The organism is Streptomyces sp. NPDC012474, from assembly GCF_042955185.1.
In the GTDB taxonomy this organism is placed as follows: Bacteria; Actinomycetota; Actinomycetes; order Streptomycetales; family Streptomycetaceae; genus Streptomyces; species Streptomyces cahuitamycinicus.
Genome location: NZ_JBIBEP010000030.1, coordinates 1 through 56,645, shown reverse-complemented (window position 1 = coordinate 56,645; position 56,645 = coordinate 1). Strand labels below are relative to the sequence as shown.

The window sequence follows — 56,645 nt, the reverse complement described above, 5'->3', positions numbered from 1 at the left end:
ATCGACCAGGATCCGGCCTCGTCCTCCATCGAGACGGCGAGTCGGCGCGGTGGTTCGCAGGCTTCGATCCGGAGTGGGCACCAGGGCGCCGACTCCTCGAAGACCAATTGCACCTCGACGGTGCTGCCGGGCGCCGCCTGGCCGCGCCACGGGCCGAACCAGCGAGCAGTGCGCTCGGGCTCGGTGACACTCGCCCAGACGTCGTCGGCGGGGGCGCGGTAGGTGCGGGTGAGGACGAGGTCGTACCCCGTGGGCGTGGGGATGACTCGTCCGGTGGGCTCAAGGGTCATGCCGTGTCCTCCTCGGCGTGGCGTGCGGTGTGCCGATCGTCGGTGTGCTCAGCCCGACTGCGGTCCCGTCGGGTGCGGTAGACCTCGGTCTCCAACGCCGCAAGACGCTGCGACCAGCCGGCACGCTGGGCGTCGAACTGAGCGAGCCAGGCGGCGAGGTCGTTCAGTGGGGAGCGGACGAGCGAGTAGCGCCGATGGCGTCCGATCTGCTGGTCCTCGACCAGGCCGCTCTCCCGCAGCACGCGCAGATGGCGGCTGACCGCGGGCCGGCTGATGGTGAACCGGGCAGCGATGTCGCCTGCCGTCAGCGGGGTGGCGCGCAACATCATCAGGATCTCCCGGCGCACGGGATCGGCGATGGCGTCGGCTACCTCGCTCAGTGCGTCCACTCCGGAAGCGTAACCTATAGGTTACGCGTTCTGGTGGCGGACCTCGCGGTTCCCTCCACGAGGTCCGTCAACACGCCGATATCCGAGCGCGATCGCCCTCCGGAGACCGGTGCCGACTCTCCTGACGCGACGGCGGCCCGGTGCACTCCGGTACCTCGGTGGATCCGTCCTCCGCCGCACGGCGGAGAACAGACCGTCGCTGCGCACGACGCGCGGCTGCCGTGGTCCTGGACAGCATGTGGTCATGACCGCAGCCACCGCTTCTGTCCCCGCCGCGCCCGTCTGGGCCCGTCGCGCCGCCCATGCCATGGCGCTGTGCGCCGTCCCGTCGGGCCTGTGGCGCATCGCCATGGCGTCCGGGGTCTATGTCGGCTACAGCGACCAGGTCCTGAGGGACGCGTTCGACATTCCGGGGTGGGGGATCGCGTACGTCGTCAGCCTCTCTGTCCTCACCGAGCTGGCCGCCCTGTTCCCGCTGCTCCTCGTCAGCGACCGGTGGCGGCCGCTGCGGCCCAGAACCCTCGCCGCGCTGGCCTGGACCGCGTCGGCCGTCCTGATCCTGGTGGCACTGTGGCAGCTCGTGGTCGCCTTCACCGTCGAGAGCCGGACGTACATGTCGAGCGGCACGGCACAGACCGTCTGGGGCCTCGCATTCGCTCCGCTGGTCGCCGTCCCGGTCCTGATGACCGCGGTGACATGGTCGTACGCAAGCCGGCATCGGGCCCCTGGCCGGAGCGGCTAGGCCGTGTCACAGGTAGCGGGTGAGTCCTGGGCGAAGAGTTCTTCGACCAGTTCCATACAGCGCAGGCGGGCTGGGGAGAAGTCGTAGGGCATCTTGCCGGTGGCTTCGAACACGCTCATGGAGTCAGCCGCCCGCCTGCCAGAGCTGAGGTCGGCCGCGTCGTCGCCGTCATCGCCGGTAGCGGGGTGCAACGTGTCCCAGGCGTCGAAGAGGTCATCGTCGTCCTCATCCAGGCCGGACTCCTCGATGACGGCCTGGAGGGCGCTTTCGAAGGCGTGCCGCTCGACGGCCACTTGAGCCACCCGTGGATCATCGACGGCCACACTGTCATCGAGTGCCTCCTCGGCGTCATCGATGCGGTCGGAATCCTCCCGCAGAGTGGGATGCGTGGCCAGGGCGACGAAGCGGGTGGCCTGGACGGCCGCGCCGAGCGGGCCGAAGATCCGCTCAGTGACCAGCAGACTGTCCAGGTCCGTCTGACGCAGGGAGCCCTCGGGCAGGCTCTTGAGGCGTTCGGTGACGAAGTCGGAGAGCAGGCCCATCCGGCTGCCTTCGGTGCGCATCCGCTGCACGGCGGTCCGTTGCCGCCGCAATTCCGCCTCCTGCTCGGCGAGGGTTTCCTCCAACCGCTCCAGGATGCCCGCGATACCTTCTCCGCTGTCCGCGCCGGCGGTAGCCGTGCCGGTGGTAAAGGCGTCACGGATGTCGTCCAGGGCGATCCCGGCGTCGGCCATCTTGCGTATCCACAGCAGGCGGATCATGTCCTCGTACCCGTAGCGGCGGCGGTCATCGCCGCCCCGCTCAGGCTCGGGGAGCAGCCCGATCTCGTGGTAATGGCGAATCGCCCGTGGCGTGCTGCCGGCGAAGGCCGCCGCGTCACCGATCTTGACCTGGCGGGGTGGCATGAAGGGCGAGTGCATGAGCAGGGACCTTTCCTCAAGGCATCGGGACGTAAGTCCACCGGACCACATGCCGCTACGGAAGGTGCAACCCCGTACACACCGCTCCGCCCTGTGCCGAGAAATGCGCCCTTCCTCCGTAATGACCGCAGGGCCGTCCTTTCCTGCTGTGGCATCCGCACGACGGCAGGCTGAGGGTTCACAGCCACTGATGACTCGCCGCGACCTGAACCGTCGCCTCGAACCGAACCGCAAGCACGCCAAGGCCGGTGAAACCAAGGTGCCTTGACGGGCATCAGTCGGGTACCGTGCGGGCCATGTCGAGTCCTGAGTCAGACAGGGTGGGGGCTTTCGGTCACGCCGTCAGCCCCCTGAACCACTGAGCTCGTAGCCCTGTCGTCGCGCCGCATTCTGCGGCCGGGCGCGAGGATGTCCGTAGGGCTGGCCGCGGTGACGAGATGACCTTCTCGTGCTTCTCCTCACCCCGGAGCCACTCGATGCCTCTGCCGCTGTATCTGCTTGCCATGGCGGTCTTCGCCATGGGCACCTCGGAGTTCATGCTCGCCGGCCTGCTGCCGGCCATCGCCTCGGATCTTGACGTCACAGTCGGGACAGCAGGCACGCTCACCTCGGCCTTCGCGATCGGCATGGTCGTCGGTGCTCCCCTTGTAGCCGCGCTTGCCCGCAGCTGGCCCACGAGCTCCAGCCTCCTCGCGTTCATCCTCACTTTCGCGGCAGCTCACGCCGTGGGCGCCATCACCACCAGCTTCCCGGTCCTGTTCGCCACCCGGGTCGTCGCCGCGCTCGCGAACGCAGGGTTCCTCGCCGTCGCTCTGACGGCTGCCGCCACACTGGTCTCACCCGACAAGAAGGGACGTGCGCTGGCCGTGCTGCTGTCGGGCACGACGGTGGCCACGATCGCCGGTGTCCCCGGCGGGTCGGTACTCGGCACGGTGTTCGGCTGGCGGGCCACATTCTGGGCTGTCGCCGCTCTCTGCCTGCCCGCCGCTCTCGGCATCGTGAAGGCAATCCCGGCGGGCCGTGTGAAGGAAGAGGCGACTGGCGGGCCGGCATTGCAAGCGGAGCTCGCCCAGCTCAAAAAGTGGCCATTGATCCTGATGATGCTGCTCGGCGCGCTGGTGAACGCAGCCACGTTCGGCAGCTTTACCTTCCTCGCCCCCGTCGTGACCGACACCGCCGGACTGGGCGAGTTGTGGATCTCTGTCGTTCTGGTGCTCTTCGGCGCCGGTTCCTTCGCCGGGGTCACCGTCGCCGGCCGGCTGTCCGACCAGCGTCCCGGTCTGGTCATCGCAGTCGGCGGCCCGCTGCTGCTCATCGGCTGGCCGGCCCTGGCGGTGCTGGCCAACGAGCCGGTCGCCCTGTTCGCCCTCGTGTTCGTGCAGGGCGCCCTGTCGTTCGCGCTGGGCAGCACCCTGATCACACGGGTCCTCTACGAGGCCGCGGAAGCCCCCACCATGGCCGGGTCGTATGCGACCGCGGCACTCAACGTCGGCGCCGCCATCGGCCCCCTCATCGCCGCAACCACCCTCAGTAGCGCGGTCGGGAGCCTCGGGCCGCTGTGGGTAAGCGGGCTCCTGGTTGCCATCACACTGCTCATCGCATTCCCCTTTCGCACGGTGGTCGCGGCCGGCCGTAGCGCCGAGATGCTCCAGTGACACATGCGAACGCCCTCCTGAACATGAGGGACGCCGAAGGCCCATCGAACGCTGCCGCAGCCGTCCGATCGCCCACATGGCAGCTGACCGATCGCCCACACGGCCGCCGAGGCCGACGTCTCCCGCGCCTGCCTGTCCCAGTGGAAGAACCGCTACGACCAGTACCGGCGAGGCGGGGCTGCGGGACCACCCAGCGTCCCGCACTCCTCACCAGCCCGGACCCCACCCGACATTTCGTCTTCGCGATCGCGCTGGTTGTGCACCTGTCGGCCGCCGCCATCGAGAAGTGCCGGGACCTGTTCCCGATGACGGCATGCCGGACGGCACTGCCTACCGCGTGCTGCCCACCCGACGGCCCGGCCTCACTTCAGGTGTCGGTCCAGGAAACGGCATCCGTCCTCCAGCTCGAACCACGGGGTGCCGGTGTGCCCTCCCGTATTGGCGTGCAGCGTCTTCTCCTTGCTGCCGAAGGCGTCGAACAGGTCCAGGGCCCGTTGCCGGGGGTTTCCCTCGTCGTCCCACTGCAGCAGGAACAGCAGCGGAACGGTGACCTGCCGGGCTTCCTCGCGCTGGGCACGGGGCACGTACCCCCCGGCGAAGAAGCCTGCGGCCGCGATGCGCGGTTCGACCACCGCCAGCCGAATGCCGAGGGCGGTCCATCCCCCGGAGTACCCGACCGGGCCGCCGATCCCGGGCAGTTCGAGGAGGGCGTCCAGAGTGGTCAGCCATTCCGGGACCGCGTTCTCGACCAGCGGGCCGATGAATGACTCGAAGATCTCGTCGGCCGGCTCGCCGGACTGCAACGCCCGGCGGAGCTCGGCACGGGCCTGCTCGTCCGCGGCGGAACGGGGACGGTCACCGCACCCGGCGGCGTCGATGGTGGCCACCGCGTAGCCGCGCGCCGCGGTGTACCGGGCCCGGGCCACCAACCTGGGCTGCGCCTTGGGGAGGCCGTTGTTGTGGGCCATCAGGACCAGTGGGGCCGGTGCGGATCCGGGCGTCCACAGGGTGCCGGGGATCTCGCCGAGGGTGAATTCGCGCTCGAGGACACCGTCGTCGAGGCGCTGTTCGGAAGTGAATTGCACGGTCGTGCCTTTCGGGAGGGCGCGTGAACGGCGCTCCCGGACGACCTATCGCCCGACCGTGACCCCGGAGGGGAGCACCCATGTCGACACTGCGTTCACGGATACCACCTCCTCGATCTCTCGCACGGTCTCCGGGAGATTAGCAACGATCGCCATGGCCAGCCACCGGTTTTCGCGCAGACTCCATGACCGGATCCAAGCCCCCGGGTACCTCGGCGAGGAGTGCCGCCGCGTCGTCCAGGTGGAGCCATGCCTGCCGACGCCGGTCGAACTGCGCCGATCACCCTGAACGATCCCCGACCTGACCCGGAGCAGCCCCTGACCGGAGCTCCACAGGGGCGACAGCGCATCTACTGTGACGGTGGTGTCCCGGCCGGCTCCGCACACCTGACACGAGCACTCTCTTCACGAGGAGCATCCATGCCGTCAAGGGGCAGATCCGTACTGCGGCGCGTCGCCGCCCGGGGCACGGCCATGGCTGTGGGAGCCGGCATGGCCGTCACCGCCGTCACCGCCGGCCTCGCCGCCGCTCCCGCGGTCCACGCGTCACCCTCGTTCACAGGGCCCCTGCGGTGGGCACCGTGTGACGACCCGGCCAGGCCGGGAGCCGAGTGCGCCACCCTTTCGGTACCGGTCGACTGGGCCTACCCGGGCGGGCCGAGACTCCAACTGGCCGTGGCGCGCCGCAAGGCCTCCGAACCCGGCGCACGCGTCGGCTCGATGGTGTTCGGCCCGGGCGGACCGGGCGACTCGGGTGTGAGGATGGTGGTAGACCGTATCAGCCGGTTCAGCCCGGAGGTCCGCCGCAGTTTCGACATCGTCAGCTTCGACCCACGCGGCGTGGGCGGCAGCAACCCGGTGACCTGCTCCAGCGGCCTGCTCGCCGAGCGGCCGTCACCGGAGCTCAGGAGCCAGGCGGACTTCGACGCCACCATGGCGTACAACAGGCGGCTCCGTGCCGACTGCCGGGCCCGTACCGGCCCGGTGTTCGACCACCTCGACACCGCCCGGACGGTCCGGGACGTGGACGCCCTCCGCGCCGCTCTAGGCGAGCGGAAACTGACCTTCCACGGCAGCTCGTACGGCACAGTGCTCGGGGCGCAGTACGCCGAGGCCTACCCGCGTCGCGTGCGGGCGATGGTGCTGGAGAGCGTCATGGACCACAGCGTCGCGGCCACCCGTGACTTCCTGCGGGCCGAGGCGGCTTCGGCCGAGGACTCGTTCCAGGAGTTCGTGAAGTGGTGCGACGGGACCGCGGACTGCGCGCTGTACGGCCGCGACGTCCGTGCCATCTGGCGGAGCCTGTTGGCCCGGGCCGGACGCGGCGAATTGGAGGACCCGGCGAAGGCGGGCAGCCCGCTGTCGTCGTCGGACCTGGTCAACAAGATCGCGTTCCGGAAGTTCTACGAGGCGGACTACGCGGGCCTGGCCGCGGCGATCGTGACCATGCACGTGAGCACGCCGCTGCCGGCATCGCCCACCTCGGCAGCGCCGCTGCCTCCGGCCACCCCGGTCTTCTGCTCGGACTGGCACCTGCCGGTGCGCGACCACCGGACGTACGCCTCGCTGGTCGCCATGATGGACAGGACCGCGCCCGACCTGCCCTACCTGCTGCCGATCCACATGGTGGCGGCGTGCCTGGGAGCGCCGACCGCCAACCCACAACACCGCCTGGACGCACGCGGTGCCCCGCCGATCCTGGTGTCCAACGCGTTGCACGACCCCGCCACCGGCTACCCGTGGGCGGTCTCGGTGGCCCGGCAGCTCGGCCGCAGCGGCAGGCTCCTCACCTACGAGGGCCACGGCCACGGCAGCGTCACCAGCGGACCGTGCATGGAGGACGCCGTGGACAGCTACCTCACCGACCTGGCCGTCCCGCCCCGGGGCACCAGCTGCCCCGCCCCGGACTCGGTCAACGCGGCGGGATCGCCGCCTCGGCCGCTGCCTTGATCCGGGCAGCGAAGTCGGGCGCGTCCTTGCGGGCGGCGGTGAGCGCGAGGCCGACGAGCAGCTTGCCGAGTCCGTGGCCCTCCAGAACGTTGTGGAGACGGACCCGCGTCCTGCCGTCGGCCAGCGGCTCAAGATCGTAGCCGCCCTCGGTCACCGCCACGCTGTTCACGGGCGGGTTTACCGAAGACGTACGCCGTGTAGCGCGTGACGCGCCCGATGGCCTGGTGAGCCCGGACGACGGCGATGACCTCGTCCCACTCGCGGGCGTCGAGCTCTCTCAGGCCGGGCCACCGCACGCACAGGGCCTGTCGGCCGGCCCGGGTGGACGCGGTGCGGGCGAACAGGGCGGAGAGTTCGGCCGCCCTGTGGAGTACGGGAGTCGTCCAGTCGAGGATCCGGTACGTGCCGAAGCCGGCGGCGGATGCCATCAGTGGGTACCGCTCGCACGGTTCGATGTCGTCGAAGCGCCAGGTACGGCGTACGAGTCCGTTCGGGTCGAGGGTCTCCATCGGCTGATCCATGTGGGACGTGACGTCCACGAGGACGAGCCGCCCGCCGGGGCGCAGCAGTCGGAAGCTCTCGCCCAGGAACGACGCACGGCCTTCATGGCCGAAGTGAAAGGCGGCTTCCAGGCAGTGCACGCGATCGAAGGAGTCGTCCTGGAGCGGGATGTCCGCCGCCTGCCGTGGCAGAGCCTTCGCGTCGGCGACGGCGAAGCGCGCGCCTGAGCGGCTGCCGAAGCGGCGACGGGCCCGGTCGATCTGCGGGGGCTGGATGTCCACCCCCAGCGCCCGGCATCCGGCGGCACCGAGCCGCGCCGTGGTGTCACCGCGACCGCACCCGGCATCCAGGACGAGCTGCCCGGGCCGGGCGTTCAGCAGCCCCAGCGACCGGCGGGCCAGACGGCGCTGGAAGAACACCGGCCCCGCCAGGGCCGCGACCGGAAGGGTGGGCAGCGTGAAGTACCCGATGTTGGCCAGGTCGTCCCAGCCGAGGTGCTTCAGGACCCGGAAGAGCACGCTGTCGTCGCTGTAGGCACTGGTGAGGCTGCCGCTGTCGCCCATCCCGCACCCCCTGCTTCCCATGGACACATCTGTGGCCCGCTGCCTGTGTCACCGCCCCGACCTGTATCTACACTGAGCTCATTGGGGATGTCCGTGACATACCGGAACCATCATGCGTCATCAGCGGATGCTCGTACCGGTCCTCGCCCTGGTCCTCGTGATGGTGCCCGCGACCTCCGCGCAGGCACAGGGCGAGGAAGTCCCGCGCGGGCCCACGTTCGCCGCGCGCGCCCTGCAGGCGCTGATCGACGGTATCCAGTTCGGAGTGATCATCGCGATCACATCGGTGGGACTCTCCCTGATCTTCGGCACCATCCACCTGATCAACTTCGCGCACGGTGAGTTCGTCACCATCGGCGCCACCTTCGCCTTCTTCCTCAACGTCTCCCCGGCCGGTCCCGGGTGGCATCTGATCCCCGCGGCCCTCGCCGCGGTGGTCTTCGGCGCCCTGCTGGGTGGCGCGGTCGATCGCGGCATCTGGCGCCCGCTGCGGGCCCGGGGCACCGGGCTGATCAACATGTTCATCGTCACCATCGGACTCTCGCTGCTGCTGCGCCACGTCGTCCTCGTGCTGTACGGAACCCGTCCCGCCTCCTACGCGCAGTACGACATCCAGAGCACGATCGACCTGGGCCCGGCCGGTATCACCCCGCGGGACCTCACCGTCACCCTGCTCGCCGTGCTGGTGCTCCTCGGCGTCGCCGCGCTCCTGCAGAAGACGCGGATCGGCACGGCCGTCCGGGCCGTCTCCGCCAACCGCGACCTCGCCGAGGCGTCGGGCATCGACGTCCAGCGGGTGGTGCTGTTCGTGTGGATGCTCGGCGGCGGACTGGCCGCGCTCGGCGGGGTCTTCTTCGGCCTGGTGGAGATCGTCACCTGGGACATGGGCTTCAAGCTCCTGCTGCTCATGTTCGCGGGGGTCATCCTGGGCGGCCTCGGCTCCGCCTACGGTGCGATGGTCGGCAGCCTCGTCATCGGCATCGTCGCCCAGATGTCCACCCTGTGGTTCCCGGTCGACCTGCAGTACGCGTGGGCGCTGCTCGTCCTCATCCTCGTCCTCCTCGTCCGGCCGCAGGGCATCCTCGGCCGGGCCGAACGCGTCGGGTGAGGGGTGTGCCATGGACTTCTCGGCCATCGTCTCCGACGCCCTGCGCTCGGGAATCGGCCCCATCGCCGCCGTCTACGCGCTCGCCGCGATGGGACTGAACCTGCACTTCGGTTACACCGGCCTGCTGAACTTCGGCCAGGTCGGCTTCATGCTGGTCGGCGGCTACGGACTGGCCATCACGGTGTCGACGTACGACGGCCCGATGTGGCTCGGCGTCCTGGGCGGAATGGCCTGCGCGGTCGTGCTGGCCCTGTTGCTCGGCCTGCCCACCTTGCGGCTGCGCGCCGACTACCTGGCGATCACCACGATCGCGGCGGGCGAGACGCTACGGCTCTTCTACCGGTCCAGCTGGGCCGAGCCGGTCACCGGCGGGGTGTTCGGACTGCAGCGCTTCGCCAACGACTTCTACGCACTCAGCCCCATCGAGCCCGGCACCTACGGCGTGTGGCTCGTGAGGTTCAGCTCCCGCGACCTCTGGGTGATGATCGTCGGATGGGCGCTGGTGCTCGTGGTCGGGGGCCTGCTCGCCCTGCTGATCCACAGTCCCTGGGGCCGGGTGATCCGGTCGATCCGGGAGGACGAGATCGCCGCGCGCAGCCTCGGCAAGAACGTCTACGCCTACAAGATGCAAAGCCTCGCGCTGGGCGGCGTCATCGGGGCGGTCGCGGGCATGATGCAGGCCATCCAGGTGCAGTCCGTGAACCCGGACAACTACGACCCGGGCGTCACGTTCTTCCTGTACACGCTGCTCGTACTCGGGGGCGCCGGGCGGATCCTCGGGCCGGTCGTCGGCTCGATCCTGTTCTGGTTCGTCCTCAGCTTCCTCGACAGCGCGCTGCGCCAGGCCATCGGCGCGGAGTACATCTCGCCGGACCTCATCAGCACCTCGGAGGTCGGCGCGGTGCGCTTCGCCCTGGTCGGGGTCGCCCTCGTCCTGCTGGTCGCGTTCCGGCCACAGGGCATCCTCGGCAGCCGGAAGGAGATGCTGCTCAGTGGCCGCTGACCCGGTCGTGCCCCACCCGGGCCGGCTCTCCGCGATCGATCCCGAGCCGGGGGTGCGCAAGCCCGATCCCCTGCTCATCCTCGACCAGGTGACCCGCACCTTCGGCGGCCTGGTCGCCGTGCGGGTCGAGCACCTTGAGGTGCAGCGTGGCGTCATCACAGCGCTCATCGGCCCCAACGGCGCCGGAAAGACCACGTTGTTCAACGTGGTGAGCGGGTTCGACCGGGCCGACGGCGGCCGATGGTCGTTCGAAGGGCAGCCGCTCACCGGCTCCCCGGCACACCGGGTGGCGCGCCGGGGACTGGTCCGTACGTTCCAGCTCTCCAGAGCGCTCGCCCGGCTCACTGTGCTGGAGAACCTGCTGCTCGCCGCACCCGGGCAACGCGGCGAAGGGGCCCTGCCCGCCCTGCTGCGACCGCTGTGGCGCGGGCAGGAGCGGGAGTCCGAGCGCCGGGCCGGCGAACTGCTGGACCGGTTCCGGCTCGGGCCCCTGCGCGACGACTTCGCCGGCACGCTCTCCGGCGGGCAGCGCAAACTGCTGGAACTGGCCCGCGCGCTCATGACCCGGCCGGTGATGCTCCTGCTCGACGAACCGATGGCCGGGGTGAACCCCGCGCTGGTCCAGTCGCTGCTCGGACACATCACGCGGCTGCGGGACGAGGGGCTGACGGTGTGCTTCGTCGAGCACGACATGGACGTGGTGATGGGCATCAGCGACTGGGTGGCCGTCATGGCCGACGGCCGCCTGGTGGCCGAGGGCCCACCGCACACGATCGGCCGGAACGCCGCCGTCGTGGACGCCTACCTGGGCAAGCGGCACGACGAGTCGGAGGTGACCGACGAACAAGGACAACCGGAGGCGACCGACGACCGAGGCGAGGAGGAGTAGCCATGTCCGCAGAGGAGCAGGCGCCGGTGCTGGCGGCCGACGAGATCGTCGCCGGCTACGTGCCGGGCGTCGATGTACTGCGCGGATGCAGCGTCGAGGTGCGGCCGGGCGAGGTGGTCGGCGTGATCGGCCCCAACGGCGCCGGCAAGTCGACCCTGGTCAAGGCCGTCTTCGGGCTGCTTCGGGTACGCGGCGGGACGGTGCGGCTACGCGGCGAGGACGTGACAGGACAGCCCGCGCACGAGCTGGTCCGGCGGGGCGTGGGCTATGTGCCGCAGCTGCAGAACGTGTTCCCCACACTGACCGTCGAGGAGAACCTGCGGATGGGCGTGTATCTACGGCCCAAGGACCACACGCGGCGGGTCGCGGCGGTCGAGGAACTCTTCCCCCTGCTGGCCGACCGCCGCAAGCAGAAGGCCGGCGCCATGTCGGGCGGCGAGCGCCAGATGCTCGCGATGGCCCGCGCCCTGATGATGGAGCCGCAGCTGCTGCTGCTCGACGAGCCGTCGGCCGGCCTGTCACCACTGCACCAGGACCACGTCTTCGACCGGTGCAGAATGATCAACAGCGCGGGTGTCGCCGTGCTCATGGTCGAGCAGAACGCCCGCAGGTGCCTGCAGCTCTGCGACCGCGGCTACGTCCTCGACCAGGGCCGCAACGCGTACTCCGGCACGGGCACGGCCCTGCTGCACGACGAGAAGGTGATCGAGCTCTACCTCGGCACACTCGCCCGCGTGCGCTGATTCCCGCTGTCGGTCCTCCTCGTCACTCCTCGGCCCTGCTGGTCTCGGTACGCAGGGTCTGCAGCTTTCCTTCGTCGTCGTAGCCGTACACCTCGATCGACGCCTGGCCGGGTTCGCCCTTGTCGGTGAAGTCGAGCGGACCGCTCACACCGTCGTAGTCGATGTCCCTGCCGTCGGCGAGCAGTTCCTTGCAGGCGGCGAAGGAGTTGCACTTCTCGCCGTCCTTGGTGATCCCGTTCATCTCCTTGACGTAGTCGCCGGGATCGTCGGACTCCGCCTTCTCGGCGGCGAGCGCGATCGTCGTCGCGCAGTCGAACACCTGCGGCGCGAACTGCAGCTCCTTCAGATCCGGCGCGAATTCCTGGAGGTCCTTCACGTACTGCTCGTTCGACGCCGAGGCCGGCGCGGTCCCCTTCATCCCGGAGAGCCTCTCGGGCTGGCCCGGGGCGACCAGCGAGGGCAGTTCCTCGCTGCGCAGTCCGTCGGCGCCGTAGACGCCGATCTGGTCGGGCCCGAGTCCGGACTCGATCATGCCCTGCAGAATCTGGGTGCCCTCCTCGAAGGCGATCACCACGGCGGCATCCGGCCTGGAGTTCTCCACCTGCTGGACGACCTGGTCGAAGTTGGTCGCCTTCGGGTCGTAGGTCTCGGCCAGCGTCACCGTCGCACCGCGCTCCTCCAGCGTCTCGCGGGTGGCCTCCATCAGGCCGCGGCCGTAGTCGTCCGCCCGGGCGACCAGAGCCACCCGGTCGTGACCGTCGTCGCGGACGACATCGGCCAGGATGGGCCCCTGCAACGCGTCGCTCGGGACGGTACGGAAGTAGAAGCCGTCGTCCTCGTAGTCGGTGAAGGTCGGCGCGGTGTTCGACCCCGAGCACTGCACGACGCCCGCACCGGTCACCCGGTCGATGAACGCCAGCGACATGCCGGACGCCGCAGCGCCGATGACGGCGTCCACGCCTGCGGCCAGGACCCTGTCCGCCGACTGTGCCGCAACGGCCTCCTGGCCCGCCTCGTCACTGGAGACCACGGTCGGCACCGACTTGCCCAGGACTCCGCCGGCATCGTTGATCTTCTCTATCGCGAACTTCAGCGACTCGATCTGCGGCGGGCCGAGGTAGGCCAGCTGTCCCGTCTCCGGCAGGACGTAGCCGAACTGGAGCTCACCATCGCCCGGCTCGGCCTGGGCGGTGCCCGTCGTACCGCACACGGCTATCGCAAGAGCGGCCGCGCTCGCGAAGATCGCGGACCGTCGTATCGACGCTTTCATCTCCGCCTCCGCTCGTACAGGCGGCGGTGGTCGACTGGCCGGCCATCGCCCGCCATCTGTACTTGAGGTTAGATCTCAAATGAAGTCCGGAAAAGGACGAAACGCACAGTTTTTCGATTGGGTGCGATCGCTCGACACGGAAGGTGCGGAAGAGGCCGGCGTCACCAGGGTTACGACGCCCGCGCCAGTCGCACGATCGCCGCGATCGACCGGTCGACGTCGGCCTCGTCGCCGCGCTCGTGCCCGGCGTGCCGCAAACGAGTTGAGGCGAGACGGCCCGTCTTGTTACGGTCGGGGCATGGCTTTCCTCTTCTTCGTCTGAGTCCGGGCACGGCCGATGCCGCCGTCTCTGCTGCCCGTAGACCCTTCGCATGCCCCCAGGACAAGTCATATGCGCGACCGCGCCCCTTTCACCCTGCCCACCGTCGCCTCCGCTGCCGTGACCCAGCTCTCGGTCAAGGACGTCACCAAGACCTATGGCACCCGAACCGTCCTCGATCAGGTCTCCTTCACCGTCCGCCCAGGCGAGAAGGCCGCCGTCATCGGCGAGAACGGCGCCGGCAAGTCCACCCTGCTGCGGCTGCTCGCCGCTGCCGAGCGGCCGGACACCGGGGAGATCACCGTCAGCTTTCCCGGCGGCACCGGCCACCTCGCACAGGCCCTCGACCTCGATCCCTCCCGCACCGTGCAGGACGCCGTCGACCTGGCCCTCACCGACCTTCGCGCCATGGAGCGAAGGCTCCGTGCAGCAGAGGAGTCGCTCGCCGACGCGTCGGACGAGGATCTCGACGCGTACGGTGAGCTGCTGATCGCGTACGAGGAACGCGGCGGATACCAGGCGGACGCCGGCGTCGACGCCGCCATGCACGGACTCGGGCTGGCCGTGATCGCCCGCGACCGCCTGCTCGGCTCGCTCTCCGGTGGTGAGCTGTCGCGGCTCGCACTCGCCTGCGTCCTGGTCGCATCCCCCGAACTGCTGCTCCTCGACGAACCGACGAACCACCTCGATGCGGCGGCCGTGCACTGGCTGGAGGAGCACCTGCGCGCACACCGCGGCACCGTCGTGGCGGTCACCCACGACCGCGGCTTCCTGGAACGCATCGCCACCACGATCCTGGAGGTCGACCGCGATGAGCGCACCGTGCGCCGGTACGGCGACGGCTGGGCCGGCTATCGCGCCGCGAAGGCCGCCACCCGGCGCGCTGCGGAGCAGCGGTACGCGGACTGGGCCGAGGAGGTGGCCCGCATGGAGGAGCTGCTCGAGGCCGCGGGGAGGCGCCTCGCCACCACCGGCCGCGATCCGAAGCAGGGCTTCGGCAAGCACCGCCGGTCCAGCGAGGCGAAGCTCGGCGGGCAGGTGCGCTCCGTCCGGGAGCGCCTGGCCCAACTGCGGCGCCACCCCGTGGCAACGCCGCCGGCACCGCTCCGCTTCACGACGACGCTGTCGGCGGCGGACATCCCGGCACAGGGAGCCCTCGCCGAGTTCGATGGCGTACGAGTAGGTGAGCGATTGCGTCTGGACGGGCTCCTCACGATCGCGCCCGGACAGCGGTTGCTGGTCACAGGAGAGAACGGCGCGGGCAAGACGACGCTTCTGCGCGTCCTGGCGGGCGACCTTGAGCCGGACGCGGGCACGGCACGCCGCCCTGCCCGGATCGGCTACCTCCCGCAGGACCTGCCCACGCACTCCACACGGCTCCCGCTGCTCGCCGCGTTCGCTGCCGGACAGCCCGGACTGCCGGACGAGTACGGTGCACAGCTCCTGGCGCTGGGCCTGTTCAGGGAGGAGGACCTGTACGTTCCGGTCGCCGCCCTGTCCGTCGGTCAGCGCCGTCGGCTGCAGATCGCGCGCCTGGTGACCCGGCCCGCGGACCTCCTGGTACTGGACGAGCCGACGAACCACCTCGCGCTCGACCTGGTCGAGGACCTTCAGGCCGCGCTCGCGGCATACCCGGGGGCCGTGGTCGCGGTCTCGCACGATCGCGGATTCCGTGCGCGCTTCGAAGGGGAGCGGTTGGAGCTGCACGAAGGCCGCAGGCGTTGACCGCGCCGGAACTCCCACCTCCGCGAACGGCGCACCTCTGCCGCGAACGGTGCACCTTCGCCGCGCACGGCGCGCCTCCGCAGCCGTCCGGGCGGCCGTCACGGCCGGGTGCCGACTCGGTCCGCTGCGCGCGCGACTGACCGCGGCGCGACTACCGGAGACCGAGACGGTCTATCGCGCCGCGCCGGACCCTCGCCGGTGGCAACAGGGCGTTCCTCTCGCCGAGCTCGTCGATGTCGTGAACCACTGGCGCACCGAGTACAAGTGGCGGTCGTTCGAAGAGCGCCTCGACCGTAACGGCCAGTTCCGCACGACCATTGATGACCTGGGAATTCATTTCCTGCACCGCCGATCCGCGCGCGCAGACGCCACTCCGCTGGTCTTGACCCACGGCTGGCCGGGCAGCATTGCCGAGTTCGTCGATGTAGTAGACGAGCTGGCAGATCCCCAAGATGCAGACGCGCCGGCGTTGGCAACGGACGGGCTGACGGCTGTCGAGCGCAAGTGGACCGAGGAAACCCGCGACTTCTGGCGCCACCGCGCGGCGTACGCGAAGCAGCAGGCAACCCGACCGCAGACCATCGGCTACTCGCTCGTCGACCACCGGTCGGGCTTCTCGCCTGGATCCTTGACGAGTTCGCCGAGTGCTCAGACACCGAAGACAGCCCGTTCGAGACGATTTCGATAGACCGCGTTCTCGACGACGTCACCCTGTACTGGATGACACGGACCGGCGCATCGTCGGCCCGCATCTACTACGAAAGCCACAACTCGCTCGATCCCGAACTTCGGGTCGACGTCCCGTCAGCCATCACTATGTATCCCCGCGACATCGAGAAGTGCCCACGCCCCTGGGCGCAGGAGCGGTACCGGCAGATTGTCCGATGGACGTCGCCCGAAAGCGGGGGACATTTCCCGTCGCTGGAGGTTCCCCGGTATTTCGTCAAGGATCTGCAAGAGGGCCTCGCGGCAGTGCTGTCCGCTTGAATGAGCAGGCCGTCGCCGCGGCTGGGACGCGAGGCCGCAGGGTTGATACAGCCGAGCCGAGCCGCGCCCAGATCGCCCAGAGCTGGTGTTGCCAGGTCGACGTGCACTCCCGGAGCGCGCGTCGGCCGCCTCCGAGTGTGATGAGACGCTCGCAGACGGCCGGACGGTCGAGGTGCCGACGTCAGCAGGGCTGGGGGATGCCGTTGCCGATGTGCGTGGGCACCGGGTCCGTCTCGCTGTAGATGTCCGTGTCCTTCATCCAGCCCCACTTGCCGTTGTCCGCCTGCGTCCAGAGCCACCGGTTCGGGTGCGGGCCGCCGACGTAGGCACCGGTGTCCCTGCGGCACTCGAACCAACTCGGGTTCGAGTACATCTTGCCGACGGGACGGCTGGTGTCGGGGGTGGCGTAGACGGTGGCCCCGGAGACGTTGTTGCAGTACATGCGCATGCCGCCATCGCCCCACCAGCACGGATCGGCCGCCTCGGCCGTGCCGGAGAAGACGGTGCCCAGTGCGGTGAGTGCCACTCCGGTGACGAGGGCCGAGAGCTTGCGCGTGGGTGCTTTCAAGGTGTTCCCCCTGGGGTGGAGTTGGTGGTGTGTGGCCAACAAGGACGCGCCGAGTCGGTCTCGCTCGAAATGCTTTGAGTGGGTGGAGGGGACACCGGCTCCGGGCGAGGCCCCCGTGAAGTGGACTGCACCGCTGGAGAACCGCGCTGCTGAGATCGACCGTGGCGCCGGAGATGTGCAGCCCTCACAGGTCACCGCTGCCGGCGGCCCACGGCTGCGGGCGGGACGGTCCCCATGGCGGCCTGCGACCGGGGGCCGCCGACCGGACGACTGCTACCAGATTCCGCTCTGGAGGTACGGGTTGACGGCCCTGAAGTTGCTGTCGTAGCTGGCCCTGAACACGTAGTTCGGGTCGGACTGGGTGAGCCACCCGGACGTGTGCGCATAGCCGGTGCCGTCCGACAGATAGGTGCCGTCGGCGAAGGACCAGGTTCTGCCGCCGTCCCTGCTGATGTCGAGCCAGATCCAGCCCCGCAGGTCCCAGCCGGAGCCGACGAGCCGTCCCCAGCCGTACTGGTAGCCGTTGTAGTGGCCGGAGCGGAGCTCGATGCCGATGGTTCCGCGCTGGTTGGGAGCGTGGGTCACGCGATTGGTGGTGGCCATCACCTGGTCGGTGTTGATCGTTGCGGATGCAGCGTGCGCGGGTGTGGCGAGCGCCGCGGCGCCCAGCGCGCCCAGCGATCCCGCTACCGCCGCGGACCCGGCCGACCTCAGAAGAGTCCTGCGGTCCATGGAGCGACTCATGGGTCCCCCTCGTCGAAAGTGAAGGTGCTGACCTTGCGGGCAGCGCCGTGGACAGACCCTAGCGAGGGGGCGGGTGCTGAACTCCTGACACATGTCAGGGCAACGCATGCCCGGAATTCGCCGAGACGCACTCGGACGCGATGACGAAAGTCTCCGCTGTCACGGCGGGTGACTCCACGACGGATGCCTACCGCCGCGCCGGGAGCCCAGGCCATCCTGCACGTCTGCGCATGAAGGTCGCCGAAGGCGCCGGCTCACGCGCCGCCGGGCCGGCGTCCTTTTCGAACGTGGCATCCCGGTTGAACGCTCTGAAATGATCGCAACGTGATAGCCAGCGCTGACGAACGATCTGACGGGCCTCCACGGGAAGTCCGCATTCCCACCCCGGACGGCGGTCGGCTTTGGGCTGAGCGCGGCGGCACCGGAAGCCCGGTCGTGCTACTGCACGGTGCCGGCATGGACTCCCGCCTGTGGGACGCCGTCGCTCCCGAGTTGGCCCGCCACCACGACGTGATCCGCTACGACGCCCGCGGGCTGGGACGCTCCACACCTCCGAGCAAGCCGTTCAGCGATGTCGAGGATCTGCGCACCGTCCTTGACCACTTCGGCCTTCGTCGAGCCGCGCTGGTCGGGTTGAGTATGGGCGGGGAGAGCGCGCTCGATTTCGCCCTCGCCCACCCGGAGCGGGTCGCCGCGCTGGCCCTGGTCGGCGCCTCGGTCAGCGGTCACGTCTGGCCGCAGAGCCCCGAGTTGTCGGCCTATGCCACAGCCCGGCGCAAGCGTGAGACGGCCACCCTGGCCGAGCTGGAACTGACGATCTGGGCAGCCATGGGCCGTACGGCTCCCGGAGGAGAGCTCATCGAGACGATGGTCGCCTCGAACGCCAAGCGGCGAGTCGTGAACGAACAGCACTGCGTCGTCTCCCCGGGCCGTGATGCCGAACCACACCTGGCAGACATCCTCGCGCCGACGCTGGTCATCCACGGCCACCACGACCACCCGGAGATTGCGGTGATCGCCGGACGACTTGTCACCGACATCCCCGGTGCCCGCGGCGAGACGGTCCCGGACGCCGACCACTACCTGCCACTCCGTACGCCCGAACGACTCACCGAGCTACTGCTGTCACACCTGCCCTGACAAGCCGTCCACCAATGATCCCCACCGGTTGACCACCACTCGTCAGGCTGTCTCTTCGCCTCGCTGCCGCTCTTGGCACAGCCGGTGCGGGGCGGACATGCAGGAAGCCCCGCTGGCAGGAGCAGGGCATACGACCGGGCGGTGGAGGGTCATGGTGCACCCGTGGTGAGGACGAAGCCGTCGTGGGCCGCTACTGGTGTCTTCCTGACAGGTGTCAGGAAGACACCGTAGGCCAGGGCGGTTACGTTCCCGGAGATGCCGCAGTGCATCACCGTGGGGCCCACCAGCCACGACGCGTTTCACGCCGGACTCACCACGGGGTGTGCACCCCACCCGGCCTGTTCGTCGCCCTGGCCGGTGTCCTCGCGCGAGCCCGGTCATGAACCGGTTGTACGAAAGCTGGGCCGGCACCCGGGCAAGTTCCCTGTCCCTCTTGCTCCTCAGGTAAGGAATGACATGTCCGAACTGAAGCGGTACGCGTCCCTCGCAGTTGCAGCCGTGGCCCTTCTGGCCGTCGGGTTGGCGGGACCGGCATCCGCGGACACGGCACAGACCCCGGCGGCCTTCGACAAGCAGGCCCGCGCTGCCGGCCTCAGTCGGGGCGAAGCCAGCGCTCTCCAGGCCAAGGTGGACCGCTACCTCGCCCGCCAGGACGGACGACAGGTCTCGGCGAACGAGATTGCCCTGGCGGACGGTGCCAAGCTGACGGTCACCGTTCCCGGTGAGCGATACGTGCGTGAGATGAGCACGTCGTCCGCAAGCCGTGCCGCCGCACAATGGGAGTGCGACTACACGTACTTCTGTATGTTCCGTCAGGAACTCGGCATGGGTGACCGACTCGCGCTGTACCACTGTCAGGACTACGCGCTGCAGAACTGGACCGGCGACGGCTCCTACTACAACAACCAGACCCCCGGTACCCGTGCACTGTTCAAGAACCAGAACCGCAACGTCATCCACACCACCCTCGGCGCACCCTTCAGCGTGGCCAGCCATGACTGGACCCCCGTGTGGTACGTGAGGCCCTGCTAGCACCCGTCCGGGCGATCACGAGTGCGGAACTCGTCGTGCGAATCGCGTGAAGTCGCCCCGCTTGCAGCCTAGTTGGCCATTCCGCACCTCCTGCACCACCAGCCCCTCAACGGCACTGCCTGCACGGCGATCACCTCGCCGGGGAGTAGCATCGCACCTGCTGACCCGGGTTAAAGGACGGGTTAAGCAAGAGGGTAAAGGTTGGTAGGCTCCGGGTGGGAGGTGGATCGGCATGGCATCCGAGGAAGAGCTGTTCGCCAACGTGGACGCTCTGCTGGACGAGGAGCCGCAGCTCCCGCACCCGGCGGAGCGGGCGCGGCTGCGAGAGGCCGCCGGTGTCACCCAAGCCCGCCTCGCCCAAGCTCTGAAGACCACGACGCAGACGGTGAAAAACTACGAGAACGGCCGCTCCGAGCCGAAATCGCCACGCCTGGAGGCCTACCAGCGTCTGCTGCGGGGCTGGGCCGAGAAGTACCCCGCACACAGCGCCCCGGTTCCGGACGCCTCGGCCCAGCCGGCGTCGGGGAGAGCGCCAGGCAGCCCACCCGCATCCGAGGAGACCGAACCCGAGAGCGTCGCTCCCACAGGAGCATCCGTCGCGCCGGTGCGCGATACGCCCCGGCGCCTGGCGGCGTCACCGCGGCGTCCGGCGCCGAAAATGCCTCCTCAGCCCGCCGCCGACGCGCGATTCCCGCACGGTCCACTGGCCGTGCTGGACGGAGACGGCTCCGCATACGGCGTCGACGGCATCGTTCTCGACTGCCCCGCCGCGTCCGTGCCGGAGCTGGTGGAGTGGACACTGCGCGAGTCCGGCCTCGGCGCACCGCGCCTGCACCGCAACGGCAAGGACTCCGACCCGTTGATCGTCCTCACCGCCGCGGCTGCCGTGCAACTCGGGCTTCCCGAACGCCTGGAAGGCCATGAACAACGCCGCTCCCTGCGCCTGCCCGACGACCACCCGGTCGTCAAGCAGGTGACGAAGGCGAAGTGGCAGCTCACCCAGCGCGGGTTCGGCCCCTGGGCGCGCATCTACCGCAAGGCGCACGGCACCCGGCGACAGTGCGTACAGCTGGCCCTCCTGTCCTGGGACGCCCTCGACGAGCGGTCCTGGCCCGGCCTCGCCGACATGGAGCCGGCCGACATCGCCCGTGTCCTCGGTGTCTATGCCCAAGGCGTCATCACCCCGCGCGGTTCCACGGCCGTCTCGGGACTGGAGCTGATGACGGCCCTGCGCCCGCCCACACGCGCGGTACGCGACGAAGCGACCGGCAACTGGATCCCCGGCCACAATCCGGGCAGCCTCGGGACGGAGCCGATGGACCCGGCGCCGCCGGAGGCCACGCCGGAGCATCCCGTGGTCGTCAACTCCGGCTGGAAGGGCGGCTTCCTGAACGAGGAGGCGTACCAGTGGGTCCGCGACGTCGACCTGCTGACCGACGAGGAGTGCCACCTGCCCTACGCGGTCGGCCTGGACCTGAACACCGCGTTCCTCGCGGCCGCCGCCCGGCTCACGGTCGGCCTGTCGGCACCGGACCACTTCCGGGCACCGCAGTTCAATCCGAAGATCCCCGGCTCCTGGCTGGTGGACCTCTCGCACGTGGAGCTCGACCCTCGCCTGCCCAGCCCGTTCACACCGACCGGTGAGCGGCCGGCCGGCCCGGCCTGGTACCAGACGTACACCGTCGCCTATGCCCAGGAACTCGGCTACAACGTGCAGCCGCTGGAGGCGTACCTGCGGCGGGAGACCGGCGCGTACCTGGATCCGTGGCACGACCGGCTCAAGACCGCTTACCTCGACACCCTCGCCGACCTCGGGGTCACCCGAGACCTGGACGACAACTCCTTCCTCGCGGCGATGGAGCGACACAAGGACGCCGACCCGGCCCTGGCAGCCGTCCTCGCGGCGATCAAGGCCACTGTCAAGGGCGGCATCGGCAAGTTGCGCGAGCGCCCCCAAGGACGGCATTACAAGGAGGGGGAGCGGTGGCCGGCCCTGGAACGCCCGACCTGGCGCCCCGACATCCGCGCCGCGGTCATCTCCAAGGCACGGATCAACATGCACCGCAAACTGCTGAACATGTCCCGGATGACGGGCCTGTACCCGCTCGCGGTGCTGTCCGACTGCGTCGTCTACCCCAGCCCCGGCCCCTCACCGCTGGACTTCCTTCCCTACGCCGCCTCCGGCAAGCCCCAGCCCGGCGGCTTCCGCCTCGGCCCCAGCCCGGGCATGGCGAAACTGGAGGGCGTCCAGGAGATGCTCTGGGCGGTCGACCTGATGGAGAAGGGCCTGAACCCCTCCCGCCACATCAAGGGCGGCGACGCCGTCCTTGACGAAGGCGAGTAGAGCTCGAGCTCGGAAGGGAACTGACGCTGTGGGAGAAATCGACGACGCCATCGAGCGCGCCGACCAGGAGTCCTTCACTCGCCGGCCACCCAGGACGCTCAAGGGCCAGATCAACTTCCTGATGAGGCAGCTGAAGACGACACGGGCCGTCGCGGCGGAGCTCGGGGTGAGCCGGCGTTCGGTGGAGCGCTACCGCACGGGCGAGCGCAAACGCCCACCGCAGGAGATCCAGCAGAGGATCGATGCCGCCGTCCGGTCCCGATGGCAGCCTCAGGTCCGCAGACGCCGGCGCGAAGAGGCCGCCACCAGGCGCGGGATCACGGTGGAGACGAGAGCCCGCTTCGGCTACACGGCACCGATCGGCACAACCGACGACGGCCGCTTCCGCCGCCTCACCGTGCACCTCCCGCCGGCGTACGCCCAGCAGCTGTTCGACGCCCGCGAGGCCGGCGCCACCGATCAGCAACTGCGTCAGATCATCGCCGACGGATTCAGGACCACCTACTTCCAGGACGGAGGAGCCCGCGCAATGGGGCTGTCGGACGTCGCCATCAACGACATCGACTACATCGACCTCGACTACTGATTTCAGGCTGCTTCGCCGGGAACGCTCACCGCCGCGTGAGCCGAAGCACGATAGCTGTCACATCGGCAGGGTAGTTGTCACCGGCGCTGCTGTGTGACTGTGCGCTTCAGCTGACAGGGGCGGTCGAGTTGGCGGTCAGCATGCTGACGTGCGGGTTTCGTCGGGCCGGCTTTCATGAATCAGGTCACCATCGTGCGCGCAGCACGCCGTCGCTGTCGGGTAGAACGGCTTGGAGCAGTGGACTGCGTTCGTCGGTGTAGAGGGGCAGGGCACGCGCCGCTCGCGCGTCGGCTACCAGGGCAGCGAGCTCCTGGTACTCGGTCTCATCGACGACCACGTCTCTGATCGTTCCATCCTTCGTCTCCCAGACGAACTCAATGTGCCATTCGGACGGCAGCGCGGTCAGGACCGCTCCGACGTCGGGTTGCAGGTCGGGCCAGACGGTCAGCAGGGCGCGGGGGCCGAGACCGGCGCGCACCGCGTTGAGGTTTTCCGTGGTGAGACGGTGCCAGCGTGTGGCGTTGACGACGGAGGTCTCCTCCAGGAGCAGGCCTTGTCGCACCGCCAGCTCGATGCGCACCAACGCCCAGAAGCCTTCGCCGGCGGCCTCTGTCACCTCTGGTTCCGCGGCGTAGGGGGAAGTCTCTACCGGTTCCGCGAAGAGGCCGAGTTCCCGCGTACGGGCCACGGCGTCCGTGCAGGGCTGGTCGCTGCCCACGTACACGTACTGGTCCCATCCGACGTGCACGGCGAAAACGTCTCCCGCCTCCAGCCGGCACCAGGCGCCCTGCTCACGGAGCATGACGCGGATCAGCTCCAGGGCCACCGCCAGGGAGACCTCGGCCCCGTCGTGGTAACCGGTGAGGTCAGCCGGGAAGAGCCCGCGGAGACCGTGCCCCTCGACCGCCGGCTGGGCACCGAGGTGGACGAGCCCGGCGACAGAGGGCTCACGGATCTCCAGCCGGTCAATGCCCGCAGCTTCCGCGAACGCGGAGATCGCCTCCAGATACGCGGCCTCGACCGGCCCGTGATCGCTGACCGCCTCCTCGGCGCCCCGGTAGCTGCCGTGTTCGTCACGGTCGGCGGGGTCGTACTTCGTGATCCGGTGAACGAAGGCAGGCGGCACGCTACTCCTGAACAGGGTGGAAGGTAGCGCCAGCGTAGGTCCCGGGCCGAACTCGCCGTTCCCAATTCCGCTGCACAGCCCGACAGATCTTTCTGGTGACAGAAGGACGGCCGAATGAGCCTGCGACAAGTCGGATGCCTCGTTTGGTGACAACCAGGCTGCTTAGGCCGCCCCTGTTCGCCAGCTCAGCCGGTCCCGCTGGTGACAACTCCCGAGCTTCGGCTCACCGCGTCGAGCCAGCTGCTCGAAGGGCCCCTTCATCCGCCCGGAGGTCGCTGCGCCCCGTACACCGGCTCAGGGGTGGTCGCCTCCGCGAGGAGCTTCAGCGCGGCCTCGCCGGCCTCGGCCGGGGACCAGCGGGCGCCCTTGTCCGCCGTGGGGCCGGGGCGCCATCCCTCCATGACCGTGATGCGACCGCCCTCCGCCCCGAACACCCGCCCCGTCACACCGACGGAGGCCGCGGAGCCGAGCCACACGACGAGCGGGGACACGTTCTCCGGAGCCATGGCGTCGAAGCCGGTGTCAGGGACCGCCATGGTCTCGGCGAACGTCGCCTCGGTCATCCGGGTACGCGCCGCCGGGGCGATGACGTTGACCAGAACGCCGTAACGGCCCATCTCGGCGGCGGCGACCAGGGTCAGCCCGATGATCCCGGCCTTGGCCGCGGAGTAGTTGCCCTGGCCGACGCTCCCCACCAGTCCCGCTCCACTGCTGGTGTTGACGACCCGCGCGGCCGGGACCCGGCCCGCCTTGGCTTCCGCGCGCCAGTGGGCCGCCGCGTGCTTCAGCGGAAGGAAGTGCCCCTTGAGATGGACGCGCATGACGGCGTCCCAGTCGTTCTCGCCGAGGTTCACCAGCATGCGGTCGCGCAGGAACCCGGCGTTGTTGACCAGGGTGTCGAGGCGGCCGTAGGTCTCGACGGCGGCGCGGATCAACGAGGCCGCGCCCTCCGTCGTGGCGATGTCCCCGCCGTGGGCGACCGCCTGTCCACCGCGGGCAACGATCTCGTCGACGACGAGCTGGGCGGGCTCCGTCCCGGATCCGGTCCCGTCGAGGCCGGCACCGAGGTCGTTCACGACGACCCTCGCACCCTCGGCGGCGAGGGCGAGGGCGTGCGCCCGGCCGAGTCCGCGCCCCGCCCCGGTGACGATCGCGACACGTTCGCTGCACAGTCCGGACATGCTCCGGGTCCCTTCTCTCGCAGGTCAGTTGCCGGTGGTGGTGGCGTCGAGGAAGGCCGGGCGCTCCCCACCGCCGTGGACGAGCAGGCTCGCGCCGCTGATGTACGCCGCCCGTTCGGAGGCGAGAAAGACACAGGCGTCTCCCACCTCGGCCGGGTCGGCGAGCCGGCCGAGCGGCACCGTGCGGCCGACGGCCGCGACCCCGTCCTCGTCGCCGTAGTGCAGATGCGACAGCTCGGTGCGCACCATGCCGAGGACCAGGGTGTTGACCCGGACCAGCGGGGCCCATTCCACTGCCATGCTGCGGGCCAGCTGCTCCAGTCCCGCCTTGGCCGCGCCGTAGGCCGCCGAGCCCGGTGACGGACGGCTGCCGCTCACACTGCCGATCATGACGATCGACCCGCCGCCGGGCTGGGCGCGCATCTGCTCGTGGGCGGCGAGGGAGGCGGTCAGGGGAGCGAGCAGGTTCAACTCGATCACCCGTGCGTGCCGTTGGGCCCCGCCTTCCTGCAGCATCCGGTACGGCGTGCCCCCGGCGTTGTTGACGAGGACGTCCAGCCTGCCGTACTCGCCCCCCACGTGCGTGAAGAAGGCGTCGACGGCGTCCGCGTCACGCAGGTCGACCGGGAGGAACCGGGCGGTGCGCCCACCCGCTTCGACAGGCCGGTCCGCCGGGCGCCGGGCGCAGGTCACCACCTCGGCTCCGGCCTCCAGCAAGGCCCGGGCGATGCCCGCGCCCACACCCCTCGTTCCGCCGGTGACCACCGCGACGCGTCCGCTCAGGTCGGTGATCGTTGCCATGGGGGACCTCCCGCGAGGCGTACTCCGCTGCTACCTTCATGCCTAACAAACGTTTGGTGGAAAGGTAGCTGATCCGCTCATGGGTGTCTCCACCACAAGCCCCGACGAGGGCATCGCCGTCATCACCGTGGACTTCCCACCGGTCAACGCCGTTCCCGTGCAGGGCTGGTACGACCTGGCCACAGCGGTGCGCGCGGCCGGTTGCGATCCCGGCGTACGCTGCGTCGTCCTCACCGCGACGGGGCGCGGGTTCAACGCCGGCGCCGACATCAAGGAGATGCAGCGCACCGAGGGGTACACGGCGCTCGTCGGCACCAACCGAGGCTGCTACGAGGCGTTCGCTGCGGTCTACGACTGCGAGGTCCCCGTGGTCGCCGCTGTGCAGGGCTTCTGTGTGGGCGGCGGTATCGGCCTGGTCGGCAACGCCGACTCGATCGTGGCGAGCGACGACGCGACCTTCGGGCTGCCCGAGCTGGACAGGGGTGCGCTCGGAGCGGCCACTCACCTGGCCCGGCTGGTGCCCCAGCACCTGATGAGGACGCTCTACTACACCTCGCGCACCGTGACGGCCGACGAACTGCACCGCCACGGCTCGGTCTGGCGGGTCGTCCCGCGTGAGCAGTTGCACGTCGCGGCGATGGAGCTGGCCAGGGAGATCGCCGCCAAGGACGGGCTGCTCATCCGCTTCGCCAAGGCTTCGATCAATGGCATCGACCCGGTGGACGTCCGCCGCAGCTACCGTTTCGAGCAGGGCTTCACGTTCGAGGCCAACCTCAGCGGCGTGTCGGACCGGTACCGCGAGGCGTTCGTCTCGTCCCAGCGGTCCCAGCCATCCCCGTCATCCCAGTCACCCAAGTCGCCCACGGGGGAGTCGTGTTGAGCGACAAGACGATGACCGCCGAGCAAGTGGTCGGCCGGCTCCGGACCGGCATGACCCTGGGCATCGGCGGCTGGGGATCGCGCCGCAAGCCGATGGCCCTGGTCCGCGCGCTGCTGCGCTCCGACATCACCGACCTGACCGTGGTGTCCTACGGCGGTCCCGACGTCGGCCTGCTCGCCGCGGCGGGACGGATCCGCACCCTCGTGGCCCCGTTCGCCACCCTTGACTCCGTCCCCTTGGAGCCGCACTTCACCGCCGCCCGGCAGCGCGGGGCCTTCGACCTGGTGGAGCTGGACGAGGCGATGTTCATGTGGGGCCTGACCGCCGCCGCGCAACGGCTGCCCTTCCTGCCGGTCCGGGCCGGTCTCGGCTCCGACGTGATGAAGGTCAACCCGCACCTGCGCACCGTCACCTCGCCCTACGAGGACGCCGAGGAGCTCGTCGCGGTGCCCGCCCTGAGCCTGGACGCCGCGCTCGTCCACCTCAACCGGGCGGACGCGCAGGGCAACGCGCAGTACCTCGGACCCGACCCGTACTTCGACGACCTCTTCTGCCAGGCCGCTGCCGCCTCCTACGTCTCCTGCGAGCGGATCGTCGACACCGCCGACCTGCTCAAGGATGCAGGCCCGCAGACGCTGCTGGTCAAACGGGCCTTCGTGAACGGCGTCGTCCAGACCCCGAACGGAGCCCACTTCACCTCCTGTGTCCCGGACCACGACCGAGATGAGGCGTTCCAGCAGGCCTACGCGCGGGCCGCCCGCGATGCGAAGGCCTGGCAGAGGTTCACCGAGCGGTTCCTGTCCGGCGACGAAAGGGCGTACCAGGCCGCCGTCAAGGCCTTCCACGAGGAGCAGCAGTCATGAGCAGCGGTGTGACGGCGACCGGCGTGACGCGCGCCGAGTACTGCGTGGTGGCCTGCGCGGAGGCCTGGCGCCACGCCGGAGAGGTCCTGGCAAGCCCCATGGGCACCGTCCCCGCCATCGGCGCCCGGCTGGCGAAGCAGACGTTCACGCCCGACCTGCTGCTCACCGACGGCGAGGCCCTGCTGATCGGCGACGTCCCGGCGCTCGGTGCCCGCGCCCAGGTGGTCGAGGGCTGGCTGCCCTACCGTCAGCATCTGGCTCTCGTGGCCACGGGACGGCGGCACGTGATGATGGGCGCCGGCCAGATCGACCGCCACGGCAACCAGAACATCTCCTGCATCGGCGACTGGGCCCGTCCCGCCCGGCAACTGCTGGGCGTCCGGGGTGCTCCCGCCAACACGCTGAACAATCCGACCAGTTACTGGGTGCCCAAGCACTCCCCGCGCGTCTTCGTGGAGCAGGTCGACATGGTGTGCGGAGTCGGGTACGACCGTGCGGCCGAGGCCGGCCCGTCGGCCACCCGCTTCCACCACGTCCCGGAGGTGGTCAGCAACCTGGGGGTCTTCGACTTCGCCACCCCGGACCACTCGATGCGGCTGCGCTCGCGGCACCCGGGGGTCACCGTCGAGCAGATCCTGGAGGCCACCGGCTTCGCCCTCACCGTCCCGGACGAGGTGCCGTGCACCCGTGAGCCCACCGCCGAGGAGCTGCGCCTCGTCCGGGAGGTCATCGACCCGAAGGGCGCCCGCGACCGTGAGGTGCCCGCATGAGCGACACCGCCATCGCCACGGCCCTCACCGAACTCGTCGGGGTCCGCACCCCCATCGTGCAGACGGGCATGGGGTGGGTGGCCGGACCCCGCCTCGTCTCCGCCGCCGCCAACGCCGGGGCCCTGGGCATCCTCGGGTCCGCCACCATGACCCCGGAGCAGCTCCGCTCGGCCGTGCGCGAGGTCAGGTCCCGTACCGACGCGCCCTTCGGAGTCAACCTGCGGGCCGACGCCTCGGACGCGGGGGAGAGGGTGCGGATCATCCTCGACGAAGGCGTGAAGGTGGCCTCCTTCGCGCTCGCTCCGCGGCCGGAGCTGATCGCCCGTCTGAAGGACGGGGGCGTGGTCGTCATCCCCTCCGTGGGCGCCCGGCGGCATGCCGAGAAGGTCGCGTCCTGGGGCGTCGACGCCGTGCTGGTGCAGGGTGGCGAAGGTGGCGGCCACACCGGCAGCGTCGCCACCACTGTGTTGCTGCCGCAGGTCGTGGAAGCCGTGGACATCCCCGTGATCGCCGCCGGCGGCTTCCGGGACGGACGCGGACTGGTGGCGGCCCTGGCCTACGGGGCCGCCGGCGTGGCCATGGGCACACGCTTCCTGCTCACCTCCGACAGCACCGTCCCGGAAGCGGTCAAGGCCCGCTACCTCGCGGCGGGTGTCCAGGACGTCATCGTCACCACCCGAGTCGACGGCCTGCCCCACCGGATGCTGCGCACCGACCTGGTGGACGCGCTGGAGCGCTCCGGCCGCGCGGCCTCCCTGCTGCGTGCCCTGCGGCACGCCTCCGCCTTCAGACGGGAGTCGGGCATGAGCTGGGCCAAACTGGTGCGCGACGGCCTGGCCATGAAGCGCGGCAAGGAATTGCACTGGGGCCAGCTCCTCCTGGCCGCCAACACCCCGATGCTGCTCAAGGCCGCGATGGTCGACGGCCGCACCGACCTGGGCGTGATGGCCTGCGGCCAGGTCGGGGGGCTGATCGACGACCTGCCGTCCTGCGCCGAACTCGTCGACAGGATCATGGCGGAAGCACACGCCACGCTCGGCAGGCTCACCACTGCCGTGTGAGGACGGCCGTCGGCTTCATCGCACAACGACGTCTGCGTCAACCTGCCAGTACCCGCGCTCGGCATACGGCAGGAGTACCCCAGGCGGTGCGCAGGGGGCGGGCCTTGCGGATCCACAGGGACAGGTCCAGCTCCTCGGTGTAGCCGACGGCACCGTGGAGTTGCAGGGCCGTACGCGCCGCCGCGTACGCCGCTTCGCAGGCGGACACCTTCGCCGCGGCGACCTCTCGGCCCGCCGCCGGATCGCCCGCCGTCAGGGCCAGGGCGGCGGCGTGGACCAGCGGCTGGGCGAACTCCAGGGCGATGAAGGTGTCGGCCAGGCGATGCTTCACCGCCTGGAACGAGCCGACGGCCACCCCGAACTGGGTGCGCTGCCGCACGTACTGCACCGTGCGCTCCAGCAGGGTCCGTCCCACTCCGAGGGCCTGCGCGGCCGTGACCAGCGCCGCCACATCGGCAGCGTACGCGGCGGCCGTCGGCACCGCGGGTCCCTGTGCGACCACGACTCCGCCGAGCGGGCGGGCCGGCCTCCGCGCCGGGTCGGCCGACGGCTGCACCGGGCCGTGCGCGTCCGCGAGCCGCACGGTGTCGCCGTCCACGACGAACACCGCGTCCGCGGCGTCGGCGTCCAGTGCGTACGGGCTGCCTCCTGGCCACAGGACACACAGGGACGCCACGGCCTTGCCGGACGCGAGCCGCGGAAGCCAGACGCGGGCCGCGTCGCCCCCGAGCCGCCCCAGCAGGGCACCAGCGGCGGCCGTCTCGGCCAGCGGACCGGGCACGGCATGACGGCCCAGCTCACCGAAGCCGACGGCCAGTTCGAGGGGCAGCAGCCCCGCACCCTCATGCTCCTCCGGCACCGCGAGTGCGAAGACGCCGACCTTCGCGAGCATGGCCCACAAGGCGCGTCCGGGTCCGTGGTCGCCGGACGCCCAGGACCGTACGACGCCGGGCGTGCCGGCGGATCTCAGCATGCCGTCCAGGGTGCGGGCGAATTGCCGCTGCTCGTCGCTGAGAAGGAAACGCATCACCGGCGCCCCTTGGGCAGGCCGAGCAGCCGCTCGGCGATGATGTCGCGCTGGATCTCGTTGGTGCCGGCGTAGATCGGCCCGGCCAGGGAGAAGGTGTAGCCGTCAGCCCAACTGCCGTGGGCCGGCGCCTCGCCGGCCTCGTCGGACAGCTCGCCGTAGGGGCCGAGCAGATCGAGGGCGGTCTCGTGCAGGGCGATGTCCAGCTCGGACCAGAAGACCTTGTTGAGGCTGGACTCCGCGCCGATCGATCCACCCGCGGCGATGTGCGAGGCGTGCGCGTAGGTGAACAGCTGGTAGGCGCGCGCACCGATGACCGCGTCGGCGACCCGGTCGCGCAACGCGGCGTCGTTGGGGCCGGGGCCGGGGCCGGGGCTGGGGCCGGGGTTGGAGCCGGAGCGGGAATCGGAGCCGGAGCGCGCGCCGGAGTCGGAGCGGGATGCGGAGCCAGCGCGCGATCCGGATTCGGGGCCATACGCGGATCCGCCGGTGGAGCGCCACAGGTCGGTCAGCCGGCCGGCCGCGGCGGTGAAGCGCCCGGGGCTGCGCAGGGTCAGTCCGCGCTCGTTGGCGCTGGTGCTCATGGCGACCCGCCAGCCCTGCCCCGGCTCGCCGATGACGTCTTCGTCCGGCACGAAGACGCCGTCGAGGAACAGCTCGGCGAAGGCGGGCTTGCCGTCCAGCCGTCCGATGGGCCGCACGGTCACCCCGTCCGCGTCCAACGGGAACATCAGGTACGTAAGGCCCCGGTGCGGCCGGTCCGCATCAGGGTCGCTGCGGAACAGCCCGAACGCCCGGTCAGCGAAGGCCGCCCGGGACGACCATGTCTTCTGCCCGCTGATGCGCCAGCCGCCCTCCGCCCGTACGGCGACGGACCGCAGCGAGGCCAGGTCGGACCCCGCCTCCGGCTCGGACCAGGCCTGCGCCCAGATCACCTCACCGCTCGCCATGGACGGCAGAACGCGTGCACGCTGCTCGTCGGACCCGTGCTCGAAGAGCGTGGGGGCGAGGAGGCTGATGCCGTTCTGGGAGACCCGACCGGGCGCGCCGGCCCGGTAGTACTCCTCCTCGAAGATCAGCCACTCCAGCAGGGAGGAGCCCCGGCCGCCGAACTGTTCGGGCCAGGAGACCACCGACCAGCCGCCGGCGAACAGTACGCCCTCCCACTCCCGGTGCGCAGCGAACCCCTCGGCGGTCTCCAGCGACGGCAGCGGGACGGACGGTACACGGGCGGCGAGCCAGTCCCGGGCCTCGGCTCGGAAGGCGTCCTCGGCGGCGGTGAAGTCGAGGTCCATCAGCGGCGTGCCTCCTTCATCGCGCGCACGTCCATCCCGCCGAGCGAGTCGTCGCCGGTCTCGGCGTTGTGGGCGTGGGCGAGATGGTGCAGCCCGAAGACCGAGTCCAGCCCCGAGTGCAGGCCCTGGAGGTCCTCCGCCTGGTTGACGGCGCGTTTCGTCAGCGCCAGCCCCATCCGGGGCATCGCCGCGATCCGCTCCGCCAACTCCAGTGTGCGCCAGGTGAGTTCCTCACGAGGCACGACACGGTTGACCATGCCGACCTCATAGGCGCGCCGCGCGCTCATCCGGTCGCCGGTGTAGAGGAACTCCTTGGCGATCCGTGGCGGCATCACCCACGGATGCGCGAAGTACTCGACCCCCGGGATGCCCATGCGCACCACCGGGTCGGCGAAGAAGGCGTCCTCGGAGGCGACGATCAGATCGCAGACCCAGGCGAGCATCAGCCCGCCGGCCACACACGCACCCTGGACCGAGGCGATGACCGGTTTGGGCAGTTCCCGCCAGCGCCGGCACATGCCCAGGTACACCTCGGACTCGCGGGCGAAGCGGCCCTCGGCCCCCGGCTTCTGCGAGTGGTCCCACCACAGTCCGGCCTTGCGGTCGAACGGCAGGTGCGCGTCCCGCTCGGGTGTCCCGATGTCGTGACCGGCGGAGAAGTGCTTCCCCGCTCCGGCGAGGACCACGACCCTCACCTCGTCGTCGTCCGCAGCGCGGTAGAAGGCCCGGTCCAGGGCGTAGGTCATCGCGGAGTTCTGGGCGTTGCGGTACTCGGGCCGGTCCATCGTCACCAGGGCGACGGCGCCGCGGCGCTCGTAACGGACGGGCTCCGGGGGCGCGGTACGGGCAGTGGGCATCCGCAACTCCTTCCCTAACAAGTGTTTGGTAGGTTAACGTGCGGGAGGTCAGCCGTCGAGAGCCGCCGGGAGCCGCCGATGAGCATCGCGCAGGAGTTCCCGCCGACGTCCGTGCCTGGCTGGGCACCGACCTCACCGGCGAGTTCGCCGCCCTGCGCGGCCGCGGCGGACCGGGCCGAAGCACGTGGCGTTCGCCGAACCCCTCGCCTGGCCGTCGAGCCGTTCCTCGGACCCACGCCCATCGCCTGGCGAGGTCAGCGGAACAGCATCGCCGAGCGCGTCCTCGGCCTGCCCAAGGAGGTACGCCCATGACCTCGGCCCCACCGCCGTACCTGCCCGGCCACCACCTGCTCACCGGCCGCACCGCCGTGGTCACCGCCGCCGCCGGTGCCGGGATCGGCGGCGCCACCGCCCGGCGGCTGCTGGAGGAGGGGGCACGGGTCGTGATCTCGGATGCCCACGCCCGCCGCCTGAAGGAGGCCGGGGCGGAGCTGGCCGCCGAGTTCGGCGCGGATCGTGTCACCGCACTGCCCTGCGACGTCACCGACGACGACCAGGTCACCGCGCTGTTCGAGCACGCCCAGCACCACCACGGACGCCTGGACATCGTGGTCAACAACGCGGGTCTCGGCGGCACCACCGATGTCGTCGACATGACCGACGAGCAGTGGAACAAGGTCCTCGACGTCACGCTCAACGGCACCTTCCGCTGCACACGCGCCGCACTGCGCCGCATGAAGGCCGCGGGCGCCGGCGGCGTCGTCGTCAACAACGCCTCGGTGATCGGCTGGCGCGCACAGCGGGGACAGGCCCACTACGCCGCCGCGAAGGCCGGTGTCATGGCCCTCACCCGCTGCGCCGCGGTGGAGGCCGCCGCCTACGGAGTGCGGGTGAACGCCGTCTCCCCGAGCCTGGCCATGCACCCGCACCTCGCCAAGGTCACCACCCCGGAACTGCTGGAGGAACTGACCGGACGGGAGGCCTTCGGGCGCTACGCCGAACCGTGGGAGGTGGCCAACGTGATCGTGTTCCTGGCCAGCGGCTACGCGTCGTACCTGACCGGCGAGGTCCTGTCGGTCAGCAGCCAGCACCCGTGAGGCGAGAATGGGCCCGTGCCGAACAGCAGCGACAGCGACCACAAGAAGACCACGGTGAGCACCCCCGCGCGGCGCGAGGAACTCCTGGCCATCGCGGCCGAGGTGTTCGCCGCTCAGGGCTACAACGCCACGACCGTCCGGAAGATCGCCGATGCGGCGGGGATGCTGGCGGGCAGCCTCTACTACCACTTCGATTCCAAGGAGTCGATGCTGGACGAGATCCTCTCCGGCTTCCTGGACGAGCTCTGGGCCCGGTACGACGCCGTGCTCGGCGCCGGGCTCGGCCCCAGGGAAACACTCGAGGCCCTGGTGACCGAGTCCTTCCGGGAGATCGACCGGCACCTCGCCGCGGTCGCCATTTACCAGAAGGAGTCCAAACACCTCGGGACCCAGCCGCACTTCGCCTATCTCGTCGAGTCGCAGCAGAAGTTCGAGAAGGCATGGCTGGGCACGCTGGAGCGCGGCGTGACCGCCAAGGTCTTCCGCGCCGACCTGGACGTACGGCTCACCTACCGCTTCGTGCGCGACACGGTCTGGGTCGCCGCGTCCTGGTACCGGCCGGGCGGACGCCACAGTCCCGAGGAGATCGCCCGTCAGTACCTGTCGATGGTGCTGGAGGGCATCGCACTGCACGACTCATAGGCAGTCCTGCACGTCGCAGACACAGAGGAGGAGACGCCATGGCCGAGGCCTACATCGTCGAAGCGGTGCGCACCCCGGTCGGCCGACGGGGCGGCGGACTGTCCGCCGTCCACCCGGCCGACCTCGGCGCACATGTGCTGACCGCGCTGATGGAGCGCTCCGGCGTCGACCCGGCCGCCGTCGAGGACGTGGTGTTCGGCTGCCTCGACACCGTCGGCCCGCAGGCCGGCGACATAGCGCGCACCTGCTGGCTGGCCGCCGGGCTGCCTCAGGAGGTGCCCGGTGTGACCGTCGACCGCCAGTGCGGCTCCTCGCAGCAGGCTCTGCACTTCGCGGCCCAGGGCGTCCTGTCCGGCACCCAGGATCTCGTCGTCGCCGGCGGCGTGCAGAACATGTCGCAGGTCCCCATCGCCTTCGCCACCCGCCAGGCCGCCGAACCGCTGGGCCTGACCGGGGGCCCGTTCGCCGGCTCCGAGGGCTGGCGGGCCCGCTACGGCGACCGGCCGGTCAACCAGTTCCTCGGCGCCGAGGAGATCGCCCGTAAGTGGGACATCACACGGGAAGCCATGGAGGAGTTCGCCTTCCGCTCCCACCGGCGGGCGATCCGGGCCATCGACGAGGGCCGCTTCGACCGGGAGACGGTCGCGTACGGCGACGTGACCCACGACGAGGGCCCGCGCCGCGACACCAGCCCGCAGAAGATGGCGGGACTGCAACCGTTGGTGGAAGGCGGCCGGCTGACCGCTGCCCTCTCGTCACAGATCTCCGATGGCGCCTCGGCCATGCTGATCGCGTCGGAACGGGCCGTACGGGAGCACGGTCTCACCCCCAGGGCCCGCGTCCACCACCTCTCCGTACGCGGCGAGGACCCGATCCGCATGCTGTCCGCCCCCATCCCGGCCACCGCGTACGCCCTGAAGAAGTCCGGGATGACGCTCGACGAGATCGACCTGGTCGAGATCAACGAGGCCTTCGCCTCGGTGGTGCTGGCCTGGCTGAAGGAGACCGGTGCCGACCCCGAGAAGGTCAACGCCAACGGCGGGGCGATTGCCCTGGGCCACCCGCTCGGAGCCACTGGAACCCGGCTGATGACCACGCTCCTGCACGAGCTGGAACGCACCGGCGGCCGCTACGGGCTGCAGACGATGTGTGAGGGCGGGGGCCAGGCCAACGTGACCATCGTCGAACGCCTGTGACGCGGACACCGGTAGCCTGACGGTCGGTTCGACTGCTGAGAGGCTGACGGCGGACGCCAATGCGGCCGGTCCAGGTAAGCACCACGCCCGCGTCACACATCAGGTGCGGTTGATCCGTGCGGCGATGCCGTGACCGATCAGCAGATAAATAATGGCTGGAAGTCCATTATTGAGGATGACACGTAGCCCTTCTGTGTCCATGGTGAAAATGTCCTGCGCCCAGCCGGAAAGCCAGTCCGCCGCTCCGTGCACGAACTCCACGAATGGGTTCGCCTGGTTGGCGTCGAGCAAGTAGAGCACGATCCACAAGGCCAGCAGACCGGCCGCGACGTCGGCGATCGTACAGAGGGTGAGAGCCGTTCTGCGCGCGGTGGCCTGGTTGCGGGCGGAATGGTCGGGCACTGGGGGTTGGTCGTAGCTCTGGTATCCGGAAGCCGGGCCGGTGTTGTTCATGGGGAATCCGCTCTGACTAGTTTGTTTCCTCCTCCTTCAGCGCCCGGTATTCCCCGCCGTGTTACACCGGGCAGTTGGAATGCCCTAATGTCGCGGCCTATTCGGTCACGTACGTAAATGGTCTCCCTGGGCGGTACATTCCGGGCATCGGGAAGTGATGACCAAGGCGCCCCGCAGCCCCGGCGCACTTGCGCCCGGCAGGCCTTCCCGTCGGACGTGAGAGCACGTAAGAGTTCCGTCATCTCCTGCGGGCTTCGAAACGGCGGTCCGCCGCGTTGAATGGGTGGGACAGGCGAACTCTGAAGGGGCGAAGCAAGGATGAGGCGTAAGCGGAAGGTGCTGACCGGACCGTTGGTCATCGGGGTGGTAGTGGTCGCGATGGCCGGCGTCGGTTTCGGGCTGTACTGGTTCCAGCCGTGGAAACTGTGGCAGGACGAGACCGTCCAAGAGACTCTGCCCGAGGTGGTGGCCACATCTGCCCCACCCGCGGCGGCGGAGGCCGAGACGCCCTCCTCACCGGTCGGTCCGCAGACGCTGGCGCGTGGTGAACTGATCAGCCACGAACACGCGACATCGGGCACGGTGAAACTCGTACGGCTCGCCGATGGCTCCCACGTCGTCCGGCTGGAGAACCTCGACACCAGCAATGGACCGGACCTGCGCGTGTGGCTGACCGACGCCCCTGTGAAGGAGGGGAAGCCCGGCTGGCACGTCTTCGACGACGGGAAGTACGTCAGTCTGGGCAAGCTCAAGGGCAACAAGGGGAGCCAGAACTACGTCCTGCCCGACGACACCGACCCCGCTCGGTACACCAGCGTCAGCATCTGGTGCGACCGCTTCGACGTCTCCTTCGGCGCGGCCGAACTCGCCCGCGCCTGACGTCCGCGGGTGGTCTCACGGGTCCGGGCGCAACAGCGGCACAGCGGCCGTCCTCGTTGCCGCGCCACCGGCGGGCCGTCTCTTCAGCGCCTCTGTTCCCCCTTCAGCGGCTGAGGCACGGGGGAGCTGAGCATGGGGTCGGCAGTTTCCACGGCATGCTCGCGGGTCAGGCAGCGCTCTTCTTCTTTCGGCGGCCTGCCGTACGGCTGAGGGCGTCGATGAGCTCCTGCCGGCTCATCTTCGACCGGCCGGGGAGGTTCTCGCCGGTGGCCCGCTCGTACAGCTCTGCCTTGCTCAGCTTCCGCAGCTCGTTCTTGCCCGCCACCCGCTCGCGCCGCGATGCGGACGATGCACGTCCGGCCTTCGGCGGCTCCTTCCCGCCGGTGGTCTTCTTCGACGTCCCTGCGGGAGATCTCTGCGCTGTCTTCCCTGAGGAGCCCGGCCGCTTCCTCTCGCCCCCGCGAGCCTGGTCGATGCTGCCCTGCAGCGCCTGCATCAGATCGACGACGTTGGTCGCCGCCGGCGCCTCCTCGGCCGCGGCGATCTCCTGGCCCTCGGCCTTCGCCTTCACCAGTTCGCGCACCTTCTCCTGGTAGGTGTCGCGATAGCGGGAGGGCTCCCAGGCCCCGCTGAGGGAATCGACCAGCTGGAGCGCCATGTCCAGCTCCTTGCCCTCTCCGGCACGGCCGGAGGGCATCTCGGGAAGCTCCTTGAGCGGGTCGCGGACCTCATCGGCCCAGTGCAGGGTCTGAAGCACCAGGACCTTGTCCTCCGCGCGCAGCGCGGTCAGGTACTGCTTGCCGCGCATCACGAACGTCGCGATGCCGACTCTGTTCGACTGCGCCAGTGCCGCCCGCAGCAGCTCGTAGACCTTGGTGTATTCCTTTCCGCGCGGGGCGAGGTAGTAGGTGCGGTCGAAGTAGACCGGCTCGATCTCCTCAAGGTCGACGAAGTCGGTGATGTCAATGGTCTGGGAACGGCCCGGAGCGATCTCGGCCAGTTCCTCGGGCTCCACCAGGACGTACTCGCCCTCACCCACCTCGTAGCCCTTCACGAGGTCGCCGGTGGCGACCTCGTCACCGGTGCGCTCGTTCACCCGGCGGTTGCGGATCCGGTCGGCGGTGCCGCGTTGCAGCTGGTGGAAGTGGACGGTGTGGTCCCCGGTCGCGGAGTACAGACCGACTGGCACGCTGACCAGCCCGAACGTGACCACACCGGTCCAGATCGCGCGTGCCATGACCGCCCACTCCATCCCATGCCGCCGGCCGGCCAGTCGGGGCTCATGCGCCGTGCGGGCACCGCCCGGCCGATACCCGACTGGTGTGTCTCTTATGAGACACGGCAGGTCAGCGCCCCGCATCTCGGCCGCGCACCGGCGACGCGGGCCCTGTCGGCAGATGGCAAGCACGCTGCCACCGACGATCAGCTGGAGCTGTGGCCGCTCCCGGCCCTCATGGGTACCGGCCGCCGGAGTTCACCGAAAGTCCCGACGCCGATGACCTACCAATAACCATCCATAGAAGATAATTCTGCGGAAGATGAGTGATGGCTGACCTGAAGCAGCTGTACCGGCAGCTGGTCTCACTGGAGATCGAGCTGTGGAGCGGCATCGTGGGGCCGGGTAGCCGGACAGGCCTTGGACGCGGAGCGGAAGGCCGCCGGGAGGGTCTTTGGATTACGTTCGCAATATCATAGGTTGGGGGAGTTGGGGCAGGGCGACCGGCGAGGGAGCGTGTGCTGTGGTGCGGTACGGAAAAGAGCACAAATCGGAGACCAGGCGGCGGATCATCGAGACGGCGGGTCGCCGGTTCAAGCAAGACGGTATCGACGGCTCCGGGGTCTCGACGCTCATGAAGGACGCGGGACTGACCAATGGGGCCTTCTACGCTCACTTCGAATCCAAGAACGACCTCGTCGCCACGGCGATCGCCGAGCAGTTGAAGGCACAGGCCGAGAATGTCGTCGCGCGTGCTGCGCCTGGCCGCGCCGGACTCGAGCAGATCGTGCGCGGGTACCTGTCGCCCCAGCACCGCGACAACCCTGGCGACGGCTGCCCGAACGCCGCTCTGCTCGACGAGATCGGGCGCTGCACCGACACAACCAAGCAGGCCTACACCGATGGCGTGCTGGTGCTCATCGACGGCATCGCCGACCGCATGGCTCCCGAGGCCCCGTCCTCCGCACGCGTGAAGGCGCTCGGCCTCCTCGGCCTGATGGCCGGGACGCTGCAGCTCTCCCGCGCCTTGTCCGACAGTCGACTGTCCGACGAGCTTCTCGATCAGGGGATAGACAACGCCCTCGCCCTGCTGGACGCCGAGCAGTGCGGCTGACGCACACCGCGCGTGCGGCGGGCGCGTCGATGTGTCGATGTAGAGATCGGAGTCTCGGCCCGCCGTCGATGATGGCTGAGCGGGCACGCACCGCGGTGCCAGGGTGCTGAGTCGGATGTCCGGGGAACCGCTGCCGAGGTGATGAAAAACGGTTGCCTCCCCGGCCCTCCACCGGCCACCCTGCGGCGGGCGACGGCGAGTGCCGCCGCTGTCGAGTTGATGACCAGGTTGTTCTGACGGAGCGAGTCGGTCCCTCGCGGGAGTCGGCCGCCCAGCGGAAGGGAAGCCGTCCATGGACGAGCAGGGTGAGCACTTCGACGTCGTCGTACTCGGCGCGGGACCCGGCGGATACGTGGCCGCCATCCGGGCCGCCCAACTGGGCAAAAGTGTCGCGGTCGTCGAGGAGAAGTACTGGGGCGGCGTCTGCCTGAACGTGGGCTGTATCCCCACCAAGGCTCTGCTGCGCAACGCCGAGCTCGCGCACATCTTCACGCGCGAGGCGAAGACCTTCGGCATCAAGGTCGAGGGTGAGGTGTCCTTCGACTACGGGGAGGCCTTCCGCCGCAGCCGGAAGGTCGCGGACGGCCGTGTCAAGGGCGTCCACTACCTGATGAAGAAGAACAAGATCACGGAGATCGGCGGTCGCGGCACCTTCCTCGACCCGCGCACGCTCCAGGTGGCCGACTACGACGGCAACACCCGCAGCATCGGCTTCGATCACTGCGTCATCGCCGCCGGCGCGAGCCCCAGGCTGCTGCCGGGCACCCGGCGTACGTCCCGCGTGGTGACGTACGAGGAGCAGATCCTCGCCGAGGACCTGCCACAGTCGATCGTGATCGCCGGGGCCGGAGCCATCGGTGTGGAGTTCGCCTACGTGCTGCACAACTACGGCGTGAAGGTCACCGTCGTCGAGTTCCTGGACCGGGTCGCCCCGCTGGAGGACGCCGAGGTGTCCACCGAACTCGCCAAGCAGTACAGGAAGTTGGGCATCGACGTGCTCACCTCGTCGCGCGTCGAGTCGATCGACGAGTCCGGCCCGCAGGTCCGTGTCACGGTCACCGGCAAGGACGGCGCCCAGCAGGTCCTCGAGGCCGACAAGGTCCTGCAGGCGATCGGCTTCGCACCGAACGTCACCGGCTACGGCCTGGAGAACACCGGCGTGCGCGTCACCGAGCGCGGTGCGATCGACGTCGACGGCCGGTGCCGTACCTCGGTCCCGCACATCTACGCCATCGGGGACGTCACCGCGAAGCTGATGCTCGCGCACGCCGCCGAGGCGATGGGTGTGGTCGCCGCCGAGACGATCGCGGACGCCGAGACCATGGAGCTGGACTACGTGATGATCCCGCGGGCCACCTTCTGTCAGCCGCAGATCGCCAGCTTCGGCTACACCGAGGCGCAGGCGAGGGAGAAGGGCTTCGACGTCCAGGTCGCCAAGTTCCCGTTCACCGCGAACGCCAAGGCCCACGGTTTGGGCGACGCGACCGGCTTCGTGAAGCTGATCAGCGACGGCAAGTACGGCGAGCTCGTCGGGGCTCATCTCATCGGCCCCGACGTCACCGAACTCCTCCCCGAACTGACCCTGGCCCAGCAGTGGGACCTCACGGTCCACGAGGTCGCCCGCAACGTCCACGCCCACCCCACCCTGGGCGAGGCGGTCAAGGAAGCCGTCCACGGGCTGGCGGGCCACATGATCAACATGTAGCAGGGTGCTTGGGGCACTGGCAGCAGGGTCCGCCGGCGCTCAGAGCCGGCTCCGATGCGACGGCCCGTGCCGACGAGATCTCGAAGTTCGGGTCAACGCGCCATGCGGTTGTTCTTGCGGATCTGCTTGTCGAACGCTCCGGCGGGGACGAGGCGGCGTGCCGTGGTGACGCGGGAGGCCAGCGGGCCGGCGGTATAGCGCAGCTTCGGCTTCTTGTCGGTGGCCGCGGTGACGATCACCGTGGCGACGACGGCGGGATCATCGCCGTCCTTCATCGCCTGCGCCATCACCTCGTCGAAGACCCGCCGTCGCTCCGCGTACAGAGGGAGCGGGGTATCGGGCTGTGCGGCGTTGGTGTCGAACCGGGTCTTGGTGTAGGCGGGCTGGACGAGGAGGACCCGGACGCCGTGTTCGCGGACCTCGTGGTCCAGCGACTCGGAGTAGCCCTCGATGGCGTGCTTCGAGGCGACGTACAGGGCCATGAAGGGCTGGGGGGCGACCCCGAGGACCGACGAGATGTTGATGACGCGTCCACCACCCTGGGCGCGCATGTGCGGCAGGACGGCCTTCGTCATACGGATGACGCCGAGGACGTTGACGTTCAGGACGCTCTGGGCCTGGGCGACGGAGTTCTCCTCGACGGCGCCCGCCGCGCCGACGCCTGCGTTGTTGACCAGCACGTCGATGCGTCCGAATCGGTCGATCACCTGTTCCACCGCGGCGGTGGCCGAGTCGTCACTGGCCACGTCGAGATCGAGGTACGTCACGCCCGTGGGCGGAGTGAGTCCGGAGGTCTTGCGGCCGGTTCCGACGACCTCGAAGCCCGCCGTGACGAAGGCGCGGGCCGTCTCCTTGCCGATCCCGGATGAGGCACCTGTCACGAGCGCCACCGGCCGAGTTGTCGTCATCACGAAATCCCTCATTCATATTACGATCGTATGACTTACGGTCGTACGACCATATGCTGAGTGCCGGTCGATGGCAAGTGGCCGCGGCAGGCGATCCGTACAGTGCGGCGATCCGGGCAAGGTGCCGGGGTTGTGGAGGGCGGCGCGGGGAAGATCACGGGCGGACGATGGGCGGAGTCCCGCTCGGGGGGCCCTGGCAGGGCCGGCCGACGCCGCCCTCCGTCGCCGCTCGCGACCGGTCCGCAGTATCCACACTCGAAAATCTAACGTCGCGAGAGTAGACATTGGTCAGCGGTGTGGTTATGGTTTCTCTCGTAGCCCAGACAGACGGAAGGGCCCGGCAGACATGAACTGCCGGGCGGCAGTACCGCAGTTGCAGTGCGCAGCACGGTGCGGTCGTGGAGTTTCGAAGCCAGGGAATTGCAGGACGGCGACGGGGCTGACGGCCGGACCGGGTGGCCCGCAGTGATCAGGGGCCGCCGCGAGCAGTACCCGCAGTGGAATCAGTGAGCAGTACCTCGGTGAAGGCGTCGGCTGCGGGCGCGCGCACCGGGAGGTTCGGCAGTGGGGTTCCAAGCCAGAGCAGTGTCAGGACGGCTGACGGGGCTGGCTGCCGAAGCGTACGAACAGCGAGGGAAGAACGGAGGAATGGGACGCCATCAGGATCGCCCGGGCGGCATTTCGAGTCCCGGGTACCGCAGGACATCGATAGTGAGGTGGTCTCCGGTCAAGCAACCGCGATCCCAGCATCCCCGGCAGCATCTCGGTCGGGTGTGTGGAGACAGAAGGCCGGCGCAGTATCAGGGCCGGCAGATGGTGTAGCAGTTCCTTCGGGCCCTGGCGCCGTACGGCGCCAGGGCCCTCCAGTGTTTGTGTGGATGCCGACGACGGTCAGATGAGCCCCGAAGCTCTGGACTTGCTCAAAACGCGCTTCGAGCAGCCGCAACCCCGGGCATGCTGCGGGCAATCCGGGCGCAGCCCGGCGGAGCGGGGGTGTCGTGTTGATCGCATTCGTATTGATGAGCGGATTCGTACTGGTGCTTGTCACGATGGTCACCTGGATGGTGCGCCGGACGTGGCGTCGCGCCTGGGACGATCTGGGCATGCGGGCCACCATGCGCGGCTCGAGCGCCGGTCCGGGCCATGGAGCGTGGCCGATCGGCACGGGAATGCACGGCGCAACTACGGCGCACGAAGCCGGCAGCCCAGCCGACCACTCATCCTGGTGGGAGGCGGGCGCGTGCGAAGGCTCTTCGAGTGGCTGCTCCGGCGGTAGTTCCTCGTCCTGCGGGAGCAGCTCGTCCTCGTGCGGGAGCAGCTCGTCGTCCTGCAGCAGTTCCTGCTGACCGAAGCCGGGACCTTCGATCACGGGCGCGTCATACTCCTCTCGATCCCATCGGTGCAGGCGATGAACGTGCGCGCGTCGAGGCCGCGACCTCGCCGAAGAGGCGCATACCGCGCGCGTGTGAGCCCTGTATGCGCCCCCCTCGGAGCGGCCAAAATGCGCCGTGCCGACGGGCAAGTGGCCGAGACTGTCCGTCCGAGTCCCCAGAAAGGCAGGGTGGCTGAGGGTGTTGGTACGTCTGCCCAAGACCGTGTCGGAAGCGCGGGAGTACCTGACCGAGGGAGCGGTGCCGATAGGCGGCGCGACCCTGGTCTGGGCCACCTGGCAGAGCGACGGGTTCCCCGAACAGGCCATGTCGCTGCGCGAGTTGCCACAAGCCAATGTCATCGGCCCCGAGGAGCTGGGCGGTGCGGTGGTACTGAGTCGCATCGACGACCGAATGCCGTACGTCTTGCACGCTGCGGCCAAAGCGGTGGGCACCGGCGCGGTGCGCCGCGCGGCCACGGTCGGCGGCAACCTGGCAGGCAGCGCGCTGCGCTGCCTGCTGCCCGCCGCCTTGGTCCTGGAGGCCCGTGCGACCGTACTGGCCCCGCACGGCGTCTACGAGACCGATCTCGCCGAGGTGACGGCCAAGCGGCCGCTGCTGCTCAGCCTGCGCTGGCGCGCCCCGGTCGCCAGCGCTTACCGCAAGCTGCAGGGCCAGGCGAGCGGCGAACCCCCCCTCGTCGTCGCCACTGCTCTGCACACCGACACCGGTGGACGCCACCGCCTTCGCGCCGCCGTCCGCCACGGCTACGACGTCCTGACCGCGACCACGACCTTCGGCCCCGACGCCGCCCACCCCTTGGACGAGCTGCGCGAGACCTCGGCGGCGGACGCCCCCGGTGCCTGGGACGTCATCACCGAACAGGTCACCGCACTCCTGGCCTCGGCCCGGGACGACTGAGACGCGAGCCGCGGTCCGGGTCGGCCCTGATGACCCTGGGCGGACCCGGACACCCACGCCCCGCGGTCCGCCCAGGGTCATCAGGGCGACGCGGCATCCGAGGGGCGCACAACGTCCACCGTGCTGAGCGATCAAGTCGGACAGGCGCCGGCCACTGCTGCCGTCCGGTGGCTCAGGCGTCGATGATGACGGGAATGATGAGCGGCCTGCGGCGGTGGGTGCGGAATGCCCAGTTCGCCACGGCGCGGGCAACGAGCTGTTCGAGTTGGTGCGCGTCCCCGACGCCCTCCGCGGCCGCGGTGGCCAGGGTCTTCTCGATGACGGGGATGACCGGCTCGAACGTGGTGTCGTCGTGGACGAAGCCGCGGGCCAGGAAGTCCGGGGCTTCGGCGAGGGCGCCGGTGTCCGCGTCCACGATCGCCACGACCGTGACCACGCCTTCGGAAGCGAGGGTAAGGCGGTCCTTCAGAGACGCTTCGGTGGCGCCGCCGACTTCCATGCCGTCCACGTAGACATTCCCGGCGGGAACCTTGCCGGTGATGGACGCGCGCCCGTCGACGAGGTCGACGACGACGCCGTCCTCGGCGATGACGACCCGGTCGGGGTCGACGCCGGTGCGGATGGCGAGGTCGCCGTTGGCCCGCAGGTGGCGCCATTCGCCGTGCACGGGCATGACATTGCGGGGTTTGACGATGTTGTAGCAGTAGACGAGTTCGCCGGCGCTGGCGTGCCCGGAGACGTGCACCTTCGCGTTGCCCTTGTGGACGACATGGGCGCCCCAGCGGGTGAGTCCGTTGATCACCCGGTAGATGGCGTTCTCGTTGCCGGGGATGAGGGAGCTGGCGAGCAGGACGGTGTCGCCCTTGCCGATACGGATCTGGTGGTCACGGTTGGCCATCCGTGACAGCGCGGCCATCGGTTCGCCCTGGGAACCGGTGCACACCAGAGTGATCTTGTGGTCGGGGAGCTTCTCCAGCTCCTTGGTGCTCACGACCAGACCGGAGGGGACCTTCAGATAGCCCAGGTCACGGGCGATGCCCATGTTGCGGACCATCGACCGGCCGACGAAGGCGACCTTGCGGCCGTGCTGGTGTGCGGCGTCCAGGACCTGCTGGATGCGGTGCACATGACTGGCGAAGCTGGAGACGATGACCCGGCGTGGCGCGGTGCGCATCACCTGCTCGATCGCCGGGTTCAGCTCCCGCTCGGAGGTGGTGAAGCCGGGTACCTCGGCGTTGGTGGAGTCGGTGAGGAACAGGTCCACGCCCTCCTCTCCGAGGCGGGCGAAGGAGCGCAGATCGGTGATGCGGTCATCGAGAGGGAACTGGTCCATCTTGAAGTCGCCGGTGTGCAGCACCATCCCGGCGCCGGTGCGGATCGCGACCGCGAGGCTGTCCGGGATGGAGTGGTTGACCGCCACGAACTCGCAGTCGAAGGGCCCGAAGCCGCGCCGGTCGCCCTCCCGTACCCGCACCGTGCGTGGCCGGATGCCGTGTTCCTTGAGCTTGGCCTCCAGGAACGCCAGCGTCAGTTTCGATCCGACGACGGGAATGTCGGACCGCTCGCGCAGCAGGTACGGCACGCCGCCGATGTGGTCCTCGTGGCCGTGAGTGAGGACCACGGCCACGATGTCGTCCAGCCGGTCCCGGATCGAGGTGAAGTCCGGCAGGATCACGTCCACGCCGGGCTGGGTCTCCTCGGGGAACAGCACGCCACAGTCGACGATGAGCAGCTTGCCGGCGTACTCGAAGACGGTCATGTTGCGGCCGATCTCACCGAGGCCGCCCAGGGCGATGACCCGCAACCCTCCTTCGGGAAGGGGAGGGGCGGCTTTCAGTTCGGGGTGCGGGTGACTCATACCCTGACGGTACCCGGAGAACGGGACGGGATGATCCATTGCCTGTGTGATCTCCTTCCGGACTGCGGAGTCCTCAGTGAGCCGGGGGAGGATCGGATCACGTCGGCGGACGGTCCCGTGAGCCGCAGCGGGGTGGCTTCCGGGACCGCACGCCCTACGGGGCCGGGTCAGACATTGCGGCGGTACTGGCCGCCCACCTCGAAGAAGGCCTCGGTGATCTGCTCGAGGGAGCAGACCCGGGTGGCGTCCATGAGGACGGCGAAGACGTTGTCGCCGTTCGTCGCCGCGTTCTTGAGCGCGGCCAGGGCGTCGTGGGCCCGGTCACGGTGGCCGGTGTGGAAGTCCCGCACGCGCTCCAGCTGGGACTGCTTCTCCTGCTCGGTGGCCCGGGCGAGTTCCAGCTCCTGAGGCCGGCTGTCGCCGCCGGGGCGGAGGAAGGTGTTGACGCCGATGATGGGCAGGGTGCCGTCGTGCTTGCGCTGCTCGTACAGCATCGACTCGTCCTGGATGCGGCCGCGCTGGTAGCCGGTCTCCATCGCGCCCAGTACGCCACCGCGCTCGCTGATCCGCTCGAACTCCTGGAGGACGGCCTCCTCCACCAGGTCCGTGAGTTCGTCGATGATGAACGATCCCTGGAGGGGGTTCTCGTTCATCGCCAGGCCCCACTCGCGGTTGATGACGAGCTGGATGGCCAGCGCCCGCCGCACCGACTCCTCGGACGGGGTGGTGACGGCCTCGTCATAGGCGTTGGTGTGCAGCGAGTTCGCGTTGTCGTAGATGGCCGTGAGGGCCTGGAGGGTGGTGCGGATGTCGTTGAAGTCCATCTCCTGGGCGTGCAGGGAGCGTCCGGAGGTCTGGACGTGGTACTTCAGCTTCTGACTGCGTTCGCCCGCCCCGTACTTCTCCTTCATCGCGACGGCCCAGACACGGCGTGCGACCCGGCCGAGGACGGAGTACTCGGGGTCCATGCCGTTGGAGAAGAAGAACGACAGGTTCGGGGCGAAGTCGTCGATGTGCATGCCCCGGGCGAGGTACGCCTCGACGTAGGTGAAGCCGTTGGCGAGGGTGAAGGCGAGCTGGCTGATGGGGTTCGCGCCGGCTTCGGCGATGTGGTAGCCGGAGATGGACACGGAGTAGAAGTTGCGCACCTTGTGGGCGATGAACCACTCCTGGATGTCGGCCATCATCCGCAGGGAGAACTCGGTGGAGAACAGGCAGGTGTTCTGGCCCTGGTCCTCCTTGAGGATGTCGGCCTGCACCGTGCCGCGTACGCTCGCGAGCGCGTTGGCCCGCAGCTCGTCCGCCTCCTCGGGCGACGGGTCACGGCCCTCGGCGGCCCGGAACTTCTCCAGCTGCTGGTCGATGGCGGTGTTGAGGAAGAACGCCAGGATCGTCGGCGCGGGGCCGTTGATGGTCATGGAGACCGAGGTCGTGGGTGAGGTCAGGTCGAAGCCGTCGTAGAGGGCCTTCATGTCCGCGAGCGTTGCCACCGACACCCCGGAGGTGCCGACCTTGCCGTAGATGTCGGGGCGTTCGTCCGGGTCGCGGCCGTAGAGGGTGACCGAGTCGAAGGCGGTGGACAGGCGGGTGGCCGGCTGGCCCTCGGAGAGCAGCTTGAAGCGCCGGTTCGTGCGGAACGGATCGCCCTCACCGGCGAACATCCGCGCCGGGTCCTCGCCGTCGCGCTTGAAGGGGAACACCCCTGCCGTGAAAGGGAAGTAGCCGGGCAGGTTCTCCCCGCGCCAGAACCGCACCAGCTCCCCGTGGTCGGTGAAGCGGGGCAGGGCGACGCGCGGGACCTTGTTGCCGGACAGGGACTCGCGGGTCAGCTTGGTGCGGATCTCCCTGTCCCGGACCTTCACCACCTGCTCGTCCCCGGAGTAGGAGGCGATGACGGCGGGCCAGTTCCCGATCTGCTCCGTGATCCGGTACGGGAGCTGCTGGCGGGCGTCGTCGAGCAGCGAGTCCACGTTCGCGGCGTCGGAGCCGGCCTCGACGAGCTCGTCCCTGATCGCCTCCAGGCGCTGCAGCCGCCTGGCCGCCTCGGCCAGGCGCTCGGTCTCGGCGTGGTACGCGCGGACCGTGTCGGTGATCTCGGCGAGGTAGCGCACCCGGCCCGCGGGGACCACCTGCCGGATGCCGGAGGAGTGGCGTACCCCGACCGGTGCCAGCGCGCCCTCGGACAGCGGCAGTCCCTTCTCCGCCAGGCCCGACTTCAGGTGCTGGTAGAGCGCGGTGACACCGTCGTCGTTGAAGGTCGCCGCCGACGTGCCGTACACCGGCATGTCCTCGGGCCGCATGCCGAACGCCTCGCGGTTGCGGACCAGTTGGCGTCCCACGTCGCGCAGTGCGTCCTGCGCGCCGCGCCGCTCGAACTTGTTGATCGCCACGACGTCGGCGAAGTCGAGCATGTCGATCTTCTCCAGCTGCGAGGCGGCACCGAACTCCGGTGTCATCACGTACAGCGAGGTGTCGACGAACGGCACGATCGCCGCGTCGCCCTGGCCGATGCCCGGCGTCTCCACGATCACCAGGTCGAACCCGGCTGCCTTGACCACGTCGATGACGTCGGTCAGGTGCTCGGGCAGCTCGCGACTGCCACGGGTGGCCAGGCTGCGGAAGAAGACCCGGCTCCCGTCCAGGGAGTTCATGCGGATCCGGTCACCGAGTAGTGCCCCGCCGCCGCGGCGGCGGGTCGGGTCGACCGCGATGACGGCGATCCGCAGCTTGTCCTGCTGGTCGAGGCGGAAGCGGCGCACCAGCTCGTCCGTCAGGGACGACTTGCCCGAGCCGCCCGTGCCGGTGATGCCGAGCACCGGCGTGACCCGTGCCGCCGCGGCGGCCCGCAGCCGCTCCAGGAGATCCGGGGGCAGCTTGCCCAGCTCCGCGCCGGTGATCGCGCGGGCGATCGCGAACCGGTCACCGGCCAGCACGCCGGACGCGTCGGCCGGTTTGCCGTCCCAGAGGTCGAAGTCGCAGTCCCGGACAACCGAGTTGACCATTCCGGCCAGGCCCATCCGCTGCCCGTCCTCGGGCGAGAAGATGGTCACCCCGCTGCCGCGCAGCCGGGTGATCTCCTCGGGCACGATGACGCCGCCTCCGCCGCCCACCACACGGATGTGGTCGGCCCCCGCCGTGCGCAGCGACTCGACCAGGTACTCGAAGTACTCCACGTGCCCGCCCTGGTACGACGAGACGGCGACACCGTGGGCGTCCTCCTCCAGAGCGGCGTCCACGACCTCCCGCACCGACCGGTTGTGTCCGAGGTGGATCACCTCGGCGCCCTGGGACTGGAAGATGCGCCGCATGATGTTGATCGACGCGTCATGTCCGTCGAACAGAGCCGAAGCCGTGACCAGGCGGACAGGATGCACGGGCCGGTGCAGATCGCTCATGGGGGGCCTTCCCGGACAGGGCGGGGGTACTGCTGACGGAAGAGATACTAGGACGTCCTAGTAAATTGTTGGGAGTGATCGCTGTCACAGGTCGAGGACGAGTCGAGTCCCGCACGAGGGAGACGCAGATGAGCATGGTGTCGCCGGCGGCCGGCTCGTCCTCGGTCAGCAGCGAGTCGCGGTGTCGGGCTTGCCGTCGAGGGCTCGGGGCCGCGGGCGTGCACCAGAGGGCCTTCCTCGGGTGCGCCGAGGAGGGCCGCCAGGTGCAACAGGCCGGACCGGGCACCTGACGTCGAGCAGCAGCGGCCCTCTCCTGTCTCGCAGCCGACCGCACAAGCAGTGGCGGAGGGCACGAGAAGCGGCGGACCGCTTCGACGCACAATCCGCCCGGCTGCGCACTCGGCGGGTCGTGCACCACGTCCGCATCCGCCACCACGCGTCAGGCTGGAAGGGGCTGTATGCGGGCAGGGACGTGTTTGTGCCAGGGAGTGCCGGCGATGGGGTCGCGCCAGGTGAGGTCGGGGAGGGTGTTCAGCGCGACGCCGGTGTGGTGTCGCCGTCCTCGGTGGGCAGGTCGAGTCCGAAGCCGTTGGGCAGGGCCGCGTGGCCGGGTTGCAGGCGGTCGTCGATCTCGACTACCGCCTGAGCGGAGCCGCGCGTCGTGGCGATCTGGGCCAGGACGCCGTCGGACAGCCCGAGATGTTCGGCATCGTGCGGGCTGATGCGCAGCGCGTCGTTCTGCTCGCGCTTGGCCAGGTGTTGTCGCGGAAGATGGTGTTCGCGGTGGCCCGGCGCTGACCGGCGGCCAGGACGATCGGGAAGTCGGCGCTGGTGTGGACGGCGGGAGTGGTGTCCAGGCCGAGGAGTTCGGGGATGGGCAGCGCGATGCGGTGGCCGGGGTGGGGCACGTAGGCGCCGCCGAGGTGATTGCCCTGCCCGCCGCCCCCGTAGAAGAAGATCGACTCACCGCCGTGGGCGTCGCGCACGGCCTGTGGCCGTGCGGCGATCTCAGTGACGGCGGTGTCCCAGTCGATGGGGCTGAAGCTGCCGTCCGCCTCCCGGCGCAACGGTGTCGTGAGGCGGGTGCCGCCGTTCTGGTAGTGGTCCAGACGCAGGGCCTTGTCGCAGGTGTAGCCGGCGGTGGCGACATGCTCCTTGTCACCGCGGATCTTGGCGAAGCGGCGGCCGTCGGTCTGGATCTGTATGCCGCAGTTGTTCTCGCACAGGATGCACGCGCTCTTGTGCCAGGCGGTGTCGGCGGTCATCGGCCCTGTCTCCTCGTCGGTCGGCGGCTGGCGAGTCCCGCGCCACGGGTTCAGTTCAGGTCATGGGTGATGCGGTTTGCGGGGCGCTGGTCGGCCGAGCGGGTTGGCGGTGCCGCGCAGGGTGGCCAGAGCCGGGGCGTACATGCGGCTCTTGATGGTGCCGAGGGTGTCGCCGGCCTTGTTCACCTGAGCCTGGGCGAGTTCGATGGCGGTGGAGCGCACGGCGTCCTCGGTGACCGCCCGGTCGACGATGCCGGTGGCCGTGATGCCCGTCCGCTTACTCCCCGCCGCGGTTCTCGAAATCCCGACGCCCGAGGACGCCGGGGCTGGACGGGACGGCCGGGATCAGCGTGACCTCGTGAAGCGCGGGGCCCGGACCGACCGGGCCCCGCACAAGAGGGTGCTCACGATCCCTCGTACCTCGTGTTCACGGCTTGTCGAGCAGACCGCGCTGCGCAGTGCCGCGCCCCGGCTGATCCCGCGCGTCCCGTCGATGAAGTCCTCGCCCTGCAGGTCCGACACGTCGCCGTCGCAGCCCGGCAGCAGCGTCACGGACGGCACGTCGGCGACCGGATTCCGGCCGGAGATCGTCGGTCCGATGAGCACGGTCCCGCGCACCTTCCAGCGCACCGGGCCCCGGTAGCCGTCCTCGGCGGCCGGCGGCGGGTAGAGGCTGTCCATGGCGGCCCGGTTGACGCCCTCGCAGGACACGAAGGTGCCCGTCTCGTCGATCAGGTTCTCGTGTGGGACGGTCCGGCGTATCCGCGGGACCCGGACGGGAACTCGCTGCGCACAGCACTGTGGCCGGACCACCCTGGGGTGCTCCGGCCACAGACCCCGATCATCCTGGCTCCACTCCGGGATGCGGGTGTGTCACTGGAACTGTGCGAAGAACCTCCAGATCTCTGCCTTGGTCCAGGTGGTGACGCCGCTTTCGCCGGAGGAACCGTCGACCGGACCGGGTATGTGGCCTCCGTCGAACGCGGCCCACTGGACCGGGTATCCGGCACGGCAGCCCGAATAGGTGGTGGTGACGTGCGTTCGGCTGCCCGGCGCGGGCTCGCGCGGGCTCTGGCGGGTGCAGCCGTTGTTGCTGACGAATCTGTCGCGCAGGGACCGCCCCTGCCCGATGTTGAGGACGGAGTCGCTGATTCCGTGGATTCCGAAGTAGGCGATGGGCTGGCTGCCGCCGCTGCACCCGCTGATCTGGGCGCCGGAGATGACCGCGACGGCCCTGAAGACGTTCGCCCGGCTGCATGCGAGTGCGTAGCTCATCCCGCCGCCCCAGCTGAATCCCGTGGCGAAACGCTGTGCCGGGTTGACACAGAGACCGCCCTCGATGCGCCGGATCATGTCGTCGACGAAGGTGACGTCCTCACCACCCGAATTGGCCCAGCCGTTGCCGAGACCCTGGGGGGCGACCAGGATCGCACCGTTGTTCGACTGTTCTTGCTGGCCGTAGTAGGACCAGGCGTTCCCGCTCGTGCCGCCCGAGGCGACGTCGCCGGCGGTTCCGCCCCGCCAGTGGAACGCGAAGATCAGCCGGTAGCGGTGGCTGTTGTCGTAGTTGGCGGGGACCCTGAGGATGAAGCTGCGGCTCTTGCCGCCGCTCTGAATCGTGTGCGTGCCGCTCGTCAGAGCCGGGGCGCTGCCGCATCCGCCGCCGCCACCGGACGACAGCTTGACCATCTGCCACTGCTGGTTGGCGCCGCCCCAGTCGGAGTACTGGACGACGCTGCCGCCGTCGGCGGTGGAGGCGCCCTGCACCTCCACCGCCTTGCCGCTGGTGCGGTTGACCAGCCGGACGTGGCCCGCGTCGGAGTCGGCCAGGCGGAACTGCTGGTTGGCCCCGTTGTGGTCGGCCCACTGCTGGATCGCGGCACCGTCCGCGGTCGAGGCACCGGCCACGTCGAGCACCTTGCCCGAATGCCGGGCCTTGAGGCGGTAGAAGCCGCCGCCGGAGTCCACGAACTGCCACTGCTGGTTGTCTCCGTCATGGCGCGTCCACTGGCTGATCCGCGCACCGTCGGCGGTCGACGTGCCGGCAACGTCCAGCGCCTTGCCGCTGTTGCGATTGACCAGGACGTACCAGGCGTTGGTGTCCACCGTCGCCGCCTCGGCGGGCGTCGGATTCACCGCGGTGAGCATGCCGACGGCGAGGGCCGTCGCCACCACGGCGGCGATTCGGGACCACCAGCGATGTCTGGGGGGAGGGGCGGGGGAGCCCGCACCGTAGGTCTTCATCGATTCACCCCTGTGTCCGTGACAGTTCCCATCAGGTGCGGGTCCAGCGCTGGTTGTTGCCGTTCGAGCAGGAGTAGAGCTGGATCAGGGTGCCGTTGGCGGTGCCGCTTGCGACGGCGTCGAGGCAGAGGCCGGACTGGACGCCGACGATGGATCCGTTGGAGTTGATGCGCCATTTCTGGTTGTCGCCGCCCCAGCAGCTGTAGATCTGCACTTTGCTGCCGTTACCGGTGCCGGCGGCGTCCAGGCACTTGTTGCCGTAGACCCTGAGTTCGCCGGCGGCGGTGTACGTCCACTGCTGGTTGGTGCCGTTGTGGCAGTCCCACAGGTGGAGCTGTGTGCCGTCGGTGGTGCTGGTGCCGGGCACGTCCAGGCAGCGGCCCGAACCGACACCCTTGACCGGTCCGGACTCGGAAGGGGGCGTGGTGGAGCCGCCGTTGAGTGCGTTGAGGACGGCGGTGTAGGCTGGCTTCTTGCTGCCGTTGTCGTTGAACAGCAGCGGCGTGTGCTCCCGTCGCCAGGAGTCGCTGTCGCGCACACCCCAGACGGTGATGCCGAGGCAGCGCGGGACGGCCAGGCAGTCGTTGGTCACGTTGGCGTAGGTCGTGGGCGAGGCGCCCTGGATGTCGAGCTCGGTGATGGCCACGTCGACGCCGAGGGCGGCGAAGCTCTGCAGGGTGGTGCGGAAGTTGCTGTTGTAGGGGCTGCCGCTGTTGAAGTGCGACTGGAACCCGACGCAGTCGATCGGCACGCCGCGCTGCTTGAAGTCCCGGACCATGCGGTACATGGCCTGCGTTTTGGCCCACGTCCAGTTCTCGACGTTGTAGTCGTTGTAGCAGAGCTTGGCGGCCGGGTCGGCGGCGCGGGCGGTGCGGAACGCGACCTCGATCCAGTCGTTGCCGGTGCGTTGCAGGTTGGAGTCGCGGCGGGCTCCCGAATTGCCGTCCTCGAAGGCCTCGTTCACGACGTCCCACTGGGGGATCTTGCCCTTGTAGTGGGCCATCACGCCGTTGATGTGGTTGATCATCGCCTGGCGCAGCGCGCTGCCGCTGAGGCTCCGCATCCAGCCGGGCTGCTGGGAGTACCAGGCCAGGGTGTGGCCGCGCACCTGCTTGCCGTTCTGCACCGCCCAGTTGTAGACACGGTCACCGGCGGAGAAGTCGAACCGGCCCTGCTGCGGTTCGGTGGCGTCGATCTTCATCTCGTTCTCGGCCGTCACCGAGTTGAACTCACGGCCCGCGATCGACGTGTACGCCGAGTCGCCCAGCCTGCCCGAGGCGATGGCGGTGCCGAAGTAGCGGCCGCTCTGCGCCGCCGCAGCGCCGAGCGTGTTCTCGGCCGCCTGTGCGGGTGGCGGCGCGACCAGTGCGGTGACCACACCGAGGACGCCGACGATCAGCGCCAGCAGCAGGCCGCGGATCTTTCGGCGGATATCGAGTCTGGGAAGGGCATACGAGCCCATGGCTGTGCCTCCAAGGTTGACATCACGGAAGGACTGGAGCGCAGGGGATTGCGTCGTCCGCTCCCACTCGGCGGACAAACGGGGCGGGCCGGAACCCGGGGCACGCGGAATCACCGGGCACCGTGGTCATGCGACGGGGACGATCTCGACCGGCACGGACGGCACCCGGCCGGTCGACGGGTGACGTCCGGTGGGCGGCGGTGTTTCGACACAGGCATGGGGCACTCCATCGCAGCTCAGCCGGGGGACCGCCGTGCGGCTTCGCGCACCTCTCCAACCGTGCGAAGAGCCACGATGCGCTGGTGCGAACCTCACCGGAACATGACGGGATGACGCAGGTGCTTCGGCGTGCGGATCTGCCGTGCAGCTGTGCGCGGATCTGTCGTGTATCTGTCGTGCAGATGTGCGTGGGTCTGTCGTGCAGCGCAGACTTGCCCAGGAGCGACGTGGTTCGATATATCGACCTGTGGCCGCTCTCTCAGACAGGGATGATTGAGGTATTGACGATGCATCGTCAATACTCCCCGCAGAAGATGTTTCGATTCCCTACCCGAAACATTCGGGATCTCCGGCTGGTCGAACGGCGGCCGGCGCCGCCGTCGGTGGATGGCGTAGGGCCGGAGTCAGGTCGGGGTCAGGGCTGGTACGGGTATGCCGACACTTCTCGCTCGACGGCACCTTGTCGTACCAAAGGGGAAGCGCTGTTTGTGGACAGATCGGCGACAGGCCTTGACCGGAGAGCCCCGCATTCCTAGCTTGTGGCGTCAAAGCTTCCGGGAATTCACCGAAACGTTTCGAGATCGCCCTGCCCCGGCAGACCGCTCCACGGTTCCTCGGGTCACCTCACCCTCACCCCCCACCTCTCAAAGGAGTGCCCTCTGATGTGGTTTCGCCACTGGTCCCCGGTCCGCCCAAGACGCTTAGTCGCCGTCCTTGCGCCCTTGCTGCTCGTGGCCACCTTCCTCGGTGCCCAGCCCGCCGTCGCGGCGACCGTAGACCCCAACGCGTCGTATGTCCTGGTCAACCGCAACAGCGGCAAGGCCCTGGACGTCTACAACATGGCGACCGGCGACGGCGCCCGCATCACCCAGTGGACCAGGAACGATCAGGCCCAGCAACAGTGGCAGTTCGTCGATTCCGGGGGCGGCTACTACCGCATCAAGTCCCGCCACTCGGGCAAGGTGCTGGACGTCCACAACTGGTCCACCGCGAACGGCGGCTCGATCGTCCAGTGGGCCGACCTGAACGCCGCCAACCAGCAGTGGCGGCTGGCCGACAGCTCGGACGGCCATGTGAGGCTCATCTCGCGCCACAGCAACAAGGCTCTCGAAGTGCAAGGCGCTTCCACCGCCGACAACGGGAACATCGTCCAGTACGACGACTGGGGCGGCGCCAACCAGCAGTGGCGGCTCGTCAAGGTCGGCGGCGACAGCCCCGGTGCGTGCGATCTTCCCTCGACATACCGCTGGACCTCGACGGGCGCGCTGGCGCAGCCCAGGGCCGGGTGGGCCTCGCTCAAGGACTTCACCGTCGCCCCCTACAACGGCAAGCATCTCGTCTATGCGACGACGCACGGCGTCGCGGGCACGGGAGAGGGGTGGGGTTCGATGAACTTCGGCCTGTTCACCAACTGGCCGGAGATGGCCTCGGCCGGCCAGAACAAGATGTCGGCTTCCACCGTCGCGCCCACGCTCTTCTACTTCGCGCCGAAGAACATCTGGGTGCTCGCCTACCAGTGGGGCGGTGGGAGCGCCTTCTCCTACCGGACGTCGAGCGACCCCACCAACCCCAACGGCTGGTCAGCACAGAAGGTGCTCTTCTCCGGAAGCATCACCGGCTCCGGAACAGGACCCATCGACCAGACGCTCATCGCCGACGGCCAGAACATGTACCTGTTCTTCGCCGGTGACAACGGCAAGATCTACCGGGCCAGCATGCCGATCGGGAACTTCCCGAGCAGTTTCGGCTCGACCTACACCACGATCATGAGCGATACGGCGGACAAGCTGTTCGAAGCCCCGCAGGTCTACAAGCTCCAGGGCCAGAACCGCTACCTCATGATCGTTGAGGCGAGGGGCTCGCAGGGCCGCTACTTCCGCTCGTTCACGGCCACCAGTCTGAACGGCTCATGGACGCCCCAGGCCGCGACCGAGAGCAACCCCTTCGCCGGCAAGGCCAACAGCGGCGCCACCTGGACCAATGACATCAGCCATGGCGAACTGATCCGCACCAGCGCCGATCAGACGTTCACCGTCGATCCCTGCAACCTGCAGTTCCTCTACCAGGGACGTAACCCCAACTCCGGCGGCGACTACGGCCAATGGCCCTACCGTCCGGGTCTGCTGACCCTGCGGCGCTGACGGCGTGGCACGGGTCCGGCTCCGGTAGGGAGCCGGCGCGGGGGGGGGGGGGGGGCGCCGGCGCGCCCCCCCCCCCCCGCCCCCCCCCCCCCCCCCCCCCCCCGCCGGCGGGGGGGGGGGGGGGCGCCGCGGGGGGGGGGGGGCGG

General features: G+C 69.5%; 48 protein-coding genes and 4 pseudogenes (1 of these 52 running past the window's edge). 26 read left to right on the top strand and 26 right to left on the bottom strand.

The annotated features are described in order from the left end of the window. Together ACFY9S_RS38555 and ACFY9S_RS38550 are read right to left on the bottom strand one after the other, a co-directional pair. Positions 1–290, bottom strand: partial view of an SRPBCC domain-containing protein gene (locus ACFY9S_RS38555; protein ID WP_391138496.1) — the 5' portion only. The gene continues 202 nt to the left of window position 1, outside the view; only the first 290 of its 492 coding nucleotides appear in the window; the start codon lies at positions 288–290; its stop codon lies beyond the left edge, outside the window. After that, on the bottom strand, positions 287–679 hold the full coding sequence (locus ACFY9S_RS38550) for a metalloregulator ArsR/SmtB family transcription factor (protein WP_391138494.1): 393 nt from the start codon (positions 677–679) through the stop codon (positions 287–289). Before ACFY9S_RS38550 ends, ACFY9S_RS38555 begins: the two co-directional genes overlap by 4 nt. 244 nt (positions 680–923) lie before the next feature. Between ACFY9S_RS38550 and ACFY9S_RS38545 the strand changes: the two genes are divergently transcribed. Then, the gene (locus ACFY9S_RS38545; RefSeq protein WP_391138492.1) at positions 924–1,421 is read left to right on the top strand and encodes a hypothetical protein; all 498 of its coding nucleotides are present in this window, start codon (positions 924–926) and stop codon (positions 1,419–1,421) included. Here ACFY9S_RS38545 and ACFY9S_RS38540 read toward each other — a convergent pair. Further along, the gene (locus ACFY9S_RS38540; RefSeq protein ID WP_391138490.1) at positions 1,418–2,341 is read right to left on the bottom strand and encodes a MerR family transcriptional regulator; all 924 of its coding nucleotides are present in this window, start codon (positions 2,339–2,341) and stop codon (positions 1,418–1,420) included. The two genes, ACFY9S_RS38545 and ACFY9S_RS38540, sit on opposite strands and share 4 nt — an antisense overlap. A gap of 476 nt (positions 2,342–2,817) precedes the next feature. Between ACFY9S_RS38540 and ACFY9S_RS38535 the strand changes: the two genes are divergently transcribed. After that, positions 2,818–3,996, top strand: a complete 1,179-nt coding sequence (locus ACFY9S_RS38535; RefSeq protein WP_391138488.1) for a Cmx/CmrA family chloramphenicol efflux MFS transporter — start codon at positions 2,818–2,820, stop codon at positions 3,994–3,996. 362 nt (positions 3,997–4,358) lie between these two features. On the opposite strand, the gene ACFY9S_RS38530 is transcribed toward ACFY9S_RS38535, so the two are convergent. Further along, a complete protein-coding gene (locus tag ACFY9S_RS38530; protein ID WP_391138487.1) occupies positions 4,359–5,081 on the bottom strand; it encodes a dienelactone hydrolase family protein in 723 nt (240 codons plus the stop codon). Positions 5,082–5,501: 420 nt separating this feature from the next. Between ACFY9S_RS38530 and ACFY9S_RS38525 the strand changes: the two genes are divergently transcribed. Further along, a complete protein-coding gene (locus ACFY9S_RS38525) occupies positions 5,502–7,031 on the top strand; it encodes an alpha/beta fold hydrolase (protein WP_391138485.1) in 1,530 nt (509 codons plus the stop codon). Here the strand turns inward: ACFY9S_RS38525 and ACFY9S_RS38520 are convergent. Together ACFY9S_RS38520 and ACFY9S_RS38515 are read right to left on the bottom strand one after the other, a co-directional pair. Further along, positions 6,994–7,197 (bottom strand): annotated as a pseudogene (locus tag ACFY9S_RS38520) (polyketide cyclase); the annotation flags it as partial. The gene ACFY9S_RS38525 and the pseudogene ACFY9S_RS38520 sit on opposite strands and share 38 nt — an antisense overlap. Beyond that, positions 7,160–8,116 carry a methyltransferase domain-containing protein gene (locus ACFY9S_RS38515; RefSeq protein WP_391138483.1) on the bottom strand — a complete coding sequence of 319 codons (957 nt, stop codon included), beginning with the start codon at positions 8,114–8,116 and terminating at the stop codon, positions 7,160–7,162. The gene ACFY9S_RS38515 and the pseudogene ACFY9S_RS38520, both read right to left, overlap by 38 nt. A gap of 91 nt (positions 8,117–8,207) precedes the next feature. On the opposite strand from ACFY9S_RS38515, the gene ACFY9S_RS38510 reads away from it, so the two are divergent. The 4 genes from ACFY9S_RS38510 to ACFY9S_RS38495 are packed head-to-tail and all read left to right on the top strand — an operon-like array spanning position 8,208 to position 11,838. Continuing rightward, complete coding sequence (locus ACFY9S_RS38510; RefSeq protein ID WP_102907004.1) at positions 8,208–9,203, top strand: branched-chain amino acid ABC transporter permease; 996 nt, start codon at positions 8,208–8,210, stop codon at positions 9,201–9,203. A gap of 10 nt (positions 9,204–9,213) precedes the next feature. Then, a complete protein-coding gene (locus ACFY9S_RS38505) occupies positions 9,214–10,206 on the top strand; it encodes a branched-chain amino acid ABC transporter permease (RefSeq protein ID WP_102907003.1) in 993 nt (330 codons plus the stop codon). Continuing rightward, complete coding sequence (locus tag ACFY9S_RS38500) at positions 10,196–11,095, top strand: ATP-binding cassette domain-containing protein (RefSeq protein ID WP_391138480.1); 900 nt, start codon at positions 10,196–10,198, stop codon at positions 11,093–11,095. The genes ACFY9S_RS38505 and ACFY9S_RS38500 overlap by 11 nt, the downstream gene beginning before the upstream one ends. Before the next feature lie 2 nt (positions 11,096–11,097). Beyond that, positions 11,098–11,838, top strand: coding sequence for an ATP-binding cassette domain-containing protein (locus tag ACFY9S_RS38495; RefSeq protein WP_391138478.1), 741 nt, complete (start codon positions 11,098–11,100; stop codon positions 11,836–11,838). A 22-nt stretch (positions 11,839–11,860) separates the two neighbouring features. On the opposite strand, the gene ACFY9S_RS38490 is transcribed toward ACFY9S_RS38495, so the two are convergent. Continuing rightward, positions 11,861–13,108: an ABC transporter substrate-binding protein gene (locus tag ACFY9S_RS38490; protein ID WP_102907000.1), complete on the bottom strand. Its 1,248-nt coding sequence runs from the start codon at positions 13,106–13,108 to the stop codon at positions 11,861–11,863. A 391-nt stretch (positions 13,109–13,499) separates the two neighbouring features. On the opposite strand from ACFY9S_RS38490, the gene abc-f reads away from it, so the two are divergent. Both abc-f and ACFY9S_RS38480 read left to right on the top strand, forming a co-directional pair. Beyond that, positions 13,500–15,152 carry a ribosomal protection-like ABC-F family protein gene (abc-f, locus tag ACFY9S_RS38485; RefSeq protein ID WP_391138476.1) on the top strand — a complete coding sequence of 551 codons (1,653 nt, stop codon included), beginning with the start codon at positions 13,500–13,502 and terminating at the stop codon, positions 15,150–15,152. 124 nt (positions 15,153–15,276) lie between these two features. Then, a pseudogene (locus tag ACFY9S_RS38480) lies at positions 15,277–16,139 on the top strand (epoxide hydrolase N-terminal domain-containing protein). A gap of 181 nt (positions 16,140–16,320) precedes the next feature. On the opposite strand, the gene ACFY9S_RS38475 reads toward ACFY9S_RS38480, so the two are convergent. Then, positions 16,321–16,707, bottom strand: a complete 387-nt coding sequence (locus ACFY9S_RS38475) for a hypothetical protein (RefSeq protein ID WP_245936106.1) — start codon at positions 16,705–16,707, stop codon at positions 16,321–16,323. Positions 16,708–16,980: 273 nt separating this feature from the next. Beyond that, on the bottom strand, positions 16,981–17,451 hold the full coding sequence (locus ACFY9S_RS38470) for a hypothetical protein (protein ID WP_146046107.1): 471 nt from the start codon (positions 17,449–17,451) through the stop codon (positions 16,981–16,983). A 324-nt stretch (positions 17,452–17,775) separates the two neighbouring features. On the opposite strand from ACFY9S_RS38470, the gene ACFY9S_RS38465 reads away from it, so the two are divergent. The 4 genes from ACFY9S_RS38465 (at position 17,776) to tpg (ending at position 22,553) form a co-directional block, all read left to right on the top strand. Continuing rightward, entirely contained in the window at positions 17,776–18,591 is an 816-nt protein-coding gene (locus tag ACFY9S_RS38465) for an alpha/beta fold hydrolase (RefSeq protein WP_391138473.1), read from the top strand. Positions 18,592–19,047: 456 nt separating this feature from the next. Then, positions 19,048–19,623 (top strand): hypothetical protein, encoded by a 576-nt coding sequence (locus tag ACFY9S_RS38460; RefSeq protein WP_391138472.1) that lies wholly within the window; start codon positions 19,048–19,050, stop codon positions 19,621–19,623. Between the two features lie 232 nt (positions 19,624–19,855). Continuing rightward, a complete protein-coding gene (gene tap, locus ACFY9S_RS38455) occupies positions 19,856–21,967 on the top strand; it encodes a telomere-associated protein Tap (protein WP_391138470.1) in 2,112 nt (703 codons plus the stop codon). Between the two features lie 28 nt (positions 21,968–21,995). After that, positions 21,996–22,553, top strand: a complete 558-nt coding sequence (tpg, locus tag ACFY9S_RS38450; protein WP_391138468.1) for a telomere-protecting terminal protein Tpg — start codon at positions 21,996–21,998, stop codon at positions 22,551–22,553. Positions 22,554–22,737: 184 nt separating this feature from the next. On the opposite strand, the gene ACFY9S_RS38445 is transcribed toward tpg, so the two are convergent. From ACFY9S_RS38445 to ACFY9S_RS38435, 3 genes are all read right to left on the bottom strand, one after another. Then, positions 22,738–23,679 carry an RNA-binding protein gene (locus ACFY9S_RS38445; RefSeq protein WP_391138467.1) on the bottom strand — a complete coding sequence of 314 codons (942 nt, stop codon included), beginning with the start codon at positions 23,677–23,679 and terminating at the stop codon, positions 22,738–22,740. Positions 23,680–23,936: 257 nt separating this feature from the next. Continuing rightward, the gene (locus ACFY9S_RS38440; RefSeq protein WP_391138465.1) at positions 23,937–24,860 is read right to left on the bottom strand and encodes an SDR family oxidoreductase; all 924 of its coding nucleotides are present in this window, start codon (positions 24,858–24,860) and stop codon (positions 23,937–23,939) included. A gap of 24 nt (positions 24,861–24,884) precedes the next feature. Next, positions 24,885–25,661: an SDR family oxidoreductase gene (locus tag ACFY9S_RS38435; protein WP_391138463.1), complete on the bottom strand. Its 777-nt coding sequence runs from the start codon at positions 25,659–25,661 to the stop codon at positions 24,885–24,887. A gap of 79 nt (positions 25,662–25,740) precedes the next feature. On the opposite strand from ACFY9S_RS38435, the gene ACFY9S_RS38430 reads away from it, so the two are divergent. From ACFY9S_RS38430 to ACFY9S_RS38415, 4 genes are read left to right on the top strand one after another with little or no spacing between them, the layout of a single operon-like run. After that, the gene (locus tag ACFY9S_RS38430; protein WP_391138461.1) at positions 25,741–26,541 is read left to right on the top strand and encodes an enoyl-CoA hydratase family protein; all 801 of its coding nucleotides are present in this window, start codon (positions 25,741–25,743) and stop codon (positions 26,539–26,541) included. Then, on the top strand, positions 26,538–27,404 hold the full coding sequence (locus ACFY9S_RS38425; protein ID WP_391138459.1) for a CoA-transferase: 867 nt from the start codon (positions 26,538–26,540) through the stop codon (positions 27,402–27,404). The genes ACFY9S_RS38430 and ACFY9S_RS38425 overlap by 4 nt, the downstream gene beginning before the upstream one ends. Continuing rightward, positions 27,401–28,174, top strand: coding sequence for a CoA-transferase subunit beta (locus ACFY9S_RS38420; protein ID WP_391138458.1), 774 nt, complete (start codon positions 27,401–27,403; stop codon positions 28,172–28,174). Before ACFY9S_RS38425 ends, ACFY9S_RS38420 begins: the two co-directional genes overlap by 4 nt. Further along, on the top strand, positions 28,171–29,235 hold the full coding sequence (locus tag ACFY9S_RS38415) for a nitronate monooxygenase (RefSeq protein WP_391138456.1): 1,065 nt from the start codon (positions 28,171–28,173) through the stop codon (positions 29,233–29,235). Before ACFY9S_RS38420 ends, ACFY9S_RS38415 begins: the two co-directional genes overlap by 4 nt. Positions 29,236–29,272: 37 nt before the next feature. On the opposite strand, the gene ACFY9S_RS38410 is transcribed toward ACFY9S_RS38415, so the two are convergent. Genes ACFY9S_RS38410 through ACFY9S_RS38400 form a run of 3 tightly spaced genes read right to left on the bottom strand, consistent with a single transcriptional unit; the run spans position 29,273 to position 32,414 of the window. Further along, the gene (locus ACFY9S_RS38410) at positions 29,273–30,262 is read right to left on the bottom strand and encodes an acyl-CoA dehydrogenase family protein (protein ID WP_391138454.1); all 990 of its coding nucleotides are present in this window, start codon (positions 30,260–30,262) and stop codon (positions 29,273–29,275) included. Then, positions 30,262–31,557, bottom strand: coding sequence for an acyl-CoA dehydrogenase family protein (locus ACFY9S_RS38405; RefSeq protein ID WP_391138452.1), 1,296 nt, complete (start codon positions 31,555–31,557; stop codon positions 30,262–30,264). Before ACFY9S_RS38405 ends, ACFY9S_RS38410 begins: the two co-directional genes overlap by 1 nt. Next, positions 31,557–32,414, bottom strand: a complete 858-nt coding sequence (locus ACFY9S_RS38400; RefSeq protein WP_391138450.1) for an enoyl-CoA hydratase — start codon at positions 32,412–32,414, stop codon at positions 31,557–31,559. Before ACFY9S_RS38400 ends, ACFY9S_RS38405 begins: the two co-directional genes overlap by 1 nt. A gap of 78 nt (positions 32,415–32,492) precedes the next feature. On the opposite strand from ACFY9S_RS38400, the gene ACFY9S_RS38395 reads away from it, so the two are divergent. Genes ACFY9S_RS38395 through ACFY9S_RS38380 form a run of 4 tightly spaced genes read left to right on the top strand, consistent with a single transcriptional unit; the run spans position 32,493 to position 35,349 of the window. Further along, on the top strand, positions 32,493–32,726 hold the full coding sequence (locus tag ACFY9S_RS38395; protein WP_391138448.1) for a hypothetical protein: 234 nt from the start codon (positions 32,493–32,495) through the stop codon (positions 32,724–32,726). Then, positions 32,723–33,511: an SDR family oxidoreductase gene (locus tag ACFY9S_RS38390; protein WP_391138446.1), complete on the top strand. Its 789-nt coding sequence runs from the start codon at positions 32,723–32,725 to the stop codon at positions 33,509–33,511. Before ACFY9S_RS38395 ends, ACFY9S_RS38390 begins: the two co-directional genes overlap by 4 nt. A 15-nt stretch (positions 33,512–33,526) precedes the next feature. Continuing rightward, positions 33,527–34,153: a TetR family transcriptional regulator gene (locus tag ACFY9S_RS38385; protein ID WP_391138444.1), complete on the top strand. Its 627-nt coding sequence runs from the start codon at positions 33,527–33,529 to the stop codon at positions 34,151–34,153. A gap of 38 nt (positions 34,154–34,191) precedes the next feature. Further along, positions 34,192–35,349 (top strand): acetyl-CoA C-acetyltransferase, encoded by a 1,158-nt coding sequence (locus ACFY9S_RS38380; protein ID WP_391138443.1) that lies wholly within the window; start codon positions 34,192–34,194, stop codon positions 35,347–35,349. 99 nt (positions 35,350–35,448) lie between these two features. Here ACFY9S_RS38380 and ACFY9S_RS38375 read toward each other — a convergent pair whose 3' ends face one another. Beyond that, the gene (locus ACFY9S_RS38375; protein WP_391138441.1) at positions 35,449–35,802 is read right to left on the bottom strand and encodes a hypothetical protein; all 354 of its coding nucleotides are present in this window, start codon (positions 35,800–35,802) and stop codon (positions 35,449–35,451) included. Positions 35,803–36,120: 318 nt separating this feature from the next. On the opposite strand from ACFY9S_RS38375, the gene ACFY9S_RS38370 reads away from it, so the two are divergent. Continuing rightward, complete coding sequence (locus ACFY9S_RS38370; RefSeq protein ID WP_391138439.1) at positions 36,121–36,681, top strand: DM13 domain-containing protein; 561 nt, start codon at positions 36,121–36,123, stop codon at positions 36,679–36,681. A 166-nt stretch (positions 36,682–36,847) separates the two neighbouring features. Here ACFY9S_RS38370 and ACFY9S_RS38365 read toward each other — a convergent pair whose 3' ends face one another. Continuing rightward, complete coding sequence (locus tag ACFY9S_RS38365) at positions 36,848–37,918, bottom strand: Ku protein (protein ID WP_391138437.1); 1,071 nt, start codon at positions 37,916–37,918, stop codon at positions 36,848–36,850. 502 nt (positions 37,919–38,420) lie between these two features. Here ACFY9S_RS38365 and ACFY9S_RS38360 point away from each other — a divergent pair. Continuing rightward, the gene (locus ACFY9S_RS38360; RefSeq protein WP_391138435.1) at positions 38,421–39,011 is read left to right on the top strand and encodes a TetR family transcriptional regulator; all 591 of its coding nucleotides are present in this window, start codon (positions 38,421–38,423) and stop codon (positions 39,009–39,011) included. 292 nt (positions 39,012–39,303) lie between these two features. After that, the gene (lpdA, locus tag ACFY9S_RS38355; protein WP_391138433.1) at positions 39,304–40,716 is read left to right on the top strand and encodes a dihydrolipoyl dehydrogenase; all 1,413 of its coding nucleotides are present in this window, start codon (positions 39,304–39,306) and stop codon (positions 40,714–40,716) included. 92 nt (positions 40,717–40,808) lie between these two features. Here lpdA and ACFY9S_RS38350 read toward each other — a convergent pair whose 3' ends face one another. Then, positions 40,809–41,624, bottom strand: coding sequence for an oxidoreductase (locus ACFY9S_RS38350; RefSeq protein WP_391138431.1), 816 nt, complete (start codon positions 41,622–41,624; stop codon positions 40,809–40,811). 1,571 nt (positions 41,625–43,195) lie between these two features. Between ACFY9S_RS38350 and ACFY9S_RS38345 the strand changes: the two genes are divergently transcribed. Beyond that, entirely contained in the window at positions 43,196–43,915 is a 720-nt protein-coding gene (locus tag ACFY9S_RS38345) for an FAD binding domain-containing protein (protein ID WP_391138429.1), read from the top strand. Positions 43,916–44,087: 172 nt separating this feature from the next. Here the strand turns inward: ACFY9S_RS38345 and ACFY9S_RS38340 are convergent, their stop codons facing one another. The 8 genes and pseudogenes from ACFY9S_RS38340 to ACFY9S_RS38305 form a co-directional block, all read right to left on the bottom strand. Continuing rightward, positions 44,088–45,773, bottom strand: a complete 1,686-nt coding sequence (locus ACFY9S_RS38340) for an RNase J family beta-CASP ribonuclease (RefSeq protein ID WP_391138427.1) — start codon at positions 45,771–45,773, stop codon at positions 44,088–44,090. Between the two features lie 167 nt (positions 45,774–45,940). Further along, positions 45,941–49,168, bottom strand: coding sequence for a fused isobutyryl-CoA mutase/GTPase IcmF (gene icmF, locus ACFY9S_RS38335; RefSeq protein ID WP_391138425.1), 3,228 nt, complete (start codon positions 49,166–49,168; stop codon positions 45,941–45,943). Positions 49,169–49,699: 531 nt separating this feature from the next. Next, positions 49,700–49,891 carry a molybdopterin dinucleotide binding domain-containing protein gene (locus ACFY9S_RS38330; RefSeq protein WP_391138500.1) on the bottom strand — a complete coding sequence of 64 codons (192 nt, stop codon included), beginning with the start codon at positions 49,889–49,891 and terminating at the stop codon, positions 49,700–49,702. Next, the gene (locus tag ACFY9S_RS38325; protein ID WP_391138423.1) at positions 49,804–50,433 is read right to left on the bottom strand and encodes a molybdopterin-dependent oxidoreductase; all 630 of its coding nucleotides are present in this window, start codon (positions 50,431–50,433) and stop codon (positions 49,804–49,806) included. Before ACFY9S_RS38325 ends, ACFY9S_RS38330 begins: the two co-directional genes overlap by 88 nt. 60 nt (positions 50,434–50,493) lie before the next feature. Beyond that, positions 50,494–50,706, bottom strand: a pseudogene (locus ACFY9S_RS38320) (hypothetical protein); the annotation flags it as partial. A 150-nt stretch (positions 50,707–50,856) separates the two neighbouring features. After that, positions 50,857–51,135, bottom strand: a pseudogene (locus tag ACFY9S_RS38315) (hypothetical protein); the annotation flags it as partial. Between the two features lie 171 nt (positions 51,136–51,306). Further along, complete coding sequence (locus tag ACFY9S_RS38310; protein ID WP_391138421.1) at positions 51,307–52,608, bottom strand: RICIN domain-containing protein; 1,302 nt, start codon at positions 52,606–52,608, stop codon at positions 51,307–51,309. Between the two features lie 100 nt (positions 52,609–52,708). Then, complete coding sequence (locus ACFY9S_RS38305) at positions 52,709–54,139, bottom strand: endo-1,4-beta-xylanase (RefSeq protein ID WP_391138419.1); 1,431 nt, start codon at positions 54,137–54,139, stop codon at positions 52,709–52,711. An 881-nt stretch (positions 54,140–55,020) separates the two neighbouring features. Here ACFY9S_RS38305 and ACFY9S_RS38300 point away from each other — a divergent pair. Next, entirely contained in the window at positions 55,021–56,499 is a 1,479-nt protein-coding gene (locus ACFY9S_RS38300) for a non-reducing end alpha-L-arabinofuranosidase family hydrolase (protein ID WP_391138417.1), read from the top strand. Positions 56,500–56,645: the final 146 nt, after the last annotated feature.

Bases quoted from the DNA above. Each gene is read 5' to 3' on its own strand.
- ACFY9S_RS38440 (WP_391138465.1), bottom strand. From the start codon at position 24,860: ATGTCCGGACTGTGCAGCGAACGTGTCGCGATCGTCACCGGGGCGGGG.
- abc-f (WP_391138476.1), top strand. From the start codon at position 13,500: ATGCGCGACCGCGCCCCTTTCACCCTGCCCACCGTCGCCTCCGCTGCC.
- ACFY9S_RS38505 (WP_102907003.1), top strand. From the start codon at position 9,214: ATGGACTTCTCGGCCATCGTCTCCGACGCCCTGCGCTCGGGAATCGGC.
- ACFY9S_RS38490 (WP_102907000.1), bottom strand. From the start codon at position 13,108: ATGAAAGCGTCGATACGACGGTCCGCGATCTTCGCGAGCGCGGCCGCT.
- ACFY9S_RS38410 (WP_391138454.1), bottom strand. From the start codon at position 30,262: ATGCGTTTCCTTCTCAGCGACGAGCAGCGGCAATTCGCCCGCACCCTG.
- ACFY9S_RS38415 (WP_391138456.1), top strand. From the start codon at position 28,171: ATGAGCGACACCGCCATCGCCACGGCCCTCACCGAACTCGTCGGGGTC.
- ACFY9S_RS38340 (WP_391138427.1), bottom strand. From the start codon at position 45,773: ATGAGTCACCCGCACCCCGAACTGAAAGCCGCCCCTCCCCTTCCCGAA.
- ACFY9S_RS38350 (WP_391138431.1), bottom strand. From the start codon at position 41,624: ATGACGACAACTCGGCCGGTGGCGCTCGTGACAGGTGCCTCATCCGGG.
- icmF (WP_391138425.1), bottom strand. From the start codon at position 49,168: ATGAGCGATCTGCACCGGCCCGTGCATCCTGTCCGCCTGGTCACGGCT.
- ACFY9S_RS38400 (WP_391138450.1), bottom strand. From the start codon at position 32,414: ATGCCCACTGCCCGTACCGCGCCCCCGGAGCCCGTCCGTTACGAGCGC.
- ACFY9S_RS38460 (WP_391138472.1), top strand. From the start codon at position 19,048: ATGTCCGAACTGAAGCGGTACGCGTCCCTCGCAGTTGCAGCCGTGGCC.
- ACFY9S_RS38300 (WP_391138417.1), top strand. From the start codon at position 55,021: ATGTGGTTTCGCCACTGGTCCCCGGTCCGCCCAAGACGCTTAGTCGCC.
- ACFY9S_RS38325 (WP_391138423.1), bottom strand. From the start codon at position 50,433: ATGACCGCCGACACCGCCTGGCACAAGAGCGCGTGCATCCTGTGCGAG.
- ACFY9S_RS38540 (WP_391138490.1), bottom strand. From the start codon at position 2,341: ATGCACTCGCCCTTCATGCCACCCCGCCAGGTCAAGATCGGTGACGCG.
- ACFY9S_RS38430 (WP_391138461.1), top strand. From the start codon at position 25,741: ATGGGTGTCTCCACCACAAGCCCCGACGAGGGCATCGCCGTCATCACC.
- ACFY9S_RS38470 (WP_146046107.1), bottom strand. From the start codon at position 17,451: ATGAGTCGCTCCATGGACCGCAGGACTCTTCTGAGGTCGGCCGGGTCC.
- ACFY9S_RS38525 (WP_391138485.1), top strand. From the start codon at position 5,502: ATGCCGTCAAGGGGCAGATCCGTACTGCGGCGCGTCGCCGCCCGGGGC.
- tap (WP_391138470.1), top strand. From the start codon at position 19,856: ATGGCATCCGAGGAAGAGCTGTTCGCCAACGTGGACGCTCTGCTGGAC.
- ACFY9S_RS38420 (WP_391138458.1), top strand. From the start codon at position 27,401: ATGAGCAGCGGTGTGACGGCGACCGGCGTGACGCGCGCCGAGTACTGC.
- lpdA (WP_391138433.1), top strand. From the start codon at position 39,304: ATGGACGAGCAGGGTGAGCACTTCGACGTCGTCGTACTCGGCGCGGGA.
- ACFY9S_RS38305 (WP_391138419.1), bottom strand. From the start codon at position 54,139: ATGGGCTCGTATGCCCTTCCCAGACTCGATATCCGCCGAAAGATCCGC.
- ACFY9S_RS38405 (WP_391138452.1), bottom strand. From the start codon at position 31,557: ATGGACCTCGACTTCACCGCCGCCGAGGACGCCTTCCGAGCCGAGGCC.
- ACFY9S_RS38395 (WP_391138448.1), top strand. From the start codon at position 32,493: ATGAGCATCGCGCAGGAGTTCCCGCCGACGTCCGTGCCTGGCTGGGCA.
- ACFY9S_RS38375 (WP_391138441.1), bottom strand. From the start codon at position 35,802: ATGAACAACACCGGCCCGGCTTCCGGATACCAGAGCTACGACCAACCC.
- ACFY9S_RS38515 (WP_391138483.1), bottom strand. From the start codon at position 8,116: ATGGGAAGCAGGGGGTGCGGGATGGGCGACAGCGGCAGCCTCACCAGT.
- ACFY9S_RS38435 (WP_391138463.1), bottom strand. From the start codon at position 25,661: ATGGCAACGATCACCGACCTGAGCGGACGCGTCGCGGTGGTCACCGGC.
- ACFY9S_RS38365 (WP_391138437.1), bottom strand. From the start codon at position 37,918: ATGGCACGCGCGATCTGGACCGGTGTGGTCACGTTCGGGCTGGTCAGC.
- ACFY9S_RS38535 (WP_391138488.1), top strand. From the start codon at position 2,818: ATGCCTCTGCCGCTGTATCTGCTTGCCATGGCGGTCTTCGCCATGGGC.
- ACFY9S_RS38510 (WP_102907004.1), top strand. From the start codon at position 8,208: ATGCGTCATCAGCGGATGCTCGTACCGGTCCTCGCCCTGGTCCTCGTG.
- ACFY9S_RS38390 (WP_391138446.1), top strand. From the start codon at position 32,723: ATGACCTCGGCCCCACCGCCGTACCTGCCCGGCCACCACCTGCTCACC.
- ACFY9S_RS38380 (WP_391138443.1), top strand. From the start codon at position 34,192: ATGGCCGAGGCCTACATCGTCGAAGCGGTGCGCACCCCGGTCGGCCGA.
- ACFY9S_RS38370 (WP_391138439.1), top strand. From the start codon at position 36,121: ATGAGGCGTAAGCGGAAGGTGCTGACCGGACCGTTGGTCATCGGGGTG.
- ACFY9S_RS38495 (WP_391138478.1), top strand. From the start codon at position 11,098: ATGTCCGCAGAGGAGCAGGCGCCGGTGCTGGCGGCCGACGAGATCGTC.
- ACFY9S_RS38545 (WP_391138492.1), top strand. From the start codon at position 924: ATGACCGCAGCCACCGCTTCTGTCCCCGCCGCGCCCGTCTGGGCCCGT.